This is a genomic window from Maribacter chungangensis, from assembly GCF_042676845.1.
Classification (GTDB): Bacteria; Bacteroidota; Bacteroidia; order Flavobacteriales; family Flavobacteriaceae; genus Maribacter; species Maribacter chungangensis.
The window spans coordinates 1-57,671 of the sequence record NZ_JBHTHY010000004.1 but is presented as its reverse complement, the minus strand read 5'-3'; the positions used below and the strand labels follow the sequence as shown (position 1 = coordinate 57,671).

Genomic DNA, 57,671 nt, shown 5'->3' with positions numbered 1-57,671 from the left:
GGCAACAGTTCAATAACCTGTTCCGCCAAGGCTTCGTTATTCGCTTCTTTGGAATTTAGACCGATAGTGCAGTAGTGCTTAATGCCAAACTGGGAAGCCCTAAAAGGTTCCCAACCCACCAAACTACTGAAATAATCTTGAAAAGAACCAACCTGTGTTCGTGGTTGTCCCAACCAAAAGGAAGGCTCTATTACCGCGACAACCCCTGCTGCCGCCATAGCTTCATAATCGTCCGTTGTGCGGGCGCTCATGTGCACGTGCGGGTCTATAATCATCATCTTATCTTCCATAGCCTATTTTTTTAACGTATTCCAAGTTATTTTATTCGAAGCTATCTGCTCCTTTAAATTTTGATGTTTTTCCAACAATGCCAACGCCCTTTTATCCTCCGAAAAGTAACAGCAAAGCGCACCAGCTTTGTTCTCAACTGGATCCTCACTTGTCATTAACCGCTCCATATCCGAAAGCAAGGTGTCGTCCATAAATTTGGATACAGGTCTCCAAAACATAGGATCTATCTTTCTTGAAGCCGCCCAACGCTCATGCGCATAATCCGAAATTATCCTCGCCAAATCTGCGTTAGCTCGTTCATCGACCGACTCGATCATACTTAAATCACGCTCCATAAAAGCGGCTTTGAGGTACATTTGATTCCACTGCTGATCATTAAAGTACAAAGCCGGATATGGGTTATTTAAAGTTATTGCATCAAAAATGATTGATATATTCGTTCGTAACGCCTCTACAGCCGCATGTTTAAAACTTTCAGATTCAGGTAATATTGTTAAGTACCGTAAAAAAGTTTCCAGTTCCGTTGTGTCCGCAACCTCAATAATCTTAGCCACTTCCGGGGTATAAAACACGGGGTCTGTCTCTAGTACTTTGACCAGGAGATAAATTCTTGATAATTGAAGTACATCCGCCCCATGAGATTTAAAATAGAAACTGGTATCGCTACTATCGCCGTTGTACTTTGTAACGCTTGTTTTATCGAACCTTGAGGCCAATTGGCTATAGGTCATAAACAAGGCCCTTGCAGATTTGGAATGCACCAATGTAGCTGTTTTACCATTTAGCCAATCCATTGCATCTTGATCCGCATTATTCCTTAAGATTTCGTAAATCCCCTCGCTTTTGTGCATTCTTACTAGATTGTGAATTCCGTTTCTCAAAATTAATTATTAAAAGCCATTTAGCCTTATTTTTGTGGTGTAAAGAAGTCTTTATGTTGACAAGAAAGGGTTCTTTCCTACAAAACTATAAACTATGTTAGGCCTAAAACTACCAACGGACCCACGATGGGTGAATATTGTAGCAAAAAATATTGATGAAATCTTAACCGATCATGCCTACTGTGAGCAAAAAGCTGCCAGTACCGCTATATCGCTAATCGTATCTTTTCCGGAGTACCCAGAACTGATCGAAGAAATGGTAGCATTATCGAGGGAGGAAATGGGGCATTTTAAAATGGTACACGATTTAATCTTGGAACGAGGACAAACATTGGGCAGGGACCGGAAAGATGACTACGTACTGGAACTAGTAAAATTCTTCCCAAAAGGAGGGAGTAGAACTACACAGCTCGTTCATAGACTTTTATATGCTGCATTGATCGAGGCCAGAAGTTGCGAGCGTTTTCGTTTATTATCCGAAGAACTGGAAGATAAAAAGCTGGCTGAATTTTATCGGAAACTGATGATAAGCGAAGCGGGACATTATACTATGTTCCTGAAATTTGCACGTAAATACGGCGACCTAAAAGAAGTCAATCAAAAATGGGAAGACCTATTGGTGTACGAAGCGGAGATCATGAAAAATTTAGGCACCAAGGAAACGGTACATGGTTAGACTTTGTATTGACTATAATACAATTCTTTAATAATGCCGTCCGACAATCCAATTTTAGGAACGTGTATCTTTTTGGCTCCACTCCACTTGGCCGCAGAAAGAAAAATACGGGTGGCGGGAATAATCACGTCTGCCCTGTCCGGATTTAAACCGAGTTCGGATATGCGCTCATCGTAACTAAGGCTCTCCAAAAATTGATATTGGGCATTCAACCATATATAAGACAAGGGTTGACCTTCTTTTCTGCCGGACATCTTATGGAGTTTATTGATATTACCTCCAGAACCTATTATAGACAGTTTATGAGCATTACGAACATGGGCAGTAAGCCACTGTTCTAATTGTTGCCAAGTACCTTCGCTTACCATATCATTTAGAAGCCGTACAGTTCCCAACTTAAAAGATTTGGACAGTGTTATCCTACCATTGGCAAACAAGGTAAACTCCGTACTACCGCCGCCTACATCTATATACAGATATGATTGATCGGGCCTAATTATTTCTTTAAGGTCTGTAGCAGCAATGATTGCCGCTTCCTGTTTACCGTCTATTACCTCAACCTTTATCCCGGATTCTGCGGCTATGGTCGCTATTACCTCATTACCATTATTCGCTTCCCGCATTGCAGAGGTAGCGCAGGCCCTGTAGTTCTCCACACCGGACACCTCCATTAAAAGCTTAAACGCCTTCATGGTTTTGACCATCCGTTCTACGTTACGTTCCGAAATTTCTCGAACGGTAAACGAATCCTCCCCCAAACGCACTGGCACCCTTATAAGTGTACTTTTACGAAACTGAGTTTGTTTTCCATTCTCCTCTATAACGTTATGGGTCAGTAAACGTATAGCGTTAGAGCCAATATCAATTGCCGCAAATTTTCTTATTTTCAAAAATGGACCATTTTAATCCTTCAACTTATCAAGATAATAGTCATACATAGCAAACTGCGAACGTACTTTTTCCTTATCGTTCTTACGGTATGCATTATCCTGTGCCTCATTAAAAACCCGTGCTTTCACGTTATCCGCCCATGAGATTTCAAACGTGTCCAAAAGCTCCTGCTTTACATCTTCATCATATATTGGACAGCCCACTTCTACCCTATTTTCCAAATTACGGGTCATAAAATCGGCCGAGGAAATATAGGCCTTGGTATCCCCATCATTACAGAAAATAAATACCCTAGGGTGCTCTAGAAATTTATCTACAATACTGATCGCTTCTATATTTTCACTCATTCCCTTTACACCAGGAACAAGGCAACAAATTCCTCTAATGATCAATTGAATTTTCACACCAGCATTGCTTGCTTTGTATAATCGATCTACCATATCATACGAAGTAAAGCTGTTCATCTTTATTTTGATAAAAGCTTCTTTTCCCGCTTTCGCATTGTCGATTTCCTGATCTATTAATTGCTTAAACACTTTTGTCGTGTAATGTGGCGAAACGATCAGGTGTTTATACTTGTTGATTTTATACGTAGTCTCAAAGAAATCAAAGACCTTGTTCAATTCCTTAAGAATAGGTTCGTTGGCCGTAAACAAGGTATAATCGGTATATATTTTTGCAGTTGATTCATTAAAGTTACCTGTGCTAATAAAGCCGTAACGTCTCATTAGACCAGCTTCTTCACGCTCTATTAAACATATCTTGCTATGTACTTTTAAGCCGGGAACACCAAAAATAAGTTTTACGCCTTCGGCCTGTAGCTCCTCTGCGTAACGAATATTGGCATGCTCGTCAAAGCGTGCCCTCAGTTCTATTTGCAACGTCACCTGCTTTCCGTTTTTGACAGCATTGGACAAACATGCTGCAACCTGTGAGTCGTTTGCCAACCTGTAGACCGTAATTTTAATTGTCTTTACCTTGGGATCCAGTGCTGCTTCCCTTAAAAATTTTAATACGTAGGCAAATGTTTGGTAGGGGGTATAGAGCAAGTAATCTTTGTCCGCTATTTTCTCTAATAAACTTCCTTCTAAACTAAGCCCTTTTATGGGCAATGGGGTAATTTTATCATATAACAGATCTTGTCGCCCTAAACTTGGAAAACTCAAATAATCCCTTTTATTGTGATACCTGCCTCCGGGAATAACACTATCCGTATCCTCCACGTTCATCTTCTCCTTTAAAAACTCCAGGGTATCCTTTCCTATATTCTTATCGTAAACAAAGCGAACGGGATCGCTGATCTTTCGGCCCTCTACACTAGAATATATTTTTTCTATGAAACTTTTACTAAGATCATTGTCAATGTCCAATTCGGCATCCCTTGTAATCTTAATCATGTGAGCGGATATAGTACTGTAGTCGAACATCGTAAAAATACTGTCCATGCAAAACCTGATGACGTCATCCAACATGATAACATAATCCCTGTCCCTATCCCTGGGCAACACCACAAAACGTTCTATACCCTTAGGAATCTCTATTAGCGCGAACCTCTTTTCGATTTTTCTTGAGGTCTCCCTTGTTCTATCGTCGGGCTTTAATAACATACGTATGGCTAAATACGCTGCCGTATCTTTTAACGTAGGAAACTCGGCATAATCACTTAAAATTATAGTAGTAAGCTGAGGGCTTACGTTCTGAAGGAAATACTTTTTCACAAATTCTTCCTGAGACTCGGAAAGTTCGTTCTCCGTTATAAGAAAAATGTTTTGATCTTCCAGTTCCTTCTCTATCTCCCTAATAATTTCGATACTCTTGGCCTGTTGCTTGATGACGATTTTGGTGATTTCATCCAGCAGGTCCTTTGCAATCTCCCCTCCTAAAACGCTTTTTCCTTTCTTCCCGGCATCTACGATACGTTTTACCGTGGCGTAACGTACTTTAAAAAATTCATCCAAATTATTGGAGAAAATTCCGGCAAAACGTAGGCGCTCTATTAACGGCACATTTTTATCTGCACTTTCCTGTAGTACACGCTCATTAAATTTTAACCAGCTTATTTCCCTGTTTATGTATTGGTTCTTGTTCTTTATCATTATTTTAAATGCTTTGGAAAAATGGTTTGTACAGTTGTGCCCTTCTCGATAGCGGCCCAGGTTTTATTCTGGAACTTCAGGTGCACAAATCCGCTAGTGGGCACATTTTCTATGTACTGACTCCCTAACGAATTGGCAATATGCGTAAAAGCATGGTTATGTCCAAAAATAAGAACAGTATTTAAGTCGTTGGATAGGCTTCTGACAAAATCTATGACATGGTTTCCGGAAAAATCGTACAGTTCCGGAATTACCTTAAAACGGTCCAACGGAAACCTAAGCTGGCGCAAACAGATCATTGCCGTATGGAGCGCCCTGTTGGCCGGACTTGAAAATGTAAAATCTATTTCCAATCCTTTGGAGCTGAGTTCCTCGCCCACCAATTTCGCATCGGTGATTCCCCGTTGCAACAAGGCCCTGTCCTCATCGCTTACCTTGAGCTCCCAAGAAGATTTTCCGTGGCGCATTAAAAGTAGATTCTTCATAAAATAAAGTTTATACTGTTCTCTTCTATAGGGGAACACCCCACAAATTAATCAAATATTCAAGAAATTTGACTGCGGATGTCGGGTAAGAAGCTACTTGATCTATTAGATCCCAATACCATTTTGTCCTAGTTCATATTTCTTGGCTCTAATTTCTTGGCTCTCTTGCTTAAATAAAAGAGATTCAATAATCCCTCCCAAAGAGCGAAACTGAATCCTCATACGATAAAACCAGTTAAAAAAACGCTTTCTAGATATTCAAAATAACGTTTAGAGCAAAACATTCCAACTTTGCGCTTCTCACTTATTTCTAATTACTTCTCGCTTTTTACTTTCGCCATAATAACATATTAAATGCTTTCCTTCCTCTCTATACTTTCCAATTTCTTGGCTCTTGTCTCTAAAATTTAAGGTGCCAAACGCTCTATTTTCCATTCAAAATCTTCTTGAAGGCTGTACCGTATTCTATCATGCAACCTGTTGGGTCTCCCTTGCCAAAATTCCATAGAAACAGGTTTTACAATGTAACCGCCCCAGTTTTGGGGTCTTAGGATTTCTTTGCCTTCGTACTTCTTTTCCAGCTCCTTTAGTCTGTTTTCCAAAACATCTCTTGAAGGGATTACCGAGCTTTGATCGGATACTATCGCCCCTAGTTTACTGCCATCCGGTCTAGATTCAAAATACCCATCCGACAGGTTATCGGCTATTTTCCCGGCCTTGCCCTTAATAATGACTTGACGCTCCAGTCCTGGCCAAAAAAATGAAATACATACGTGGGGGTTATTGGCTATAGCCTTACCCTTTTCACTGTCGTAATTGGTATAAAAAATAAAACCTTCGTAGGTATACTTTTTAAGCAGCACCACCCTACTTTTGGGATAACCGTCCAAACCTACCGTAGAAACGGTCATCGCATTGGGTTCGTCTATGTTATCCGATTGTTCGGTTTCATAAAACCAAGTCTGGAAAAGCTGCATGGGATTGTCCGATACATTTTCTTCTATCAATTCACTTTTCTCGTAAGATTTTCTATAAGCTCCTAAGTCTTTTTGCATAACTAAAACTAAAAAAACAAGATAATGAAAGTTGGGGAAATCTAGTGGATTTAAGGCCTAAGAATTTGGGTTTTCAAAAAAGTTTATTGAAGGACAGAAAGTAGGTGCCCCTTAAAATTCAAAACACTTGCCATCATCGGCAAGCTCTACCTTATCAAAAATCCGCTGTGCCTCTTCCTTAAAAAGGGAGATGGACTTGTACCTAGTAGAGTAATGGCCCAGCACCAAGGTTCCTACTTTGGCTTCTTTAGCTATTAGAGCTGCTTCTCTTGCCGTACTATGTTTGGTCTTTACGGCCAGGTCTGCCTGTGACTCCAAAAACGTAGCTTCATGATACAGTACATCAACTCCGGAGATTATGGGAACAATATCCGGTTTATGAGCGGTATCGCTACAAAAAGCATACGACTTTGGTTTTGGGGGATCAAAAGAAAGCAATTTATTTTCTAAAATCTCACCGTTATCCAACACTACATCATGACCATTTTTTATGTTTTGAAAATAAGCGGTATCTATACCATAGCTTGTAACGGCATTTATATCCAGTTTGCGCTCCCCTGGTTTTTCGCTAAACAAAAATCCGTTGGTATAGACCCTATGATGCAACGGTATGGTTTTCACACTTACTTTGTCATCCTCATAGACCAATTCGCTCTCCTTAGAGGTAAGCTCATGAAAGTACAAGGGATAATTTGTCCAAGAATCACCTAATTTCAACAATAAAGTTATTGCTTCCTTAATCCCTTTTGGTCCGTATATGTGCATTTCCTTTTTCCTTCCCAAAAGCCTGAATGTAGAAATAAGCCCCGGAAGCCCAAAAAAATGGTCGCCATGCAAATGGGAAATAAAAATATGGTTGATTCTGGAAAACTTTATTTTATGCTTGCGCAACTGCACCTGTGTTCCCTCGCCACAGTCGATCAAAAACATCTGGTTCTTGAGCTCCAAAACTTGGGAAGTAGGATTGGTAAGTGTTCTAGGGGTGGCGGCATAACAGCCGAGGATGGTCAACTTCACAGGCCTAGGTCTCGCTCTATTTCTTCCATTTCAATGATATCCTTCGCTTCTTGTAGCGTTGGTGTTACCATTATTTCCTCTGGCACTTCGTCGTAGGCAACCTTATTGGTAACAATAACGAACGACTTTCCGTCCGCCTTGTGCTTATTGGATAGTTCCAAAAACTCCAGCACATCTCCGGCATTCAGCTTATCAAAAGAAAATAGATTAAGAATCAAGTTATCGTCCTTGACCTTATCGTAGGCCTTATTTATATTATCCAAAAAACTAGGTAATTGAATTTTCTCTTGGTATACGATAGTTGTATTTCCGTCCTTGTCAAAAATCATAGTATTATTGTTTAATCTTGGAAGCCAACAAATAGATGACCGCCATACGAATGGCGACACCATTTTCTACTTGGTTCAAAATAATGGATTGTTTGGAATCCGCCACATCGCTGGTAATCTCCACACCCCTGTTTATAGGTCCGGGGTGCATGATTACAATTTCCTTGTCCAAACTATCCAAGAGTTGTTTATTGACCCCGAATTGTTGGGTATATTCCCTTGTTGTTGGAAAGTAGCTGATATCCAAACGCTCGTTCTGTATGCGCAACATATTGGCCACATCGCACCATTCCAATGCTTTACGAAGGTTGGTCTCCACACCGACCCCCAAAGACGCTACATATTTGGGAAGTAATGTTTTGGGCCCGCAGACCTTTACGTTGGCTCCTTGCAGTTTTAAGGCGAATATGTTGGAAAGCGCAACCCTGGAATGTAAAATATCTCCAACAATGACAACATTTTTACCCGCTACATCTCCAAGTCGCTCCCGTATGGAATAAGAGTCCAATAGCGCTTGGGTAGGGTGCTCGTGTGCCCCATCACCTGCGTTTACTATAGATGCCTTAACATGTTTGGACAGGAAAATTCCAGCGCCTGGATTAGGATGTCTCATGACTACCATATCCACTTTCATTGAAAGAATGTTATTAACGGTATCAATCAATGTCTCCCCTTTTTTTACGGATGACTGACTGGCAGAGAAATTAATAACATCTGCAGACAAGCGCTTTTCGGCAAGTTCAAAGGAAAGCTTGGTACGGGTACTGTTTTCAAAGAAAATATTAGCAATGGTAATATCGCGCAAAGAAGGTACTTTTTTTATGGAACGATTGATAACCTCCTTAAAATGGTCTGCAGTTTCAAAAATGAGTTGAATATCCGACTCCATCAAATATTTAATTCCCAACAAGTGGTTCACACTCAGTTCGCTCATTTTCTTATTTTATTGCTTAGGTCTTGTTTCGCTACCTGGTTTCCCCACAAGAAACTCAAAATCTATTTCCGAGACTGTTTTATCTTCCTTTAAAAAGCTCAAGTGAACGGTTGCGCCATCCAAAAAATCAAAATCGTTTAAAATAGGTTGCATCGCCTTAAACAACGCTTCGGCATTCTTACCATAGGAGTATAAGGTGCCATGTGTATCGTCCATAGCAACTTCATGTCCGTCATGTCTGCCTATTTCGGCTGGTAGTTCCTCAAAAAGACGCATATCCAAGATATGGATTTCATCCAAACCAGCAAAGGCACCAAATTGGATAATCACGGAATCGTCGGTTCTTACGTAATCGGATTCATTTTCCAGAAGTTCTTCGAACAACTTCATAACTGTTACCTATTTATCAAATAAATTACGTCCTCCCCATCATTTTCTTTCCACATCACCTTTACTTTTTCCCCATCGATCGCATCTACCTGTCTCCCCCTATAATTTGGTTGTATGGGCAAATGTCTGCTGAACCTACGGTCTATGAGCACCAAAAGCTCCACCTCCTTTGGCCTGCCAAAAGACTGCAGCGCGGTCAAAGCGGCGTTGATACTGCGGCCAGTATAGAGAACATCATCTATCAAGACCACTTTTTTTTCCTCTACCAAAAAATTGATTTTGGTTTTCGTCGCTTCCAAGGTTTTATCGCCCCGCCGAAAATCATCACGATAAAAGGTAATATCCAACACCCCGATATCTATATGTTTAACGCCGTACTCCTCTTGTAAAATCTTGTTCAAACGTTCCGCAACAAATACGCCTCTAGGTTGCAGCCCTATTAAAACGGTGTCTTTAAAATCCAGGTGATTCTCCAATAACTGACAAGCCAACCGATGTAGGATGATGTTTATTTCTTTTGAGGAGAGTAATACTTTTTGGCTCATAGTTGTCCATCGGGCATTTAGCATCACAAAAATAGGGAATTCATTCAAATATTCTTGAAGAGTTCATTCTAAAAAAAAGCCCCGACCAAAAATGGCCGGGGCTTCTGATAGGTATAAATTAAAAGCTTACTTCTTCTTAGAATCCGCTTCCATTTTATCTTTCAATGCTTGTAAAGCGTCGTTTGCATCACCAAGGGTAGGTTTGGCTTCGTCCGCGCTGGCCGCCTGTCTTTTAACAGCTGCTTTTACGTTACGTTGCTCCTCTTCCCTGAATATAGCGGTATGACTGGCTACTACACGCTTGAAGTCCTTATTGAATTCAATAATCTTGAATTCGGCTTCATCGCCTTTCGTTAGCTTCTTACCATCTTCTTTCTCCAAATGACGTTGTGGTATAAATGCAGTGATATCCTCGTTAAAGTCTATGGTAGCACCTTTATCAACGATTTCGGTAATGGTTGCCGTATGAACGGTATCCAAGGCAAATTCTGTCTCGTACTTGTCCCATGGGTTCTCCGTAGTCTGTTTATGACCTAAGCTTAGCTTACGACCATCAACATCCAGCTCCAACACTTCAACTTCCAAAGTATCACCAACATTGGTAAACTCGGATGGGTGCTTCACTTTCTTCGTCCAAGAAAGGTCGGAGATATAGATAAGACCATCGATACCTTCTTCCAATTCTACAAAGACACCAAAGTTGGTGAAGTTTCTAACGATACCACTATGTTTGGATCCTACAGGATATTTGGTTGTAATATCGGTCCAAGGGTCTGGCGTCAACTGCTTAATACCAAGGGACATCTTGCGATCTTCACGATCTAAGGTCAATACCACCGCTTCTACTTCATCACCTACTTTTACGAAATCCTGTGCGGAACGCAAGTGCGTAGACCAAGACATTTCAGAAACGTGGATCAATCCTTCGACTCCTTCTACCACTTCGATAAATGCACCGTAATCGGCTATAACAACGACTTTACCTTTAACTTTATCTCCAATCTTGATTTCATCACTAAGGGCTTCCCAAGGATGCTTCTCCAATTGCTTAAGACCTAATTGAATTCTAGACTTGTTTTCATCAAAATCAAGGATTACAACATTCAATTTTTGGTCTAGCTCTACCACCTCGTTCGGGTGATTGATTCTACTCCAAGAAAGGTCTGTAATATGTACGAGACCGTCAACACCACCAAGATCAATGAACACACCGTAAGAAGTAATGTTTTTAACAACACCTTCCAGTACCTGTCCTTTTTCTAGTTGACTGATGATCTCTTTTTTCTGCTCCTCAATATCGGCTTCGATAAGTGCTTTATGGGAAACAACTACGTTTTTGAACTCATGGTTGATTTTCACCACCTTGAATTCCATTGTTTTATTTACATACTGGTCGTAATCGCGGATAGGCTTCACGTCTATTTGAGAACCTGGCAAGAATGCCTCGATTCCAAAAACATCAACGATCATTCCACCTTTAGTTCTGCATTTTACGAAACCACTAACAATTTCTTCTTTATCGTGCGCCGCGTTTACACGGTCCCAAGCCATAATCGTACGTGCCTTTCTGTGCGAAAGTACCAATTGACCACTTTTATCCTCACGGATGTCAATAAGCACCTCTACCTTATCACCTACTTTTAAATCTGGATTGTAACGGAACTCGTTCAAGGAAATAACACCTTCGGACTTTGCATTGATATCAATGATCGCCTCCCTATCCGTAATGTATACTACCGTTCCTGTAACTACTTCCTCATCGGCAGTATCTACAAAGTTTTCGGCCACCAATTCTTCGAACTCCTTTAATTTGGAATCGTCAACACGCTCAATTCCTTGCTCGTACTTCTCCCAATTAAAGTTTTCTAAAAATTCCTGTGGGTCTTGAACAGGAGCCTGTTCTTTCGTTTCTTGAACTACTTCCGCAGTTTCTGGGGTTGCCGTTGCAGTTTCTACCGCGTCAGCTGGTTTTTTTTCTTCAGCCATTTGCTGATTATTAATTTGTATTCCACAATACCCAAGAGCTAAACGTCTATTATAGAAGTTGTTATATTTTGCTTTTTTATACCCTTTCCCGCTCTTGACCGTGCCGTAAAAAAGGTGTGCAAAAATACAACTATTATCCTTAAATACAAATACAATTTATGAGCTTCCCTAAAACTGTTGGGACTTTACCCTTTTTATATCTTAATTAGTACAATAATTAGTATCTTTCGGGTCACAATATTAACCGTTAAATTAAAAATAGTATGAGTGTTAAGGCAAAGTACCAAGGCGTTTTAGATCTTGGTGAACAACTAGGAATACAAAATGGCAATGTTACGGAGGAAGGCAACGTGCTTAAAATAAAAGGGGAGGCAAAAACACCCTACGAAAAGGATTTGCTCTGGGACAAGATCAAAGCCATAGGAGGCGAAAACGCTGCAGACATCAAAGCCAACATTACTGTAGCGGACGATTCCGTGTACCACCGCCACACCGTTGCAAGCGGAGAGTCTTTAAGTAAAATTGCGAAACACTACTACGGCGACCCCATGAAGTACAAGCAAATTTTTGAAGCGAATACCAATATCCTTAAAAATCCGGATGTAATACATCCAGACCAGGTTTTGGTCATTCCAAATCCATAAGACGTTAGACGTTAGACGTTAGACGTTAGACGTTAGACGTTAGACGTTAGACGTTAGACGTTAGACGAAATTAAAAAATGCCGCTGAGCTTTCAGCGGCATTTTTTTCCTTTCCTTATTTTTAAACAACTCTAAAGCAGGTATTACCCCTGCTTCTGTATTACCCGTAAGGCATGGTTATGCATACGCTCAAACTGTTCCTTAAGTCCCATGTCACTATTGTCGAACTCAACGGCATCTTTTGCCTTCATTAATGGAGAAAATTCGCGATGGGAATCTATATGATCCCTTTTTTCTACGTTTTCCAAAACGTCCTCGTAGCTTACCTTCTCTCCCCTATCCAATAGTTCTTTGTAGCGCCTGTAAGCTCTTTTTTCTGGAGATGCGGTCATAAAGACTTTAAGTTCCGCATCCGGAAATACAACGGTACCTATATCCCGGCCATCCATAACAATACCCTTTTCCGCTCCCATTTTCCGTTGCATTTCTACCAACTTTATACGTACCTGTTCTATTTCTGCAATACGGCTTACATTTTTGGATACCTCCATTTTTCGTATTTTCCGTTCAACATTCTCACCATTGAGATACATCTCCGAGAAACCAAGGTCTTTGTTAAAAACAAATTTTAATTGAATTTTGAACAACTCGCTAACCAAGCCATCAACATTTATGGATTCATCGCCTATATAACCGCTATGCATAGCAAATAAGGTGATGGCGCGATACATCGCACCTGTATCTACATACACGTAACCAAGTTCCTTTGCCAGTTGCTTGGCCAGGGTACTTTTCCCGGTGGATGAATATCCGTCTATAGCTATGGTTATTTTTTTCATAAAAAATTCGGTTCTGTATTATATCGCTAAAAATAGAAAGAATTAGGTTCCTCCTAGTCCTCTATAACGTAATTATTTACCGTTATAGTTTCTTGGCGTTCTTTACTTTCCTATTGGTCACCGCAATATCGATCACCTCTTGCATATCCTTTACATAATGAAAGGTAAGCCCCTTTAGATAATCTTCCTTAATTTCCTTGATGTCCCGCTCATTATCCGCACACAAGATAATTTCTTTGATTCTTGCACGCTTTGCAGCCAAGATCTTTTCCTTGATACCACCTACCGGTAACACTTTGCCACGGAGTGTAATCTCACCCGTCATTGCCAAACTCTTCTTCACCCTTCTTTGTGTAAATAAGGATACCAATGAAGTTAACATCGTTATCCCCGCACTTGGACCATCTTTAGGGGTAGCACCTTCAGGCACATGAATATGTACATTGTACTTTTCAAAAATTTCAGGATCGAGTCCAAATCGTTCTGCATTGGATTTTATAAACTCCATCGCAATCGTAGCGGATTCCTTCATGACCTTACCAAGGTTTCCCGTTATGCTTAAGTTGCCTTTTCCTTTGGACAAAATAGACTCTATAAACAAAATATCACCACCCACACTGGTCCATGCCAAACCGGTAACCACACCTGCGACTTCATTATTTTCGTACTTGTCGCGTTCCATTTTTGGGGCACCTAATACTTTAACAATATCCTCGTTGCTTACCTTGATATCATACGCTTCCTCGATAGCGATGGACTTTGCCGCATAACGTACCATTTTGGCCAGTTGCTTTTCCAGCGCCCGCACACCGGATTCCCGTGTATACCCTTCTACAATTTTTTCTAACTGGGGCTTCCCTATCTTTAAGTGCGATGCATCCAATCCGTGCTCCCTTAACTGCTTGGGAAGCAAGTGTTTTTTGGCTATCTCCACCTTTTCCTCGATCGTATAACCCGTTACGTTTATAATTTCCATACGATCTCGCAAAGCCGGCTGTATCGTATCCAAGTTGTTGGCCGTTGCAATGAACATTACCTTGGATAGATCGTAACCCATTTCCAGAAAGTTGTCATAGAACTCGCTATTTTGTTCGGGATCCAACACCTCTAGCATAGCAGAAGATGGATCACCTTGGTGACTGTTCGATAACTTGTCTATTTCATCTAGGATAAATACAGGGTTCGATGTTCCTGCCTTTTTAAGGCTTTGGATAATCCTTCCGGGCATGGCCCCTATGTAGGTCTTACGATGTCCGCGAATCTCTGCTTCGTCTCGTAATCCACCTAAGGATATACGCACATATTCCCTACCCAATGCCTCGGCCACAGACTTTCCTAGCGATGTTTTACCTACACCAGGAGGGCCGTACAAACATAAAATTGGGGATTTCATATCGTTGCGCAACTTTAAAACCGCCAAATATTCGATAATTCTGCGTTTCACATCTTCCAAACCATAGTGATCGCGGTCCAAAATGCGTTCAGCTCTTTTTAAATCGAACTTATCCTTAGAAAATTCGTTCCAAGGTAAATCCAAGAAAAGGTCCAGATAGTTGCGTTGAATGGAATATTCCGCCACTTGCGGATTCATCCGTTGCATTTTGGCCAATTCTTTGGTAAAATGCTCCTTCACCTTTTTGCCCCATTTCTTTTTCTTGGCCTTGGCACGCATTTCCTCCAGCTCGTCATCTGCCGAAACACCGCCCAGTTCCTCTTGGATAGTCTTCATTTGCTGGTGCAAAAAATACTCCCGCTGCTGCTGGTCCAAATCGCTCCGAACCTTAGACTGTATATCGTTCTTAAGTTCCAACTTTTGCATCTCCACATTCATATACTTCAATGTAGTCAAAGCACGTTCCTGTAAGTCACCAATTTCCAACAAATCCTGTTTTGCCTTCACATCCAAATTAAGATTGGAAGAAACAAAGTTGATTAGAAAGGAATCGCTCTGAATATTTTTTATGGCAAAGGAGGCTTCACTTGGAATATTAGGATTGTCCTTAATGATTTTTAAGGCCAAATCCTTAATAGACTCTATAATTGCCAAAAATTCACCGTCGTTATGGTCCGGTCTCAATTCTGCCGTTTCACGAACGGTGGCGGTGAAGTAGGGCTTTTGGGTAAGTACCTCTGCAATTTCAAAGCGTTTTTTACCTTGGATGATAACCGTCGTATTTCCGTCGGGCATTTGTAGTACACGCAAAATCCGTGCAACCGTACCTAAGGTATTTATATCCTTAATTTCCGGATTTTCGATCTCCTCATCTTTTTGCGATACCACGCCTATTACCTTGTTGCCGTTATTGGCATCTTTTATCAATTGAATAGAGGAATCCCTGCCAGCGGTTATCGGAATTACCACACCCGGAAACAACACCGTGTTCCGCAAGGGAAGTATTGGAAGTGTTTCCGGTAATGTTTCCCCGTTCATTTGTTCCTCGTCCTCTGCTGTTAGCAAAGGGATCAATTCCGCTTCATCATCTATGCCCTGTAAGGACATATTGTCAAAGTTTGAAAATTTAGAATCTCCCATCTGTATATATCGGTCATTCTGTCACGTATGTGGCAGAAAAATTAGTTTAACAATTCGTTTTAAATCTTGGTACAGCCCTTAAATACCTCACATTACACGAATAAGGACAATACGCTAACCCGTCAATTCAATTCTTATGCCAACCTCATCCTACCAGGTAACCTATGTTGCTGGCATCTACTGAACACAGGTCTTGTTTCGTGTAAATGAAAATCTTTTAACGCAAACTGTAACAATGCGTAACTTTCCTCATCTATAAAACAAACCGATCACTTTTTTGAGCCAAAAAGAAGTACATATTGATGCATTATTGCAATCGTGCATGCTTGGAAAACAAAGCGCACAGCTAGAAGTTTACAACAGGTATTACAGGGCCATGTACAACACGGCCATACGTATTGTAAAGGATAGCGCAGAAGCAGAAGATGTAATGCAAGAATCGTTTTTGAACGCGTTTACGAAATTGCACACATTTAAGGCCGAAGTAAGTTTTGGAGCTTGGTTAAAACGAATTGTTATAAACAACAGTATTTATCATTACAAAAAGCAACGGAAAAAAAATGAAGTTGCATTGGATGATATACTTTATAAGGTCGAAGATAATGACGGAATTTCTTCGGATCATGTGTTTGTAAATCAAAAGGCTCAAAAAGTGATGGAGACCATGAACCGCTTAAAAGATAATTACAGAGTTTCTTTGACCTTACATTTAATAGAAGGGTACGATTATGAGGAAATAAGCGAAATCATGAATATAAGTTATGCAAATTGCCGTACCACAATATCCAGGGCAAAGGAAAGTTTGCGCAAGAAACTAGAAATTACATACTAATGGAAGAAGACAACATAGAACAACTCTTTGCGGCCCTAGAAGGTTCTTTGGACATAAAAGAACCAGCGAGCGGGCACCAAGAACGGTTTTTAGAAAAACTACAACTTGGCAACAATATCGATGCAGCTCCGGTCAAAAAATCTTTTTGGTCGAAACCCTTGTCCATAGCAGCGGCTATAGTGGTTCTTATAGCTGTGGGTATTGGTCTACTGAACCAAACGAATGATACGCAAGAACAAATGGCCAAGATATCCCCTGAGGTTTCCAACACGCAGTTTTATTTTGCTAGTTTAATTCAAGAACAGGTAAAAGAACTACAATCGGAAAGTACTCCGGAGACACAAAGAATTATTACCGATACCATGACCCAACTTGCAAGCTTGGAAAGAGATTACGGCCAATTGGAGCAAGAAATGTTATCTGGCGGAAACAAAAAAATATTGCTTAAAGCGATGATTACAAATTTTCAGACCAGAATAGACTTATTACAAGATGTGCTTGAACAAATTGAAACGATTAAAAATTTAAAAAACTATAATGATGCGAACTATACTTTATAACTATACCTTAATACTGCTTGTACTAAGCCCTGTTCTTCTAATGGCCAACCATGGAGAATTCGATGGTAGGTACACAAAGGAAAAAACGATAAAAAAAGAGTTTAACGTAAATGCGGATGCCTTATTAAAAGTGAACAATAACTACGGCAACCTTAACATTACCTCATGGAGCGAAAACAGAATTGTAATAGAAGTACACATAAAGACCAATGGTGACAACCAAGAAAAGGTGCAAAAAAAACTGGATGAAATCTCCGTAGATTTTGATGCAAGCAGCAGTATGGTTTCCGCAAGGACTACTTACGGCGAACAGCAGCGTAGTTGGGGCTGGAACTGGGGCAAGAACAACAATGTGAACATGCAGATCAACTACACCATTAAACTACCAGTTAAGAACAGCGTAAACCTAGATAATGATTACGGTAACATTATCCTTGATCGTGTAGATGGCCATGCCAAAATAAACTGTGATTACGGTAGACTGGAAATTGGCGAATTACGCGGCAGAAACAATCAGCTTAATTTCGATTATACATCCAAATCGACTATAGGATACATTAATAGCGGAAAAATTGAGGCCGATTACTCTGGTTTTACCATTGAAAAAGCGGGCGACCTTACTTTAAATACGGACTATACCAACGCAACTATCGAAACCATGGAAAACCTGGAGTACATCAGCGACTATGGCAACCTAACTGTAGGGGAGGCAAATAACGTAAACGGTAACGGAGATTATGTTACCATTAAACTAGGCGTTATTCATGGTAATGTAGATTTGAATTCAGATTACGGCTCCATACGTATAGCCGAACTTGCAGAAGATGCAGGAAATGTTTCTATACGAACCGATTATACAGGAATTAAAATTGGATATAACGCCAACTATCATTTTGATTTTGATATCACCACAAGCTACTCGGGCGTTAGCGGCAAGGACGATTTTGAAATTCATATACGTACGGAAAAATCCAACAGCAAACATTACAAAGGCTATTACGGCAGTGCCAATAGTGGTAATTACGTAACCTTGAACAGCGATTACGGAGGCATCAGCTTTACCAAAAAATAAGAATAACGAATCAATCTAAAACACAAGAAAAATGAAAAAAGTAATTGTAGTAACATTGATCTTAGCGATCACGGCATCCTGTTCGGCACAATGGGGAAAAAGAATTAAAGGAAACGGAAATATGGTAACCATAGAACGGACTACCGGCGAATATGATGCCATAGCGGTTTCCGGATGGTTCGATGTAGATTTAGTGGATGGAAAAGAAGGGGAACTAAGCTTGGAAGGTGAGTCCAATCTGTTGGAATACATCGTAACCGAGGTGAAGAACGGAAAACTGGTCATTAAAACAAAGAACAATGTAAACCTTAAACCTTCTAATTGGAACAATGGTATAACCATAACTGTTCCCGTAGCTAGTGTAAGTGAAATTTCACTATCCGGATCGGGAGATATTGTGGGTAGGACTACCATAAAAACAGATCGGTTGGAGACTGCCATGTCGGGCTCAGGAGACATCACCTTGGATGTAGAAGCAAGCGATGTTAGCGCAAGTATGTCCGGGTCGGGAGATATTACCTTTAGTGGAAATACTACAGACTTTTCTGCAACCATTTCGGGAAGTGGCGATATTAAAGCCTTTGACCTTGAGGCGGATAATGTAGAGGCTACCGTTTCCGGTTCGGCCGATATAAAAGTAACTGCGAACAAAATGTTGCAAGCCAGGGTCTCAGGATCTGGCGATATCACCTACAGGGGCAACCCGGAAAAACTGGATACCAAAACCTCAGGTTCGGGCGACATTTCAAAAGACTAACATCAAAAATGCGAACAATCAATAACTGAAGAGTCCCTTTTTTTAAAGGGGCTTTTTATTTGGTACCCGTAATAACAACAAAATCCCCACTAAAAAGAACAAGAACAGAAATAGTATTGCGTAGCGCATACCACTCAAATGGTCTACCACGGCAAAAATGACCATCCCTATTACAATGCCTATCTTTTCGGCTACATCATAAAAGCTAAAATAGGAGGTGGTATCCTCTGTATCCGGCAAATACTTGGAATAGGTAGAACGTGCCAATGCCTGCACCCCTCCCATGACGAGGCCCACAAAACCGGCGGCAATATAAAACTGCATGGGCGTTTTCATGAAATAGGCATAAAAACAAAGACACAACCATATCAAATTAACAAATATCAAGGTTTTTATATTCCCGAATTTAGCAGATGCCCTTGACGTTATGATGGCACCCGCTACGGCCACTAGCTGAATAACTAAAATACTGATTATCAAACCCGTGGTTTTTTCGCTATCACTGGCCCAAGAAATCTCTTTTTCACCAAAATAAACGGCCATCAACATGATGGTCTGCACCGCCATGCTAAATACAAAAAAAGCGTTTAAATAACGTTTTAGCGGTACATTACCCTTAAGCTGCCGCCAAACCGAACGTAATTCACGAAAACCATTGAAGACAACATCTTTAGTTACTTTATGTGTAGGACCCGATCCGCTGGGTAAGACATAAAAAGTATATTGACTAAAAAGCATCCACCATAAGCCCACGGTAATAAAGGATATTTTCATAGCCTCGAATTTGGCAGCGTTCAATTCGCCCTCCGTAGCACCAACATCAAAGCCAAACCACTGTGGATTCATCACCATGGCCAGATTCACGAGCAACAGGAGAACGCTACCCACATAACCCATGGAGAAACCTTTGGCACTTATACTATCCTGTTGATCCTCAAAAGCAATATCTGGCAAATAGGAATTATAAAAGACCAAACTACCCCAATATCCAATAAGTCCCATAAAATAAAAAAGTACACTTAGATGAATATGATCCAAGCTAAACCAATACAATCCAATACAACCCGTGCCACCTATATAGCAAAAAAACTTCATGAAGGTCTTCTTGTTCCCAACGTAATCTGCAACTCCAGAAAGAATCGGGGATAAAACGGCGACTACCAAAAATGTAAATGCCGTCACTATTTCAATAAGTACCGTTGGTTTCATATCAAAACCAAAGGCACGTACCAGTTGATTTTCTGTCGTAAACAGTGCGGAATAAAAGATGGGAAAAATAGAAGATGCTATGGTAAGCGCATATACAGAATTTGCCCAATCGTAAAAAGCCCAAGCATTCAACAACTTTTTACTGCCTTTTTCTGGTATGGTTTTTATCATGGTAACATATAAAAGCCGCTCTTTTTATAAGAACGGCTTTGAAGATACAATAAAACTGGTATTGGTTTTTATTTAAATTCGGTTACCCCGAATTTGGCAGCTTCCGCGGCAGCCTCGGGTGCCCAAGCCGTTAAATTATTGATTCGTGTATCGTTGGACGGGTGGGTACTCATAAATTCCGGTGGTGCCTCTCCCCCACTATTGGCCTTCATTCGTTTCCATAAGTTGGCGGCCTCATAAGGATCGTACCCTGCAATGGCCATGATCTGCAATCCAATGCGATCGGCCTCTGTTTCGTGACTGCGGCTAAAAGGCAACATTCCTCCAACAGAAGTACCTATGCCATAAGCTTGCATAAACGCGTTCTGCGTCTCGGCACTTTTACCACTAGTGGCCACCGCTACGCCAACAGCTCCTACCTGCTGAAGCGTTCCCGCGCTCATACGTTGGGCACCATGATCTGCCAAGGCATGCGCTACTTCGTGCCCCATTACCACGGCTATACCTGTTTCGGTTTGGGTTATGGGAAGTATTCCTGTATAAAATACAATTTTACCGCCTGGCATACACCAAGCGTTTACTGCCTCATTATCTACCAATTTATACTCCCATTGGTAATCACTTAGATAACCTGGATAGCCATTTGCGGCCAACCAGCGTTCTGCAGCTGCAGCTATTCGTTGTCCTGTCCTAGTGACCATGTGCGCCTCCGCAGTTCCGGTTATCACTTTATTCTCACCGAGAAATTGGTCGTACTGCGCAAATGCCGTAGGGAAAATTTGACTATTGGGGTAAAAATTAAGTGTTTTTTGACCTGTAAACGGATTTACCTTACATGCCGATACCCCTAGAAAAAGGGCTAATATTACTAGTATTTTTTTCATTTTAATAGTGTTTAGTGTCCGAAAATTACAAAATATTACTTTCCTGTAATGTGCAAAACCGTAAAATTCTTGTCTATAAAAAGGCTGTGACTTCCGTTTGGTTTTACCGATTTTAGGTCAACCTCCTCATTGTCTACCTCAATTTTATCTATTTGAAAGGGAAGTCCATGAAGGTTGAACTTTAATGTTTCATATTCCGTCACAAAAGTTCCACTCTTAAACTGTTGAACCGTAAGCGATTTCTCCTTACCCGTTAATTTAAAGTTACGAAGGGAATATCTACCTTTTTTGTAATCGTAACCATCTTGGGCATCTTCGTAAACCTCGGAAGACTCGGTTCCCAACTTAAAGTAGGTATCTAAAATCAACTCTTTGATCTCTAGCTCGCCTACGTACTGTTGAACAGGATATTTGGGTATGATAGCACCTTCTTTTATGAATATCGGAATTGAATCCAAATCTGCTTTTACCCAGCGTTCTTTTCCTCCCTCGCTTACTTCATCTGTCCAAAAATCATACCACTTGCCTCGGGGAATATACATTCTTCTTCCTTGCGCATTAGGTTCCTGAACCGGACAGACCAATATTTGTTCTCCAAAAATAAACTCATCTGTCCTAAAATGGGTCTGTACATCTTCTTGATCAAAAAGCACTAAAGATTGTAGCATAGGTCGTTGCTCTTTACTGTACTTGTAGAACATCGTATATAAATAAGGTAGTAACTGATATCTGATCTCTATAAACTTACGAACGATATCGGTAATCTCCGTTCCAAAAGACCAAGGTTCTTGATCACCATGATCACCACTGGAATGCACCCTGCAAAAGGGATGGAAAATACCCAATTGTACCCATCTTGCGAACAATTCTCCATTGGGTTGTTCTGCAAAGCCACCAATATCGGACCCCACAAAAGAATAACCGCTCATACACATACGTTGCATCTGCACATTGGCAATCCATAAATGCTCCCATGTAGCTACATTATCCCCCGTCCATGTAGACGAATACCGTTGGGTTCCTGCATAGGCGGCCCTAGTGATCACAAAAGGTCTATTTGGATATACATATTTCTTAACGCCTTCATAGGTTGCCCGCACCATTTGCATCCCATAAACATTATGGGCTTTCCTATGGGTACAAGGATGCCCATCATAATTATGTCTGGTATCCAATGGAGCTGTTTTTGAAGGTACTTCCATTACGGCTGGTTCGTTCATATCGTTCCATACGGCATGTACACCCAAGTCCGACATGAATTCCTTATATAATTCTGCCCACCATTCGCGGACATCAGGGTCTGTAAAATCGGGAAAATTACATTCCCCGGGCCATACTTTCCCGGTCATCAAAGGACCATCTCCCCTTCTACAGAAATAGCCTTTTTCCAGGGCTTCCCTATAGATCCAATATTCGCGGTCTATTTTAATTCCCGGATCGATCATCACCACGGTCTTAAAACCATCGGCCTCCAATTCCTTTATCATTCGTTTTGGATCGGAAAAAAGTTTTTTATCCCATGTAAAACAACGAAAACCGTCCATATAATCAATATCCAAATAAATGGCATCACAGGGAATATTTTGATCTCTAAACCCTTTTGCAATCTCCTTTACATTGCTTTCGGGATAGTAGCTCCACTTGGACTGGTGGTAACCCAAGGCCCACATAGGGGGCAGCTCGGGAGTACCTGTTAGGTTGGAATATGCAGAAACCACCTTGGACATTTCGGGTCCGTAAAAAAAGTAGTAGTTCAAATCCCCACCGTCTGCCCAGAAACTGGTCGTATTTCTGCGCTCATGCGCAAAATCAAAATGGGTCTTAAAGCTATTGTCAAAGAAAATGCCGTAGGCCTTGCCCTTATGCAGTCCCGTATAAAAAGGAATCGCCTTGTACAGTGGGTCCTGGTCTTTACCATAGGCATATTGGTCCGTTACCCAATTTTCTACACGCTTTCCCTTTAGGTTACTATGGGTCGCTTTATCGCCCATTCCATAAAAACTCTCACCGGTTTGGGTAATTTTACTCATTTTAACGGTATTACCACCATATTCGTAATTCTCCTCCCAGTGAAACCCAATCTCATCCTCGTTTATAATATGCCCTTCTAGATCGGAGATTTGGGTGCGTAAAGATTTTTTATCTACCAAGACATGCACACGGGCAGTTTCAATGATATACTCCGTGTCATTCTCTATTACTTCCAACTTGCTATAGCCTAAATTGGCTTCGGGGTCTATGGCATACGAAAAGTCAGGTTCAAAAACGTAGTTCGTGGCGTATCTAAATCGGATAAGACTACCTCGGAGAACCGTAATTTCAAGGACTACGCCATTCTCGGTAGTAAAGTATAATTTATTTGTATCCTGCTTAAAATCAACAATATGGTTTGGGTAAAGATTACCCTTATATTCCAATTCTGTATTTGTAATCATTCAATAAAAAATTTAAATAAAAGCAAAAAAAGTGCTTTAACACGGAACTACGAAATATAATCCCAGCAATCGCACACTATAACGTTTTAGATACATAAAAATTTTCCTTAAACCAAAAATTTCAAAAACAGTTCCTTGGTTCTATTTTATATGTTTTGTTCTGAGTTAAGAACACCAATAACCGGTAAGAATTCCCCTAGATTTTGTTCTGCCCTAGCCGTGACCACTTCCGAAGAGCCACTAAATATGGTTTTGTCCTATACAATAATGTACCTGTAGCAACGTATACAAGAAGTGCCGCAAAAAGAAATCCTTGGGACGATTAGGACACTTTTTAAAATAATGCTATTTTAGAATCACAATACCTAAAGGTGGTATCGTTATTTCTATAGATTTCTTTTGGCCATGCCATGCCTTTGTAGAATATTGAATGTTGGAATTACCGTTACCGGCACCACCATACTTTTTATCATCGCTATTGAGTATTTCCTTTAACTTTCCTTTTTTAGGATTCCCTATTCTATAATTTTCTCTAAGAATTGGCGTGAAATTACAGGCAACGATCAAATCGTTTTTTTCATCGTGTCCTTTTCTAATGTAGGTTAATATGGAGTTTTCATGATCTCCATAATCGATCCACTGAAAACCCTCTGGACTAAACTGCTTCTCATAAAGGGCAGGGTAGTTTTTATAGGTATGGTTCAAATCCTTAACAAACTTTTGCACCCCAGCATGGACATCATAGTCCAGCAAATGCCAGTCTAAACTTTTCTCAAAGTTCCATTCCGCCGTTTGTCCAAACTCTCCGCCCATAAACATTAATTTGGTTCCGGGATGGGTAAACATATAACCGAACAGCAATCTTAAATTCGCAAAACGTTGCCATTCGTCACCCGGCATTCTGTATACCAAAGACTGCTTACCGTACACTACCTCATCGTGCGAAAAGGGGAGCATAAAGTTTTCGGTAAACGCATACGTCATGCTAAACGTAAGGTCGTTTTGATGGTGCTTTCGGTAGATGGGTTCTTTCTGAAAATACTCCAAGGTATCGTGCATCCAGCCCATCATCCATTTCATACCAAAACCAAGACCTCCATGTTCAACGGGTCTGGACACTCCAGAAAATGCCGTGGATTCCTCTGCTATGGTCTGCACGCCCTCAAACCTGGAATAGACTTCCTGGTTGAGCTCTCGGATAAAGGATATGGCTTCTAAATTTTCGTTATTGCCGTAGATATTGGGTTCCCATTCGCCGTCTTCGCGGGAATAATCCAAATACAGCATAGACGCTACGGCATCTACCCGTAAGCCATCTACATGAAACTGTTCCAACCAAAACAAGGCGTTGCTTATTAAAAAGGCCCTTACTTCGTTTCTGCCGTAATTAAATATCAAACTTTTCCAGTCTTGGTGATACCCTTTGCGCCTATCCGGATGTTCGTACAGATGGGAGCCGTCAAAAAATCCAAGTCCGTGGGCATCTTCCGGAAAATGGGAAGGTACCCAATCCAAGATTACCCCAATATCGTTCTGATGAAATACATCGACTAAAAATTTAAAGTCCTCTGGGGTACCGAATCTAGATGTTGGTGCAAAATAACCCGTAAGCTGGTAGCCCCAAGAAGGATCGTAGGGATATTCCATAATGGGCATAAATTCTACATGGGTGTAGCCCATTTCCTTGATATAATCGACCAAATCAACGGCCAATTGCCTGTAAGTAAGAAACTTTCCGTCGGCCCCTTTTTTCCATGAACCTAGGTGCACCTCGTAGACGGAGTATGGCCTATCCAGTCCGTTTTTTTCCTTTCTATAACCCATCCAATCCTTGTCCTTCCATGTATACTCCGAGGACCATACAAGGGAAGCCGTTTTAGGGGGATGTTCACATAATTTGGCAAAAGGGTCCGCCTTTTCTGTCCAAATATCACGGTGATGGGACTGTATCTTGTACTTATATTTTTCACCATGTCCAATGTTGGGTATAAATCCCTCCCAAATACCGCTAGAATCCCATCTCACGTTTAGTGGATGTTCTTGGGAATTCCATCCGTTAAAATCACCGACCACAGAAATCGCTTTTGCGGATGGGGCCCAAACGGCAAAATAAGTTCCGGCTACTCCATCAACCGTAATAGGATGCGAGCCTAACTTGTCATACAATCGGTAATGCTTCCCACCTTTGAACAAGTTGATATCAAAATCTGTAAACAGGGAATGTACAATGACTTTGGACATAGGTATCTTATATTTTTTTGGTAAAACTAATCAACTTTGCAATAACTAAGGGAATATAGCTGTTTTACTTGATGCGTACCAACCCCAAACCATATTAATTTGGAGAATCGTAAAAAATGGAACGCTTTTTGAAAACAGTAAAACAAGAAGTAATAAGAAACCAATAAATCGATATATTATGAAAAATTTTAGTTTAGTACTAGGAAGTTTAATAGCTGTATTCTTTATCTCTTGTACAGGTCCACAGGGTCCACCAGGTTTTGATGGCTTTGATGGTCTTGACGGATTAGATGGTCGCGATGGGCAGGACGGAGAGGACGGCGTAAACATTTTAGGCCAGGTAATTGATATAGAGGGTGACTTTACACCTGAAAACGATTATGCCATTTTATACGAGTTTCCTCAAACGATCGAAGTCTTCGAGACGGATATTGTTCTAGTGTATTTATTATGGGACCAAACAGAGGATGGGAACGGAGATGCCGTAGACATCTGGAGATTAATGCCACAAACAAGAATATTGGACCAGGGATTGTTGCAATATAATTATGACCATACCTTTTTGGATGTGAATCTATTTTTAGAATTTAATTTTAACGAAGCAGATCTATTGCCGGGCGATACGAACGACCAAGTTTTTAGGATAGCGGTTCTACCAGCAGAAATGACCCAAGGAAAAATAGATACAAGTAATATCCATTCCGTTATGGGCAGACTGAACATTACCGAGGAGAACATCCAAAAATTCAAAGTAAATTAGTCTATATCTCGTTAACAACGTGCAGCGCCCCATCAAACCATGATGGGGCGTTTTTCTGTAGAAAAACGTTGTAACCGATTAATATTTCCTCCAAATCCACATCATTTACCCTAACCCCAGTGAACATCACATGCATTTATTAACCTTACGCCCTTTACGGAGCGGTCAGGTACTTGACTTTTATGTAATGGATGATTCACAAAACTTTTAAGCTTTAAGAAAACGGTAACAATATTCTTTAGCGCTACACTGTATCTTTGATACGTTCGAAAAAGATATCAAATCAACAACAAAAGAATAGCTATGAAATATTCATTACTTATCACCCTTCTGTTTTTGGCTGCAAGCTGCAAAGGCATCTCACAAGAAAAAGAGGCCAATACTACAGAAGTAACGGCCCAAGCTGCGGAAAAAGATTTCCCAATTCAAAAAACCGAGGCAGAATGGAAAAAACAATTAACGGATGCAGAATTCTATGTACTTAGAAAAGCAGCGACCGAAAATCCTTTTACCAGTCCACTTTTAGAGAACAAGGAAGCAGGTGTTTACGTTTGTGCAGGTTGCGAAACGCCTGTGTTCAAAAGCGAGCACAAGTTTGATTCGGGAACCGGGTGGCCAAGTTTTGACAGGGAAATAGAGGGCAATGTTGCCTATGATGTAGATTATAAAATTGGCTACAAGAGAACGGAAGAACATTGTGCCAATTGTGGCGGCCATCTAGGCCATGTGTTCGAGGACGGCCCCTCCGAAACTACGGGACTACGACATTGCATCAACGGGGTTGCACTAAAATTCGTTCCCAATAAGTAAGCCTTGCGAATCAAGGAAATTAAATTTGGCGTTGCTATTCATTAATAGTGTAAAAGTATACCGTAGGTTCATACGCCTTAAAGTAATGGGGAATCATTATTAAATGTGGGGCAAATGGGAATGGGCAAGGCCTTATTTTCGGTTTTTTGACCTCGACTTCTATTTGTGGTCATCCGTAGCAGGTAATTTAGATGCAAGTTGATATTATCCATCGAAGAATGCGCGCTCAACCCCTTAGGTGTTGTGTCCCGACTAAAAGGTAGGAACGTGATCCGCCTTCCCCTGCCGGGGAAAGGAACGTAATTTTATCATTCAATAAAATAAATTACTTTGTTATGCAGCTTTGGGAGAACTATCTTACCAGTGTACGTTTTGAGTTTGAACGCTACAAAACTTTAGGCGACAGAACCTTCCAACAACTTACCGAGGCCGATATGCACTGGAGGCTTCACCAAACCGATAATTCCATTGCCATCATAACTAAACATCTAGTCGGTAATATGCGCAGTAGATGGACGAATTTTTTAACGGAGGATGGAGAAAAAAATTGGCGCGATAGAGAAGGAGAATTTGAAAACCCACCTAAGAGCAAGGCAGAGATAATAGCCTACTGGAACTCCGGATGGACGTGTTTATTCGATGCCTTGGACCATCTTAACGGTTCAAATTTCGATACTATAATTACCATAAGAAACGAAAACCATACGATTATTGAAGCGCTAAACCGTCAGCTGGCCCATTATGCAGGTCATGTAGGACAAATTATACTTATCGGGAAAATGAGAACGGGAGCGGATTGGATATCGCCCTCAATTCCTAAAGGAGGTACGCAGGCATTTAACGATAAAAAGGTCAATTTAAAATAGGCTACATAAATTCGTAATACCCTTCTTTTAATTTGCGCCAGATCATTGTCCTTCAAACTTGGTTTTGTATTTTTGCAGCGCTCCCAAAAGGACTTGGGTTTTAACATTAAAAAATTAAGAATATGAGCACTTTCGACGTTATTGTTTTGGGTAGTGGGCCAGGAGGTTATGTTACTGCCATTAGAGCATCGCAACTAGGACTTAAAACCGCTATAATAGAAAAGGAAAGCCTAGGTGGCGTATGTTTGAACTGGGGCTGTATCCCTACCAAAGCCCTATTGAAGTCTGCTCAGGTTTTTGAATACTTACAGCATGCAGGAGATTACGGCCTAAAAGCAGAAGGCGTAGATAAGGATTTTGATGCCGTTGTAAAAAGGAGCCGTAGCGTTGCCGGTGGTATGAGCAAGGGTGTACAATTCTTAATGAAAAAAAATAAGATCGAAGTTATAAAAGGATTCGGAACCTTGAAACCGGGCAAGAAAGTTTCTGTTAGATCCGAAGATGGCAAAGAAACCGAATATAGTGGTGAACATATAATCATAGCCACCGGGGCACGCAGCCGCGAGCTACCTAGCCTACCTCAGGATGGTGAAAAAATTATAGGTTACAGAAAGGCGATGACCTTGGACAAGCAACCTAAAAAACTGATCGTTGTGGGAAGCGGTGCCATAGGTATCGAATTTGCTTACTTCTACAATGCAATGGGCACGGAGGTTACGGTAGTAGAATATCTTCCGAATATCGTTCCCGTAGAAGATGAGGACATATCAAAACAACTGGAACGAAGTTTTAAAAAATCTGGAATAAAAATAATGACTTCGGCAGAAGTTACTGGCGTGGATACCTCTGGCGAGGGCGTAAAAGCCACCGTGAAAACTGCAAAAGGGGAAGAAGTGTTAGAAGCGGATATTGTTTTATCTGCAGTTGGTATTAAAACGAATATTGAAAATATAGGTTTGGAAAGCGTTGGAATCGCCGTTGATAGGGATAAGATTCTAGTAAATGATTATTACCAGACCAATATTCCAGGGTATTATGCCATTGGAGATGTTACCCCCGGGCAAGCTTTGGCACATGTCGCGTCCGCGGAAGGCATCCTATGTGTTGAAAAGATAGCAGGAATGCATACGGAGGCATTGGATTATGGTAATATACCAGGTTGCACCTATTGCAGTCCGGAAATAGCCTCTGTGGGACTAACGGAAAAGCAGGCCAGAGAACAAGGTTTCGATATTAAAGTTGGGAAATTTCCCTTTTCGGCGAGTGGAAAAGCACAAGCATCTGGAACTTCCGAAGGTTTTGTAAAAGTAATTTTCGATGCCAAATATGGAGAATGGCTAGGCTGCCACATGATCGGTGCCGGAGTTACGGATATGATCGCGGAAGCCGTTCTAGGACGCAAACTGGAAACAACCGGTCATGAAGTTTTAAAAACGGTACATCCCCACCCCACTATGAGCGAGGCCGTCATGGAAGCCGTAGCAGATGCTTATGACGAAGTAATTCATTTATAACAAGATACCAAGACAGCGCTTTTCAAGAACGAGGGTGAACCAAGCATAAGGAAAAGCGCTTTACATACCGACCAGAACCAAGGGAAAAACCAATTATTGCCGTACCAAGTTTATAATTTTAAAAGAAAAAATATGTTGAAATTATTTAGAGTCACTGCAATTTTAGAAGGAATTTCCTATTTGGCATTATTTGGGGTTACCATGCCGTTAAAGTATTGGGCCAATATCACCGAACCCAATATTTATGTGGGTTATGCCCATGGTGCTCTTTTTATTGCTTTTATTGCACTGGCATTGTTGGTGTGTTATACTAAAAAATGGGGCGTAAAACGGTTCATCATTTTCGGAATTGCCTCGCTCTTGCCGTTTGCAACTTTTTATGTAGAAGAAAAATACTTAAAGCCGGCCGCGGCCTAGACGATAAAAAAATTTAGGTCTTTACCAAGTTTGCACTACAAAAAGCTTTGAACGGCCAAATCATAACTTTGCAATCCAAAGCCTAAAATAACTCCTTTCGCACCAGAGGAGATGTAGGAAACGTGCCTAAACTCTTCTCGTTTGTGGGTGTTGGAAATATGTACTTCTACGACAGGGGTCTTAATGGCCTTAACAGCATCACCAATACCAACGGATGTGTGGGTATATGCAGCTGCATTCAAAATAATTCCGTCATAATCAAAACCTGCGTCTTGTAGTCTTGTTATAAGCTCCCCTTCGATATTGGACTGAAAGTATTCTAGCTGAACATCCTTGAACTTAAACTGAAGGGTAGAAAAATAGTCCTCAAAAGTTTGGTTTCCATATACTTCTGGCTCTCGTTTCCCTAAAAGATTTAGGTTTGGGCCGTTTATGATAAGTAGTTTCATGATGTAAAAATAGGAATAAAAACAAGGTATAAAAAAAGCGAAAACAAATGTTTTCGCTCTTTAAAAATTTATACTAATTGGCTAATTAAAACGGTACCCGGCACCAATAGTTAAAGTGTTATAATCAACTGAGTCGCCAAAATCTCCACCTCGACTAATTTCAAATCCGTAACGCGCTTCTACAAACCAGTTATCATCTATTTGATAACCACCACCAATAGCCAAGTCAAGACCGAAAGCACCATCAGGAACATCCTCTAAAAGATAATTAATTTGTGGACCCGCTTGAATGGTAAAAGACTCCGCAACTTCATATTTAGCCATTACAGGAATATAAAGTGACGTTAAGTCACTTACGATACTAAGTAATGCGGATGGCTCTATAGCCCATGTATCATCCAATTCAAAATTGTATCCTCCACCAACGTAGAAACCTAATTCACCATTGGTCACATTTCCACCAAAAGCTCCTAGATCTACCTTGGCACTTACATTATTGATTCCTGCTTTAACAGCAAAACCCTCTTGTGCGGTTACCGAAAAGCTTGCGCACAAACAAAATAGTACAATTACTCCTAATTTTTTCATGATTTTTGATTTTTAAAATTGGTTCTTAAATATATAGATAATTATTTAAGAATGTTAAACTTTTCATGGTATTTAAAACAGAAAAAGTAAGCCAAATAATACAGAGTTGTAGGGAATGTCACCATTTACTGCTAGGTAGGAGACATTTAATTCTGTTGTTCCGTTATTGAGATCTATCCCCAAACTGGGACGGTAATAGAAACCTCCCTCATTTCCTTCATTTACGCCAATAGCGTAACCCACATCACCACCAAACTTAACCCCAGTAGTAGGGTAAAAACGTACCGATCCCGCAACCGGAATAAACTGTATGTTGTCAAACTTGGTTTCGATCAGGGCTCCACCAGCGGATATTTCCTGTTTCTCACCAAAAGCATTGGAAAAGCCAGTGGTTATGCCCAAATCTATGGTTTTGGAAATGCCCCAGTGCTGGTACAGGTCCAATCCAAGAACCAAACTATAGGCCTCGGAAAAATCACCTGTTACGATACCTGCATTTAAACCGGCCCTGAAACTAGTCCTGTCTACATATTGCGAATTTGCAGTGAAACCAAAAAAGGTTAACACTATAATAAACTGGGTAACTTTCATGGAATTAAAATTTGTTTATTGGTTCTTATCGATACCTGTGATAAACGTTATTGGATAGGTATTATTGTAAAACAACCATGATAGTTGGTAGAACCAATCTATATATTATGTCCAACGTTCATTTAAGGCCATAAAAAAAGCGGAAGTATATCTTCCGCTTTCTCCCATAAACTTTAGGTCAATTCAATTAAAGGCATATCTAAACCCTAATCCAAATTGTGCTCCCTGAAAACCAGAACCCTCTTCAAATATTATTGCAGGCCTCCAGTCGAACGAAAACGCAAGAGGTACATTGTTTATCTTATAATCCAAACCAACAGATGGCCTTAATGCAAAACTAGATCCGCTTGCATCCCCTATTCCCAAATACAAAGATGGGCCTGCACCAGCGAACCACTTTAAACCCTCTGCACCCTCTATGTTTCCGTGGTACTGATAAAGAGCGGTAATCAACATAATGTCACTTCCAAATAATAATTCTGTGGTTACCGCATGCTCCGGTTGAAAGAAAAACTTACCGGACGGACCTACCAATGTTACAATATCCGAACCAAAATCAATACCGAGGCCGGCGGCCGAGTTATACTCCGATTGTGCGTTTGTTTTAGAGACGCCGAAACCGATGATGGCGATTACTACCAGTGCTAATTTTTTCATTAGTGTTTAGTTAAATTGTTATACATTGTTAAGATGTTTTTATTATACGAAGTTAAATAAAAATTACAAACCCGACGTTAAATTCCAAAACGCCAACGTCCGCAAAGTCTTGGTTAAGACTGTAATTATAGCGAAACCCTGGTTCTATGGAAACATTGTCGTTTATAAAAATTGCGTAGCCTCCCTGCCCGCCCAACCAAAGTGGGTTTTGGTTACCTTGACCAGAAGCCCCGGCAATATCTATTTGTAGCGGAATATTACTGAAGAGGTAATACTTTACACCCCCTTTAAAGGTAAAGGTCTCATCGGCATCGGCGTAGCCCAATCCTACTTTTATTGCCAAATCATCGGCTATGAAGTAGCCTGCTTCCGCTCCTACCGAAAAGTCGGTTTCACCATCTACGGACACCAAACGAAAACTTGTACTCGCCGGATGTGAGGCTAGGCCACCAAAACCGGTATTGGCCTCAATTAAAAAGTTTCCCTGATCTGTTTGGGCATTCATGTACGCTGTGCTTAAAAGTGCAACAAGAACAACTGTTATTTTTTTCATGGTCGTAAAATTTATAATTATTACAATTCAAAAGTATTTAGATTTTCTCTGGTATTTCATACCAAAAAACCAGTATTTATTCTTCCAAATACCAGTATTCCCTACCTGTTATTTCTAAAAAATAGCTTGCGGACAGGTCTAAAAGCAACTATTCCATGTCCGTTTGAGAATACGTAAAACAGCATAACGAACAACAACTTCCACCAATAAGCAAGCTCGCTTGTAACAAAGCACATTACAATCTTTATCTTTACCCTATGAATTGGGAACATGCTAAAAAAGAGTATCTCCATTACCTAAAATTAGAAAGAGGGTTATCGGACAATTCCATTAAAAACTACATTTTGGATATTGAAAAGTTAATGCGTTTCCTTAACGATCATCAACTAAAGGACGCACCAACCACAATAGACAAAAGCACGGTTCAACAATTTGTTTATGAAACTGCAAAAGTGTTGAACCCAAGGTCGCAGGCCCGTATCATTTCCGGACTAAAAAGTTTTTTTAACTACTTGGTCTTCGAAGATTATAGAACCGATAATCCGTTGGATTTAATCGAATCTCCAAAGATTGGCAGAAAGCTGCCCGATACGCTCTCCGAAAACGAAATAAATCAACTCATAGCAGCCATAGACCTTAGCAAACCAGAAGGTGAACGTAATAGAGCTATGCTAGAAACCCTTTACGGTTGTGGTTTACGGGTATCGGAACTTATAGGAATAAAGCTGTCCGATCTTTATTTTGAAGAGGATTTCATAAAAGTAACGGGTAAGGGAGACAAACAACGTTTTGTTCCCATAAGTCCCATCAACAAAAAATATATAACTATTTACAGAAGTGAAATACGGGTGCATTTGAATATACAAGACGATTTTAAGGACATCCTTTTCCTAAATCGACGGGGAAAACAACTCACTCGCGCCATGATTTTTACCATTGTAAAGAATCTTGCCGAAAAAATTGGTCTCAAAAAGACCATTAGCCCACACACCTTTAGACACTCCTTTGCTACCCACTTATTGGAAAACGGTGCGGACTTGAGAGCTATCCAGCAAATGCTAGGTCATGAGAGTATTACGACAACAGAAGTATATATGCATGTAGACCGGAGTCATTTGGCTAGTGTTATGGAAAAATTTCATCCGCGTAAATGACCCGATCGCGATTACCGGTTATGTGCACCACACCGCTAGTCCTTGAACTGGGAATAATCCCTTTTATAAGGACGTATGATCAATCTCGCCTCCCTATCAAATTTAATATAATTGTACACCCAGTTTACAAAGACCACTACCCTATTCCTAAAACCGATCAAGAAGAACAAATGCACGAACATCCAAACGAACCAGGCAAATACCCCTTGAAACTTTAAATGCTCCAAGTCACATACCGCCTTGTTCCTGCCAACTGTGGCCATACTTCCTTTATCTGTATAATCAAAGGGCTTTAGCGGCTTCTTTTCTATTAAGCGAACAAGGTTCTCCCCTAATTGCCTGCCCTGCTGTATGGCCGGCTGTGCCATCATGGGGTGGCCGTTGGGGCGTTCATCAGTTTGCATACAGGCAACGTCCCCGATAGCGAAAATTTCCGGGTAGCCCACCACTTGATTGAATTCGTTAACAGCTAACCGACTGCCTGTCGTAAGTAATTCTTTTACATCAAGACCGGCTACAGTAGCTCCTTTTACCCCAGCTGCCCAAACAAGCGTGGCCGACTCAAAAGTCAAATCTGTTCTGGTAGTAACCGTTTTACCATCGTAACCGGTAACCCTAACACCCTTCCAAACCTGTACCCCTAATTTTTCTAAAAAATCCTCTGCTTTTTTAGAAGCTTGCCCACTCATCGCATTTAAGATACGATCACCGCTTTGGATAAGATTAATGGTGGCCCGCCTGGTATCCAAATCCGGATAGTCCTTTGGAAGAATCCCTTTTTTGATTTCTGCAAGTGCACCTGCCAGCTCAACACCGGTAGGCCCACCGCCCACAATAACAAAGTTCATTAAAGCATCTCGTTCGTGGTAATCATCCGTAAGCAAGGCCTGTTCAAAATTCTCCAAGATTAAACTGCGCAGGTTCAAGGATTGGGGAATTGTTTTCATTGCCATCCCATTTTGCTCCAACTCGGTATTCCCGTAAAAATTGGTTTCCGAGCCGGTAGCCACTACTAAATAATCGTAAGACAAGGTTCCTATAGAAGTGTTCAAAAGCTTATTTTCCGGTTCAATTTCCAGCACTTCTGCAAGTCTAAAAAAGAAATTGTCATAGCCGATCAATACCTTTCTTAGCGGATATGCTATGGAATCCGGTTCTAGTCCGCCCGTAGACACTTGATATAACAGGGGTTGGAAACAGTGATAGTTATTCTTGTCCAACAGCACTACCTGCACTTCCTTCCTACTTAGTCTTTGGGCTAGCGCAATGCCGCCAAAGCCACCGCCGATAATTACAATTCTTGGAAAACTAGAGCGCGGTATATTCATTACATAAAACTATAGCACAAAATTAAACAATCCCAATTCTATAATACAAGGATACCTTCTTTTTAGTACATTTAAAGCATAAATAAAAACTGTATAAAAATGCAAAAATCATCCATGCTTGCCTTGTTCCTTTCTATTTTCTTTTTATCCTTACATGCACAAAAGAAGTCTAGTGCCGTTCTAGGGCAATTAGATTCCAAAAGCGATCAGTATGGCCAAATAGCCCAAGAAATTTGGAGCTTGGCAGAAATGGGCTACCAAGAGGAGAAAAGCGCGGCACTACTTCAAAAAATCCTCTCAGATGCCGGTTTTACCATCGAAACCGGAGTAGCGGGAATCCCCACAGCCTTTATAGCGGAATATGGAAGCGGGAGTCCCATTATTGGAATTATGGGCGAATATGATGCCCTGCCCGGACTATCGCAACAGGCCGTACCAGAGAAAAAATCTGCCGGAAAAGCAGCAGGACATGCATGTGGGCATCATTTGTTCGGGACTGCCTCTGCGGCCGCTGCCATAGCCTCTAAAGATTGGTTGGTAGCCAACAAAATGGAAGGCACCATACGTTTTTATGGTACTCCTGCAGAAGAAGGGGGCTCCGGAAAGGTATTCATGGTACGTGAGGGTCTATTTAATGATGTAGATGTAGCACTGCACTGGCATCCCGGTGCGCAGAATGCTGCAAGTGCCGGTGCGGCTTTGGCGAACAAATCTGCTAAATTTCGTTTTTATGGCGTTTCTGCACACGCGGCCGCGGCTCCTGAAAAAGGGCGTTCTGCCTTGGACGGCGTGGAGGCGATGAACATGATGGTGAACATGATGCGCGAACACATTCCCTCAAGTGCAAGAATACACTACGTAATCACCGCTGGCGGCAAGGCTCCCAACGTAGTACCGGATTTTGCCGAGGTATATTATTATGCCAGGCACGAACGCAGGGATGTGGTGATGGATATTTTTGACCGTATAGAAAAAGCGGCGGAGGGTGCGGCATTGGGGACCGGAACAACCATGGACTATGAAATGATCGGCGGCACACATGAGCTTTTGCCCAATCTAACCCTACAAAAATTGGTTCATGATAATCTTAGCAAGATCGGTGGGCTTACTTATACGGACGAGGAGCTTGAATTCGCCAACAAAATTGCAGTGAGTTTGGGGCAAGAAAAGGCAGATATCGCAACCGCAAAAAACATTCAACCCTATAAAACCGAGGCAAGGCCCTTTGGCTCTACCGATGTTGGCGATGTTAGTTTTACCGTTCCAACGGTAGGTATGAGCACTGCAACCTGGGTTCCCGGAACTGCTGCACATAGTTGGCAGGCGGTAGCCGCAGGGGGAACCAGCATTGGCAACAAAGGCATGATGATCGCCGCAAAAACCTTGACCCTTACGGCAATAGACCTATTTAAGAACAAAACCTTGGTCAGAGATGCCAAAAAAGAATTTATAGAGCGCAGGGGTTCCGACTTCAAATATATTCCTCTTTTGGGAGACCGGGAGCCGGCACTGGATTATAGAAACTAAATTGAATTTCGTTTAAAAAAATATCACTTTTTATTCAGTTAAAGGTTAAAGCCACTAGGCAAACTGTAACGTTTTAGGTATACTCGCAAAAAGAGTTCATACCTTAGTAAATTGGTATTTATATGCGTTTAAGGTGACAATTAATAAAATTGCGAATGGTTATTGCTTTACTAGGTTATATCGGTTATTTACCTCGGATAACAGAATAACCCATTACACGATAATCCAATAACCAAAGGGGGTAAAATAGTTATTAGGAACTAAAGTAGCTGCAATAAAATTGCAGGGTTTTAACCTTTATCTAAAAAATAAAACTATTGCATTATTCAGAACAAATAACATAGTTACCCAACCACCATTTACAATTGCATTGCGACTGGTACACCTGTGGGTTTTTAATCCAGAAGTGGTATAGTTCAAACAAAACTTATTTTTTGAAATAAAGGACACTTTCTTTGTAACAAAACAAGGAAAACATACACTTATCGCGTAAGAATGACCAACCTATAGTGAACAAAGAACTGGAACATACATTTGTGACCGAGCTGCAGGACAATCAAAACATCGTCCATAAGGTTTGTACATTGTATACAAACGACCGTGATTCGCACAACGACCTATTCCAGGAAATTACGATACAACTGTGGAAAGCCTATCCTAAATTTAGGGGAGAAGCTAAATTTAGTACATGGATGTACAGGGTAGCACTTAATACCGCTATCACTTTATACAGAAAATCAAAAAAACGTATTGATACGCAAGATTATGAATCTGTAATTTTTAAAATAAAGGCCGACGAATATGACGAGACCGAAGAGCAGCAATTAAAATTGATGTACAAAGCGGTCCGCCAATTGGGAGATGTAGACAAAGCGTTGGTTTTTCTATACCTGGAAGATAAAAATTATACGGAAATATCTGAAACTTTAGGAATTACGGAGGTAAATGCCCGAGTTAAAATGAACCGTATCAAAACCAAATTAAGAACCATTTTGAATCCTTGAGCTATGACGGATGAACTGGAATTACTAAAAAGGGATTGGCAGAAAAAGGAAACGGAACTGCCAAGCTTATCGTATGCCGAAATTCATAAAATGATTTGGAAAAAATCTTCCTCTATCGTAAAGTGGATATTGATTATCAGTATTTTAGAGTTTACGCTACCCCAACTTTTGATATTTGCCCCACCTATGGAGGAGGCCATGCAGATTTATGATAACATTGGGGTTTCCAACTACCTTTTTATGCTCTCCTTAGTTATTTATGCCGTCGCTATTTATTTTATTTTTCAATTTTACCGAAGGTTTACCGAAATATCTGTCCTGGACAACTCCAAGAACCTTATGAAAAAAATCCTTAGAACTAGAAAAACGGTAAAACACTACGTGTTTTTTTCGCTATCCATGGTGCTAGTGATGATCATCATTATGCTGGTAGGAGTCTATCTGAACGAGGATATTACCCATGCCTTTCCAGAATTTGAGGATAAGCTTCAAGACATATCACCAAATAAGTTAAAGATAACCTTGATGCTTACCATTGGTATATTCGGAATAGTCCTTACCTTATTTATGGCAGGAGTTTATTTCTTAATGTACGGACTGCTTTTAAGAAAACTCAACAAAAACTATGCGGAACTAAAACAACTGGAGTTTTAGGGGTTGCTATTTCGAAACTTTCGTGCTTTGTTCGCCTCCTCATAGGCCAACAGATCCTTTTTGGAAATCACCTTTAGAAATGAGGGGTGCTGTTCAATTGCGTACTCTAGTTTTTCTATGATAGAATCGGTAGATTCATTTTCATAATCGATATCCAAAGGTTCCTTGATCACCATCGATTGTAGAATTCCTTTCTTTTTTATCTGAAGTCCCTTCTTATCAAAAGAACGCCTAAAACCGTCTATAACTACCGGAACAACTATGGGCCTGTATTTTTTAATAATGTGCGCGGTGCCTTTTCTTATAGGTTTCCAAGGTGTGGTTGTACCTTGGGGGAACGTAATTACCCATCCGTCATCCAAGGCTTTCCCAATATTGGAAATATCGCTCATTTTCACCTGCCTGTTTACATCCTTTCCTTGGGAGCGCCATGTACGCTCTACACTAATGGAACCGGCGTAGGCCATAATTTTGGTCAACAGACTTTTTCGCATGGTCTCCGCTGCGGCCACATAGTACATGTTCAGTTTCGGTTGCCAGATGTAACCCAGATTTTTAATCGAATTTTCACGTCCGCTTAGGCTTGCGTTAAAAACATGGAACATAGCAACTACATCGGCAAAATACGTTTGATGATTGCTAACAAAGAGCACATTGTTACCGGGCAGGTTGCGAATAATATCGGAACCTTCTATTTCCAGTTTATTAAAACGCTTATACCGCTGATGACTCAAGACCGCTAAAATCCTGATCAACCACTTTTTAATAAATAAATTATGCCCAAAAGGGTTCTTCTTGAACAGTCCCATAAATGCTAAATTAAGAAATATGGTTTATAACACTTGTTTTAAAAGCGCCTTAATCTCGTTTAACATCATAGCCGTAGCACCCCACACAATGTAATCGTTTAATTTAAAGGCGGGTACATCAACATTTGTAGCGTACGATGTTGTTATCTTTTTTGTGGTTATGCTTTCTTCCAATAAAAATTGTGTCAGCGAGACCTCTAAAAGGGCGGCGACCTCCGATTCTTGAATCACGAACGGTTTAGGTTTTTTATACAGACCGATAAAAGGTTGCACATCAAAATTACTGGGTGGAATAAATATTTCGGTGAGTTCTTTTAAGACATGAACATCATCTGGGTGTACTCCTACTTCCTCGTGGGTTTCCCTTAATGCGGTTACCATTGCATTTGCATCCTCCTTTTCTGCCTTTCCGCCAGGAAAAGCTACTTGGTTGCTATGTACCCCTTTGTAGGTCTTTCTTAAAATGAACAAAAGATGCGTTTCTTCCTTCCTATCTGGATAAAACAAAGCCATAACAGCCGCTTTTCTTGGGGAAACTTTAGTTGTGCTTGCCGCTAGAAGCTCATGTATTCTAAACTCCGGAATCATTTTATGGTGCGAAGCCTCACCCGGTAACGGTAGATTCTTTATTTTTGATATCCGTTGTTCAAAAATTTTGAAATTCATGTGTTTAAGAGAAATTTGGCTACCACTTGCCGTGGCAGCTATGCTGTTACTTGGCTGCAAAGATAGTCCTAAGAATACAAAAGTGACAGAAACAGTTGTTACAACAGCAGCAGATACCACAGTTGTACAGGAAAATACGAAAATTAATCCCGAACCCGAAGAAGCATTTAAACTAACGGAGGACAATGCCATTGATTTCTTTTTTAACTATCAGCAAGACTTAAAAGCGGATAAAGTAAAGATTACGACCCGGTTCGGGTCTTTTACCGTAGAGCTCTACGATAACGTTCCCTATCATAAGGCCAATTTCATATACCTTACCAGAAAAGGATATTTTAAGGACACCCAGTTCCATAGGGTCGTTAAGGACTTTATTATTCAAGGCGGAAATTCCGATGATGCCATAACCGGAAAAAAACGAAGCGACATTGGTAGATATCTACTACCACCAGATACGCGAAAAGGCCACAGGCACCATAGAGGCACGATCTCAATGCCCAGCAGCGAAATTGATAATCCGCACATGTTGGCGTCGCCGTTCGAGTTTTTTATTGTGGTAACAGATCCGGGCTCCTACCATTTAGATGGGGATTTTACACCCTTTGGCAGGGTTGTAGAAGGAATGGATGTGGTAGACAAAATAAATTCGCAACCCATTGGAAAAGGCGATTGGCCCGTACAGAACACCTATATACAAGATGCAGTGGTGGTTGAGTAGTTTGGTATTAGGAGATATAGTAAACTACCTCGGAGCAAGCCCGCGAGGCATTCTAAGGAAACGAACCTTTAATTTCGAGGCAAGCCTCGGGGTATTATACCCTTTGGCGGTGCCAATAAAAAAATTTAGCAACGATTGATTCACCAAAGATTAAATAGCCTGTCCGAACGTGAGCAGATTGGTATCGGGATCTAATACCGAAAACTCTTTTTGACCCCATGGCTTGCTTTCCAGTTTTCCGTTGGGATGAATTGCGACTTTTCTATCAAGAAATGAATTATATAGATTATCAATAGCGTCCGTGCGAATATATACCTGTCCGTAATTTTCTTTGGGGTCTAATTCCTTAAACTCAAAAAAGTGAAGCTGAACACTATCTTTCCCAACCATTAGATAGCCATCAAAATCGGTACTCCCTAATTCCGTAAAGCCTAGTTGGTTAACATAAAAATCTTTGGTAACGCCTTTGTTTCGCATAGGCAATTTTGGATTAATGGATGTAAGCATAACTCATCAGGGTTCAAGGTTCAAGGTTCAAGGTTCAAGGTTCAAGGTTCAAGGAATGTAATCCTAAGGTCACAAACAAATAAACTTATCCCCTTTTGCCGGTTACTTTTTTACTGATTACTATTTACCTTCCATTTTTTACTGTCCTACACTACAAAATGCTACCGCTCTTTTTTACTACCCTCTACCCGGCCAAAACCAACTAATCCCTGTAAATATTGGGTAGAGAAATCTTGAAGCGGACGGCCAATAATCGCATGAGTATAATAGAAACGATGGCAGTAACATAGGCGTATGTAGGATCCAACGGAAACTGAATGAGGACAAAATAAATAACCCCTCCAAGGATACAGATCGTAGCATATACCTCTCGCCTAAATAGTACTGGAATTTCATTGCATAGAATATCTCTGATTACGCCTCCAAAACTAGCGGTAATGGTTCCTAGGATAATGCACATTACAGGAGAAAGTCCCGCAATCAAACCCTTCTCTACGCCTACCATAGTGTACAATCCAATGCCAATGGTATCAAAAAGAAAAAGGGATTTCCTAAAATACCTTAGCTGTTTTACAAAAAGTATCGTAGCGATAACAGTCGCCGTAATCGTGATAAGATATACCGGGGTAGTCATCCATCCCACAGGCGTGTTTCCTATTAAAAAATCCCTTAGGGTACCACCACCAATAGCAGTTACAAAGGCTATGATCAATACCCCGAAGAGGTCCAGTTTTTTTTCCATCGCTACCAATACGCCCGAGATAGCGAAGGCAATGGTTCCTAAAATATCGATTACCAAATAAAACATAGGCTACAGTTGCGTATAATAATTATAATCTTTGATTACGATATCCACAAAATCGGTGGGATGTAGCTCCGTTGTGATTTGTGTAACCTTTTTTATACGGTTGCTTAACGAAAGAATTACATTATGGTCACCATTACGCTTTGCCTTATCGTAAAGGTCTTTGATGGTGCCCATATCTTTATCGTTGAATACGGTCACCTGCGAAAATTGAGGCACATAATCTACCGGTAGTTCCCGTAGTAAGGTATCCTTTAAAAAAATACGCTTTTTTTCGCTTATAACCGTTGTCCCAGCGGCAATGTCTCCAACACGCTGGCCTTTACCCCTCATTAAAATAGTAAATACCGCAACACCACCAGAACTTATGGAAATGTCAACAATCCTTAAAATCCAACGGATAAAATAACTGGAAAATCCAGGTTTGGAACCATCCAGTTTTACTACCCTGATCTGCATTAAGTGTTTCCCTATCGTCTTCCCGTCCATAAAGGTTTCGAACAGCAGATAGTACAGAAATGCGGGCAGGCCCACAACCATAAAAATTGCCCATTGATCTGCGCCATCCACGTTCAAGGCCAACAAAAGCCAAATCATAAGCACGTAATATATAACAATGATAAGGGTATCGATAATAAAGGCAAGCATGCGATCGCCCAAGTGAGCGGTATTTTGATCTATGCTAATATTTTGAGCTGTTTCTATTTGAAATTGTTCCATTCTTTCGTTTCTTTGATACAAACCTCAAAGTTAATGCGCGAAGCCGCTTTTGTAAAGCAAAATAAGGACAAATGGTCTACTTTTGAAAGCGCCTTGGCTAACAGAACGGATATAGCTCCGAATGTATTGTCCGACCTATACATTGAAATCACGGACCATTTAAGCTACGCCAAGACGTTTTATCCAGCCAGCAATACAGAGCGCTACTTAAATTCTCTTGCATCGCAAGCGCACCAAAAGATTTATAGGACCAAGCGCGAGTCGAAAAACCGGATTTTCAGTTTTTGGAAAACAGAATTCCCATTGCTGTTCAAACAGCATCACCGAGAACTGCTCATCGCCTTTTTGGTTTTTGGCTTCTTTACCTTTGTAGGTGCTTTTTCCGCTGCCAATGAGGGTGATTTTGTACGTTCCATACTGGGGGACGGCTATGTGAACATGACTTTGGAGAATATAGAAAAGGGCGACCCCATGGCGGTCTACAAACAAATGGGCGAGTTTAATATGTTCTTGGGCATTACCATAAACAATATACGTGTAGCGCTCATGGCCTTTGTATATGGATTTTTGTTGGGAATCGGTACCCTAATGGTGATGCTACAGAACGGTATAATGTTGGGCAGTTTTCAATACTTTTTTTACGAAAAAGGACTGTTATGGGAGTCTATGCGTACGATTTGGATACATGGCACCATAGAGATTTCCGTTATTATCATTGCCGGGTGCGCCGGTCTCGTTTTGGCCAATGGTATGCTGTTCCCCGGTACGTACACCCGTTTGGAATCCTTTAAACGAGGCGTTAAAAACGGACTCAAAATTATGCTCAGTACCGTACCGTTTTTCATCCTTGCAGGATTTCTGGAAGGTTTTGTCACTAGACATACCGAAATGCCGGACTGGCTTGCTATACTAATTATTACCAGCTCCCTTGCGCTTATCATTTACTATTATATCATTTACCCATACCGAATTGCGGCAGCGGACAGTATTCTAGTTGGTAACGACGGTAACAGTTAGCAGTGGCAATTGACGATAAAGAATAGATAGGTGAAACTACTCCGTAAACTTCAACTGTTAAGAAACAGCATTATAAAATGAGAATCTACCTAACTTTATAACTATGTATGCTTAACCAAACGAAGTCATTCAACTTTTTCCGTTCGCTGAAAAATTGCTCTTTTTTACTGCGCGCTGCAGCCGGCTCCTCATTCAAAAGCCAAATTGTCGGCTTTTGTTTCGGCCCTGTCCTTTTTCCTTCGGCAACGATGGTATGCAACTCAAAAAAGTCTTCAAATGTTTAAAAAATCACTAATTTTCGCTTGAACCCGAAAAGTTTAAAACACATCAGTAATTAAATCCACTTTTTACCAACAAAACCAAAACTATTTTTCGAAACGAACTCAAAAAAACAGTTGGACCATCTAAGATGGAAAATAACATTTTAACCAAGAAATATGAAAAGCAATTATATCGAATTTAAGAAACAACGGGAGCTAGGCGAAATATTATCGGACACCTTTGCCTTTTTCCGCAACGAGTTCAAACCCTTTTTCAGTACTTTTTTTAAGATAGTAGGTCCATTTTTGGCAGTATTGGTCGTTTCCCTGGTACTCTATTTATATTTCGCAGGAAATACCTTTAACCTCATGCTCTTGGATGCCGATATGGATGTAACCAACCTTGCCACCATAGGCCTCATTGGTTTTGTGTATATCCTATCTATAGTAGCGGTGTATACCATGTCACAATCTACGGTACTACATTACATTAAATCCTATTCCAACGGGAAAGGGACTACGGATTTTGAAACCATACGAACAGAGGTATATGATAGTTTTTGGAGTTTTATAGGACTAGGTATCATGGCCGGGCTATCCATTTTTATAGGACTAATGGTATGCATTATACCAGGAGTTTACCTTTATGTTCCCTTATCCTTAGCGTTTTGTATCCTAGTTTTTAATCGGATGAACGCATCGGACGCTTACAGTTACAGTTTTACCTTAGTTAAGGATGAATGGTGGATGACCTTCGCGACCATTTTCGTAATTGGTATAATCGTAGGTATCGCCACTTACGTTTTTGCCATACCCACAGCGATCTACCAATGGATAAAGATGGGAATATTCTCTGGAGAGGTCGATGCCGAGGGTATTATGGACATTTTTAAGGACCCCATATATATTCTCTTAAATGTCATAGGTACCGTTGCCCAATTTTTATTGAACCTTATCGGTATTATCGCAGGCGCATTTATCTATTTTAACCTAAATGAAAAAAAGAATTTTACCGGCACCTACGAGCGTATAGAGAACCTTGGCGAAATACGAGATAACTAAACATGCGGAAAATTGTTGTTTTAGGTTTGATGTACTTACTTATAGGTTCCAATAGTTGGGCGCAGGACAGTGTTTCTACGATCAAATATGACACATCCGACATTAGTCCAACACGTATTGATAAAGACCAACTAGAATCCTTTAAGAACAACCCCGATTTTAATTATGATCAGGTACAAAATGCCGCTCCCGATTGGTGGATCTCTTTTAAAAATTGGATAAGCAATGTGATAATCAAAATTTTTGAATGGCTTTTTGGTATAGAAAAAGCCGCCGGAGCATTCGCTAGGTTTTTAGAAATACTTCCCTACCTACTTTTGGCGGTACTCGTGTTTATCCTGATCAAGTTTTTCTTGAACGTAAATGCAAGGGCGGTTATCCATACCAAAAAGAACCAAGCCATCGTTGCCTTATCCGAAGATGAGCATATTATCAAAAACGAGGACATACAGCAGCTGATCCAAAACGCCCTGGATCAAAAAAATTACCGGCTGGCGGTGCGCTACTACTACCTTTATATGCTGCAGTTAATGAGCGAAAAGGAATTAATTACGTGGGAATTGCAAAAAACGAACGAGGACTATACCAAAGAGTTGCAAAAACCCGAACTGGTAAAACCCTTTGCAGCCAGTACACGTCTTTATAATTACTTCTGGTATGGTGAATTCCCAATAGACGAGTCCAAATACCGTAAAGCGGAAACCGATTTTATCACCTTACAAAACCTACTGAACAATGGGTAAAAAAGGGACAATATATCTTGGTATCGCAATACTTACCTTGGCAGCCTTTATGCTGCTCCAATACAGCAAACCAAAGGAGATCAACTGGTTTCCTTCCTATGTGGCCAGTCATAAAATTCCCTATGGCACAGTCGTGCTCAACACGGTAATGGAGGGCCTTTTTCCAAGTCAATTGCAACAGGTCTATAATCCACCATTTGAATTTATCAACCAAAACGACAGCATTAATGGCAGTTATGTTTTTATCAACAACGACATACAGTTCAATAAAGAAGAGCTGAACGCTTTGCTGAACTGGACCGCTAAAGGAAATAGGCTATTCATTGCCTCTAAAGATTTTGAGGAGGAATTGAAGGATACCCTAGGGCTGGAAACGGATTTTAGTTACGTAGGCTTTGAAACAAGTCAAAAACAGCTGCACTCGCTTTTGAACCCAAGGTTGACATTAACGGATTCCATTATCTTTAACAGGGATACCTCCACTCCTTATTTTAATAAAATAGACACCTTGAACACCACGGTTCTAGGGCAGGTAGCGGTTGTTGTTGACAAAAAGCAGAAGGAGCTGCAAGTGAACGCACTTATGCATCCGTTCGGAGACGGCACAATTATACTCTCGACCTTTCCCGAAGCATTTACCAATTATTTTATACTAAAAAGAGAAAACAAGGCGTATACCGCCGGAATGTTGTCCTATTTGGATGACGGCAAACCTATTTATCTTGATAATCATTACAAGAGCGGAAAGTCTTTTTATACGTCGCCCATGTATATTTTCCTGAACACCAAAGAATTGAAATGGGCGTATTATATTGCCCTGTTCGGGGCCTTGTTGTACGTTATCTTTGAGGGAAAACGAAAACAACGCGCTATCCCCGTAGTTACACCCTTACCTAATAGAACCTTGGATTTTACGCGTACCATATCTGATATGTACTATCTAAAAAGCGACCAAAAGTCTATTGCGGAGCATAAGATCAATTACTTTTTAGACTGGTTGCGTACCCGTTTTTATATAGGAAACATACGTAAAGAAGATGATTTTTATAACACTATTGCCAGTCGCAGTGGCCATTCCTTTGAATTTGTGACCAAGGTCTTCTCCTTTATGGAACACTTAAGAAACAGTGATCAAATAAGCGACGATGATCTATTAAAACTGAATACCTTACTACAAAAATTTAAAGCCAAAACAGATGGAAAATAACGAAGAGCAATCGAACGATCTAGATTTTAATACCAGAATACCTTTAGAAGACCTACTAAAAGCGGTAGCGGATATAAAGACAGAACTGGGAAAGGTAATCATTGGCCAGGAAAACTTTATAGAACTGCTCATCGTCTCCCTTTTGGTGGATGGCCATGTGTTGATAGAAGGCGTACCCGGAGTAGCAAAGACCATTACGGCAAAACTGTTCGCCAAAACCCTAAAGACCGATTTTAGCCGCATACAGTTTACACCGGACTTGATGCCCAGCGATATTTTGGGCACATCTATTTTCAACGTAAAAACATCGGAATTCGAGTTTAAGAAAGGGCCTATTTTCTCCAATATCGTTCTAATCGATGAAATCAACAGGGCACCCGCAAAAACCCAGGCCGCAATGTTCGAGACCATGGAAGAGCGCCAAGTAACCATGGACGGCACCACCTACCCCATGGCGGCACCTTTCATGGTACTGGCAACACAAAACCCAATAGAACAAGAAGGAACCTATGCCCTACCCGAAGCACAATTGGACAGGTTCCTATTTAAAGTTAAAGTAGCCTATCCAAATGTAGACGAAGAAGTATCGATTTTAAAGACCCACCACGAACGCAAAGGAAACCAGCCCCAAAAAGAGGTAAAAAACGTACTTACACCAAATGCACTATTAGGCTTCAAGAGCCAGATTCAGGAAATCGTAGTAGAGGAGAAAATCTTCAAATACATTGCGGATATCATTACCAAAACCAGAAACCATCCCCATTTGTACCTTGGCGGTTCCCCAAGGGCCTCTATCGCTACATTGAGCAGTGCCAAAGCTTTTGCCGCTATTAACGGTAGGGATTTTGTTACCCCAGAGGATGTTAAAAAAGCTTTGGTTCCGGTATTGAACCATAGGGTGATATTAACCCCGGAACGTGAAATGGAAGGCATGACCACCGAAAACGTGGTACAAATGATTACCGAAAGTGTAGAAATACCCAGATAAATGCAATTTCTAAAATCGTTCTACATACACAACGTATTCTTTAGGTACCTGGCCGTGCTCGGCGCTTGCTTTATCCTATCGTTCTGGTTAACGTGGTTATATCCCATAGCCTGGATATTGACGTGGGTACTCATAGCCGCGTTTTTGTTCGATATTTTTCTGCTTTACGGCACTGGAAAAGGAATGCAGGCAAAACGGATTTTACCTAAAAAGTTATCCAACAGCGATTTGAATTCCATTCGTATCGACTTCGAGACTTTTTATCCCTTTAGAACGAACATTAGCCTAATAGATGAACTTCCAAAGCAGTTTCAAAAACGGGATTTTATTCATAAAACAAGAGCAATAAAGGGCGAAAAACAGGTTTTTGACTACACCGTAAGGCCTGTGGATAGGGGAGAATACGTTTTTGGAAACTTAAATGTGTACGCAGCGTCCCCCTTGCGTATCGCCAAACGTAGGTTTGTCTTTCAAAAAGACCAGATGGTACCTGTATACCCCTCCATCATACAAATGCAGCAGTACGATTTTCTGGCCATTAACGATCGGCTGTCCAACATCGGCCTAAAAAAAATAAGAAAACTGGGCCACACCCAGGAATTTGAACAGATCAAGGAATACGTACCAGGAGATGATATACGTACGGTAAACTGGAAAGCTACAGCGAAACAGAATCAATTGATGGTGAACCAATATCAGGACGAAAAATCGCAACCTATATATTCCATTATAGATACGGGTAGGGTGATGAAAATGCCCTTTAACGGCCTTAAATTGTTGGATTATGCCATAAACAGTGCATTGGCCTTCTCCAACATCGCCTTAAAACGAAACGACAAAACCGGTTTAGTGTCCTTTTCCAAACATATAGAAACCTACCTGCCAGCGGTTCAAAAATCTACCTATCTTACTACTATATTGGAAACCTTGTACAATATAGACACCGAATATACCGACTCGGATTTTGGAGTACTGTACGGTCATGTAAAGCGAAAGATAAACCAAAGGAGCCTGTTGCTACTTTATACAAACTTTGAGCATATTTCTGCCTTAAAAAGACAGCTTCCCTATTTCTTGGCCCTGGCAAAAAAACACGTACTCGTGGTCATCTTTTTTGAAAATTCCGAACTGGAGAAACTTATTGCGACCGATGCCGAGGACCTACAGGCAATTTACCATAAGACCATTGCAGAGAAGTTCTCATTGGACAAGAAATTAATGCAAAAGGAACTGCAACGTTACGGTATACAGACCATACTTACAAAACCGGAACAATTGACCATAAACACCATTAACAAATATTTGGAAATAAAGGCAAGAGGTTTATTGTAGACCGGTATTGATAAGGTGATTGGCCTGTATGGCGGCAACTATATCACCGGAGCCCGATGCTATATGGGAGACAAAATCGGTATTTACATTATCCATATTAAAAGCCAAGGGCGGACACCCGCAGCGTTTACCACTGCCTCGTTTGCTATCCAATATCATATCAAGAACCAATCCGGAGATAATACCTCCTATGGCGGTGTAGACAATATCATCGTTCTCCCATTCAAGACTTCTAGACCGGTCGTATGTCTCTTTTGCCAAACCGGCAGCCAGACTACTGCCTACCGCTCCGGCCCACATCCAACCACGGCTGCCCTTAAATACTTTATGGGCGGCATAGCCGCCTACGGCACCGATAACCACACCGGCACCTAAGTGTTTGGCCGCGTTTGCGGTAGCTTGGGCATTGAGGTTTATGACAACTAGCATCAATACCGCTAAAAGGATATTGTTTTTCATAATTTTCGGGGTTTATGTACTAGGTTAAAAACGAATGAATTTGGTGTTGCGTATATGCAAGACCATAATTCCGATAGTTTTAAAACACCCCATCCATGTGCAACCCTACTATTGACACTATATTGGTATTTAAGCGATAAATTGGTACAGGTCATCGGTTTTTTTACCAGTGCGAAGATGCTGGAAAACACTCATTATTGTACTGATCAATAATGTTATACCAATTTAAGTTTTGAATGTCGTATTGAAAATTTGAATTATTTTTTCTCAGTTTAGGAATGAAATCTAAGCATAGCATTAGCTATGGTTCTATTTTATGACGACAAATGAGTAAAAAAGAAACTTGTTTTATGCGACATCTAGAATTTAAATTGGTACTGTATGTTTGTGCGTATTACCTGCACATAGGAACAGGTTCCGGCCAATTTATTAAGTATCCTGAAAAACACACCCAGAATCCGTAGGTTTTGAAAACGAATCAAAAGTGCTTTTACCACAAAGCATTAGATAAGGCTTTTTTTACCTAAGACAAGGAAGCTCTTATCCGAAAGTAACGCAACTATCCATAACACAAGAGCCTGCCCCATTTAACCAGCACAAACAAATACGACGGCGGCCATTAAAATTGGACCATACTTTAAATGGCATCCAAAAAGTCTAGCGGACTCTTTACGTTCAACACGTTTTTGTTGGATACATGGGTATAGAGCATTGTCGTCTTAATGGTATTATGGCCCAAAAGTTCCTGAATAATTCGTAAATCCGTACCTGCCTCCAAGAGGTGTGTGGCATAGGCATGTCTTAAGCTGTGCAAGGTTACCTTTTTCTTTACTCCCGCCCTTTTAATCGCCAATTTAAAGACAGCCCTGAGACTTTCAGGGGTATATTGGCCATCCCTACCTTCAAATAGGTACATTTTAGGTTTATACTCCTTATAATATTCACGCAAAAGGTTCTTTAAGGTTTCAGGAAAAGGCAATATGCGATCTCGTTTTCCCTTGCCATGCTGTACGAATATGCTATTTCTGTCCCCGTCTAAATGAACGACCTTTAAGGCTATCAACTCCCCGCTTCTTAAGCCTAGGGCATATACCGTGGTAAGCATAGCCCTATGTTTTAGGTTCTGTGTAGCGGTGAGCATTCGTTTTACTTCTTGCAGCGAAAGTATTTCCGGTAACACACGTTGGGGTTTTCTGGGTCTTAAGGTATCAAGGTCTAACCGGGTATTATGCATTTCTTTCATGTAGAGCGAAATTGCACTTAACAATTGCTTTTGAGTTGTATAAGCGTAATTTTTATCAACTATAATTTCTCTTATTTTTTGCAACAAGAATTTACTATCCAAACGATGTATTTCTTGCTCAAATCCAATATATTGGTCAAAAGAGAGCAATAAACCTATATATGCCTTACTAGTATTTTCGCTATATCTTTTAATTTGCAGCAAGGTTTTAAAGGGTTCAAAATCTGTCATATACAACTTTATTACAGGTTATGCGTAATCTAAGAAATAATTACATACAACCGGACTAAATTGGCGGTATATACGTAGTTTTTTGCTAAATTGCTTATATCAACTAGTTGCCAGTAATTCAAGACATAGAAATAATCTATATTGATATAAAAACTATCAATTTGATTTATATGCTTTTTTGAAACACCTTTGTAGCTTTAACCAAAATATAGAATATGTCAAAAAATAAAAAAATTACCACAAGTACAGGATGTCCTGTAAATCATTATGAGGACACTCAAACGGTAGGAGAAAGAGGCCCTGCATTATTACAAGATTTTTTCCTACAAGAAAAATTAGCACAGTTTAATAGAGAACGTATCCCAGAAAGAATTGTACACGCTAAAGGGACAGGTGCTTATGGCAAGTTTACAGTAACTCACGATATTTCAAATTACAGTAGGGCAAATATATTTTCTGAAATAGGAAAAAAAACAAAACTATTTGTCCGTTTCTCAACCGTTGGAGGAGAAAAAGGTTCTGCAGATACCGAAAGAGACCCAAGAGGCTTTGCAGTGAAATTTTACACTGAAGATGGAAATTGGGATATAGTTGGAAACAATACACCTGTGTTTTTTATAAAAGATGCTAAAAAATTCCCCGATTTTATTCACACACAAAAAAGAAACCCAAAAACCAATTGTAAAGACGCAACGGCTGTTTGGGATTATTGGTCACTAAACCCAGAAAGCTTACATCAAGTTTTAATATTAATGTCGGATAGAGGAACACCTGATGGATATAGACATATGAATGGTTATGGAAGTCATACTTTTTCATTGGTAAATAAAGACAATGAACGTTTTTATGTGAAGTTTCATTATAAAACTAAGCAAGGAAATAAAACTTTTACAGATGCTGAAGCGACAGAATTAAAAGGTACTGACCCTGATTATTCGCAAAGAGATTTAGTAAATGCTATCGAAAATGGTAATTTTCCAAAATGGACATTAAAAATTCAAATAATGACTTTAGAGGAAGCCAAATCTTTTCAATGGAACCCATTTGATTTAACTAAAATTTGGCCACATTCAGATTTCCCATTAATGGATGTTGGAGAAATGGAATTGAATGAAATTCCTGAAAATTATTTTCAAGATGTAGAACAAGCAGCATTTTCACCTTCTAATTTAGTTGACGGAATTGGTTTTTCCCCAGACAAAATGTTACAAGGACGTATTTTTGCCTATCCTGATGCACAACGTTATAGAATTGGAGCAAATTACAATGCCTTACCAGTAAATAGGTGTCCTTACGATACTACAAATTATCATAGAGATGGAGCAATGCGTTCTGATGGTAATGGTGGGAGCTCTAAAAATCATTTCCCTAATAGTTTTGATGGTAATTATGTAGATGAAAAACATAAAAGTCCTTCCTACGAATTAGACAGTAATGAAGTTGCCTATTTTGATAGGAATTTAAATGATGATGACCATTATTCTCAACCAAAAGGATTATTTGAAGAAGTAATGACAGAGGCGCAACAACAAAATACAATTAGTAATATTGTTGGTGCAATGGGCGGAATTGAAGGCGAAAAGAAAAGTGAAATTATCAATCGTCAATTATGCCATTGGTTTAGGGTAAGCCCTAAGTTGGGTGCAGGAATTGCCAAAGGATTAAACATAAACATTGAACAATACTTAAAATAAAATGAAGAATTTAATAGGAATAGATAAAGGAAAAGCAACCGAATTATGTAAAATGTTAAATCAGTTATTAGCTGACTACCAACTTTTTTATCAAAATTTGAGAGGTTTACATTGGAATATAAAAGGTAATGAATTCTTTGAATTACACGTGAAATTTGAAGAATACTATAATGATGCAGTGATTAAAGTAGATGAGATTGCAGAGCGTATATTAACTTTAGAAGGAGAACCTTTACATACCTTTACAGACTATCTTCAAACTGCAAAAATAAAAGAAATCAAGTATATAACTAATGGTAAAAGAGGAGTTGAATTAATTGTTACGAATTTTTCAGCGTTAATTTTACAAGAACGAGAAATTTTAAGTTTAGCAGGAGAATCTGATGATGAAGGAACTGCAAGTTTAATGAGTGATTATATATCAGAAACAGAAAAAACACTTTGGATGTTAAACTCATACTTGAAGTAACAACTACTGGCAACAATGTATATAAAGCATAGGGCGTTTGGAGCTAATTCAAACGCCTTTTCTTATTTACAAAGTCCGCCAAATATAAAATTTGGCATTTACGAGAAAGATAAAAGCAAAATATTTATATTTGGCTAAGTACCAACCTGAAACAAAAGTGCTAATCTACTGCCCTACGTTTCATATACTGAGCGTTAGGGTTAATGCCGAAAAATAAACGACAATTCAAAGAATAGAATATGGCGAGAAGAAATGATAAAGCAACTGGACTACTAATTATAGTGGGTTTTGTAGTATTTATCATTGCAAAAGTCTTCGAATTTATCATGGATAATATTGTTGTTATCGGAGTAATCGTTGGAATTGCTCTTGTAATTTTTGCTGTTGTTAAATTCATAGAACATCAAGACTCAAAAAAACAGCAAAAACTTAATATTCATAATGCAATTTTAAAAGGTCTCAATGAAAAATATGAACAAGAAAAAAGCAGAATTGAGAACAAAAAGGAGAGAATATTTCAGTCACTTCAGAAAATTCAGAATGATATAATCGCATTAGAAAATAAACAAAACACTTACAATGATTCTTATGACCCGATAAGAGCTATTTCAAAACTTCAAAATATTCTTAAAGTAAAGACTTTAAGTCTCAACGAAATTTGGGATTTATTTTATGACCAAGGTGAATTTAAGGTTATAAATCTTAATCAACGTTTCGAAGAAAAAATAAGGTTAGTCGATGAAATCAATAAACCTGAATTCTTTGAACTAAAACAAAATACAGAAAATAAAGACAAACTGTCAACAGAAATTGAACAGAAGAAAAAGGAACTTAATCAAAGCTTAAAATCTATTTACACTTCTAATCTAAATTCCACGAAAAATAAAATACATGAGCTCAATGAGAGATATAAGCAAAAAGGCAAACTATGGACTTTAGAGCTTGAAAAGTTCAAGGAAAAACAGAAACAAAAAAATGACAAAGTTGATTTGTTAAAAACAAAATATAATGAAAGTAACGAAAGTTCAATTGCTGAATTTCATCATCAAATACTTGAAAAAATAATCTATGACTCAAATTTTCACAAATCAATAACTACGGATTACAACGAGGAGAATAAAATTCTTATTATAGAATACCTTCTTCCTACAATAGAGCAGTTTCCTGAAACAAAAGAATTTCGGTACATAAAAACACGAAACGAATACAAAGAAATTAAATTTTCAGATAGAGAACTTGACAAATTATATAATGATATTATTTATAGACTTGTACTTGACTTAATAAGTATTTCATTCGAAAATGACTTGATAAATGTTATTAAAACGATTGTTTTCAATGGTTGGACAAATGCTATTAACAAGGCTACTGGACTTTATAATAAAGCATGTGTTCTTTCTGTAGTTTGCGACAAGAGTGAATTTAGTAAAATTAATTTGTTAGAAGTTGACCCTAAGGAATGCTTTAAAAGTCTTAAAGGAATTTCTGCAAATAAAATCTCTAACCAAACGCCTATAAAACCTATTATCACAATAGCGAATGATGATAGAAGATTTGTGTCATCTCAAGAAATCGGAATAGACTCTTCCACAAATTTGGCATCGATGCACTGGGAAGACTTTGAACACTTAATAAGAGAAATTTTTGAGAAAGAATTTAGTATAAATGGTGGAGAAGTAAAAGTTACACAGTCAAGTAGAGATGGAGGTGTAGACGCAATTGCATTCGACCCTGACCCAATTCGTGGAGGAAAAATAGTAATTCAAGCTAAACGTTATACGAATATAGTAGGAGTTTCAGCTGTTAGAGACTTATATGGAACAGTAATGAATGAGGGAGCGACAAAGGGAATATTAGTAACGACTTCTGATTATGGTTCTGACTCATTCAAATTTGCAAAGGATAAGCCGATTACTCTAATAAATGGAGGAAATTTACTTTATCTACTTGAAAAACATGGTTATAATGCAAGAATAAATATTAAGGAAGCTAAAGATGAATTAAAATAAAAGCACTAACCCTAACAATGTATATAAAAAATAGGCGAAATAGTAGTGAAATCAAGGTTTTGAGCTCGTATCAAGCTTTGTGCTAAACCGAAAGTTTAGTGCTTCGAAATCGCCTACTTTTCATATACTAACCGTTGGCCATAATTATAGAATGCGACCTAGAAGTCTAAGAATATTTCAAAAAAGAAAAGGGATTTATATTTCTCCTGAAAAATTGGTCGGTATTTTTTGGACAGGCTTGGTATTTTTAATGGCCTATTTAAAGAAATCTCACGGATATGATTTTGATGGTTGGGACACTACTCTATTAATTCTATGGCTAGTTTATGTAATTGGACTTATGATTAGCACCTTCTTTCGCTATGAACGAGAAATAGGAACATATTGCGGTAAATTGACCTTTTGGGAAGACAGAATACAAGTGGACGAGGAAAATTATAACCTATCTCAAATATCAAAATTGGACTTTAACCCAGCATTTGATATTAGGGGAATGTTTGTTAATTCTATGCTGGAATTCACTCCACACTTGTCCAATGGATTAAACAACGTAATGACTCTGGAACTGAAAAATGGACAAAAAATAAAGTGCAATTTTTTACAAACCGAATCAGAAAGGCTGAGCCATTTTAAAGAAGTACTGACTCACTATCATAAAAATGGAATTCTTGGATGGTTACCACTTATTGATATACTGGGAATTGAGGATTATAATAAAATTCAGGACTTTAAAAAAGAAATAACTATGGCCAACAATACCTATAGCAAATAGAGCATAAAGTGCTATATTTAATGGCTTGGGCTTACTTATTGAGTCCGCCAAATCTTTTGGATTTGGCAATTAAAAAGAAAAAATAATTACAAAACAAAAAGCTCTGGCTAGCAGACCAGACGGAAACGAAAAGTTTCCTTGCCTGCCCTACTTGCCATAGCCTTGACCGTTCAGGCCGATTGCCAGAGGACATATCGCTCCGCCATGAAATCGGACACCCGAGGGAACAGTCCCCCTTTACAATGGTGCGGTGCATTCCGTCAAAACACGAAACACAACCAAAAGGATTTCACGCTGGGGCGTTTTAAAAGCTCAACGCGTGGCGGCTAAATCCCGAAATTAAAGTATATTTATAAACAACTCAACCGGCCGACAAGAAGCGGACAAGAGCCAAAACGCCCCGCCCGCTTTATACAGGGGCCGTTGTAAGTAATGCCGAAAAACCCAGAAACCGAGTGAATAAAACAATATTTGAAATTACCAAAATGGACTGTCCATCGGAGGAAAATCTAATCCGAATGAAATTGGACGGAATTTCGAGTGTTGCGAATTTGGACTTTGATATTCCGAACCGAAAATTGACCGTTTTTCACAGCGGAGAAATTGACCAAATCGAAAAGTCCGTTATCGAACTAAATTTAGGCGGAAAGAAAATCTCGACTGAACAAACCGACCAAACGGAATTTAAAGAAAACGAAAATCAGAAAAAACTACTTTGGTCTGTACTTGCCATAAATTTTGCGTTTTTCATTATCGAAATGACAACAGGAATTATCTCAAAATCAATGGGACTTGTTGCCGATAGTTTGGATATGCTTGCCGACAGTTTCGTTTACGGAATTAGCTTGTTTGCGGTTGGAGGAACGTTGATTAAGAAAAAGCGGATAGCCAAACTTGCTGGATATTTTCAAATAACACTTGCGATTATTGGATTTGTAGAAGTTTTAAGAAGGTTTTTCGGAGACGAGAAACTTCCCGATTTTTCGACAATGATTATCGTTTCTATTTTTGCACTTATCGCAAACGGAATTTGTCTTTATATTTTGCAAAAGTCAAAGAGCAAAGAAGAGGCACATATGAAAGCGAGTATGATTTTCACCTCGAATGACGTGATTATAAATTTAGGAGTAATAATTGCAGGAATTTTGGTAAATTCGTTGGGTTCGAGTAAACCTGATTTGATTATCGGAACAATCGTTTTTGCGTTGGTAATTCAAGGAGCATTTCGGATTTTGAAATTAAGTAAGTGAACGAAAAAAGCACTACTTACAATAACTAAGCATATGGCGCGCCGATAGGCTAGCGCTATATGACTTGTTGACTGATCCGGGGTTTG

58 protein-coding genes (1 of these 58 running past the window's edge) are annotated in these 57,671 nt (G+C 39.9%); 27 read left to right on the top strand and 31 right to left on the bottom strand.

Annotated elements, in window-relative coordinates; all coding sequences use genetic code 11:
• Positions 1-290: the start of a TatD family hydrolase gene (locus tag ACFQZJ_RS06520; RefSeq protein WP_379933220.1), read on the bottom strand. Its footprint begins 619 nt before the window's first position; the window shows 290 of its 909 coding nt (coding positions 1-290); it begins with the start codon at positions 288-290; its stop codon lies beyond the left edge, outside the window.
• 3 nt (positions 291-293) lie between these two features.
• Positions 294-1,172, bottom strand: a complete 879-nt coding sequence (locus ACFQZJ_RS06515; protein WP_379933219.1) for an EboA domain-containing protein — start codon at positions 1,170-1,172, stop codon at positions 294-296.
• Between the two features lie 94 nt (positions 1,173-1,266).
• Here ACFQZJ_RS06515 and miaE point away from each other — a divergent pair, with 94 nt between their 5' ends.
• A complete protein-coding gene (miaE, locus tag ACFQZJ_RS06510) occupies positions 1,267-1,848 on the top strand; it encodes a tRNA-(ms[2]io[6]A)-hydroxylase (protein ID WP_379933218.1) in 582 nt (193 codons plus the stop codon).
• Here the strand turns inward: miaE and ACFQZJ_RS06505 are convergent.
• The 10 genes from ACFQZJ_RS06505 to rpsA form a co-directional block, all read right to left on the bottom strand.
• Positions 1,845-2,738, bottom strand: coding sequence for a Ppx/GppA phosphatase family protein (locus tag ACFQZJ_RS06505; protein ID WP_379933217.1), 894 nt, complete (start codon positions 2,736-2,738; stop codon positions 1,845-1,847). The genes miaE and ACFQZJ_RS06505 overlap by 4 nt on opposite strands.
• Positions 2,739-2,750: 12 nt before the next feature.
• On the bottom strand, positions 2,751-4,835 hold the full coding sequence (gene ppk1 / locus ACFQZJ_RS06500) for a polyphosphate kinase 1 (RefSeq protein WP_379933215.1): 2,085 nt from the start codon (positions 4,833-4,835) through the stop codon (positions 2,751-2,753).
• Positions 4,835-5,320: a SixA phosphatase family protein gene (locus ACFQZJ_RS06495; protein WP_379933214.1), complete on the bottom strand. Its 486-nt coding sequence runs from the start codon at positions 5,318-5,320 to the stop codon at positions 4,835-4,837. Before ACFQZJ_RS06495 ends, ppk1 begins: the two co-directional genes overlap by 1 nt.
• 407 nt (positions 5,321-5,727) lie before the next feature.
• Positions 5,728-6,375 carry a pyridoxamine 5'-phosphate oxidase gene (gene pdxH / locus ACFQZJ_RS06490; protein ID WP_379933212.1) on the bottom strand — a complete coding sequence of 216 codons (648 nt, stop codon included), beginning with the start codon at positions 6,373-6,375 and terminating at the stop codon, positions 5,728-5,730.
• Positions 6,376-6,486: 111 nt separating this feature from the next.
• On the bottom strand, positions 6,487-7,392 hold the full coding sequence (locus tag ACFQZJ_RS06485; RefSeq protein WP_379933210.1) for a ribonuclease Z: 906 nt from the start codon (positions 7,390-7,392) through the stop codon (positions 6,487-6,489).
• Positions 7,389-7,721 carry a ribonuclease Z gene (locus ACFQZJ_RS06480; RefSeq protein WP_379933208.1) on the bottom strand — a complete coding sequence of 111 codons (333 nt, stop codon included), beginning with the start codon at positions 7,719-7,721 and terminating at the stop codon, positions 7,389-7,391. Before ACFQZJ_RS06480 ends, ACFQZJ_RS06485 begins: the two co-directional genes overlap by 4 nt.
• 4 nt (positions 7,722-7,725) lie before the next feature.
• Positions 7,726-8,655 carry an aspartate carbamoyltransferase catalytic subunit gene (locus ACFQZJ_RS06475; protein WP_379933206.1) on the bottom strand — a complete coding sequence of 310 codons (930 nt, stop codon included), beginning with the start codon at positions 8,653-8,655 and terminating at the stop codon, positions 7,726-7,728.
• Positions 8,656-8,664: 9 nt separating this feature from the next.
• Positions 8,665-9,045 (bottom strand): hypothetical protein, encoded by a 381-nt coding sequence (locus tag ACFQZJ_RS06470; RefSeq protein WP_379933204.1) that lies wholly within the window; start codon positions 9,043-9,045, stop codon positions 8,665-8,667.
• A 5-nt stretch (positions 9,046-9,050) separates the two neighbouring features.
• On the bottom strand, positions 9,051-9,590 hold the full coding sequence (pyrR, locus tag ACFQZJ_RS06465) for a bifunctional pyr operon transcriptional regulator/uracil phosphoribosyltransferase PyrR (protein ID WP_379933203.1): 540 nt from the start codon (positions 9,588-9,590) through the stop codon (positions 9,051-9,053).
• Between the two features lie 126 nt (positions 9,591-9,716).
• Entirely contained in the window at positions 9,717-11,576 is a 1,860-nt protein-coding gene (gene rpsA, locus ACFQZJ_RS06460) for a 30S ribosomal protein S1 (RefSeq protein WP_379933202.1), read from the bottom strand.
• 263 nt (positions 11,577-11,839) lie between these two features.
• Here rpsA and ACFQZJ_RS06455 point away from each other — a divergent pair, with 263 nt between their 5' ends.
• The gene (locus ACFQZJ_RS06455) at positions 11,840-12,220 is read left to right on the top strand and encodes a LysM peptidoglycan-binding domain-containing protein (RefSeq protein WP_379933200.1); all 381 of its coding nucleotides are present in this window, start codon (positions 11,840-11,842) and stop codon (positions 12,218-12,220) included.
• A gap of 142 nt (positions 12,221-12,362) precedes the next feature.
• Here ACFQZJ_RS06455 and cmk read toward each other — a convergent pair whose 3' ends face one another.
• Both cmk and lon read right to left on the bottom strand, forming a co-directional pair.
• Positions 12,363-13,058: a (d)CMP kinase gene (gene cmk / locus ACFQZJ_RS06450; RefSeq protein ID WP_379933199.1), complete on the bottom strand. Its 696-nt coding sequence runs from the start codon at positions 13,056-13,058 to the stop codon at positions 12,363-12,365.
• Between the two features lie 82 nt (positions 13,059-13,140).
• Positions 13,141-15,591 carry an endopeptidase La gene (gene lon, locus ACFQZJ_RS06445; protein ID WP_379933197.1) on the bottom strand — a complete coding sequence of 817 codons (2,451 nt, stop codon included), beginning with the start codon at positions 15,589-15,591 and terminating at the stop codon, positions 13,141-13,143.
• A gap of 277 nt (positions 15,592-15,868) precedes the next feature.
• On the opposite strand from lon, the gene ACFQZJ_RS06440 reads away from it, so the two are divergent.
• The 4 genes from ACFQZJ_RS06440 to ACFQZJ_RS06425 are packed head-to-tail and all read left to right on the top strand — an operon-like array spanning position 15,869 to position 18,812.
• A complete protein-coding gene (locus ACFQZJ_RS06440) occupies positions 15,869-16,423 on the top strand; it encodes an RNA polymerase sigma factor (protein WP_379933196.1) in 555 nt (184 codons plus the stop codon).
• Positions 16,423-16,983: a hypothetical protein gene (locus tag ACFQZJ_RS06435; RefSeq protein WP_379933194.1), complete on the top strand. Its 561-nt coding sequence runs from the start codon at positions 16,423-16,425 to the stop codon at positions 16,981-16,983. The genes ACFQZJ_RS06440 and ACFQZJ_RS06435 overlap by 1 nt, the downstream gene beginning before the upstream one ends.
• Positions 16,964-18,055 (top strand): hypothetical protein, encoded by a 1,092-nt coding sequence (locus tag ACFQZJ_RS06430; protein WP_379933552.1) that lies wholly within the window; start codon positions 16,964-16,966, stop codon positions 18,053-18,055. The genes ACFQZJ_RS06435 and ACFQZJ_RS06430 overlap by 20 nt, the downstream gene beginning before the upstream one ends.
• Before the next feature lie 31 nt (positions 18,056-18,086).
• Positions 18,087-18,812: a head GIN domain-containing protein gene (locus ACFQZJ_RS06425; RefSeq protein ID WP_379933193.1), complete on the top strand. Its 726-nt coding sequence runs from the start codon at positions 18,087-18,089 to the stop codon at positions 18,810-18,812.
• A 42-nt stretch (positions 18,813-18,854) separates the two neighbouring features.
• On the opposite strand, the gene ACFQZJ_RS06420 is transcribed toward ACFQZJ_RS06425, so the two are convergent.
• The 4 genes from ACFQZJ_RS06420 to glgB all read right to left on the bottom strand — a co-directional run bounded on the left by ACFQZJ_RS06420 (position 18,855) and on the right by glgB (position 25,752).
• Positions 18,855-20,192: an MFS transporter gene (locus tag ACFQZJ_RS06420; protein WP_379933192.1), complete on the bottom strand. Its 1,338-nt coding sequence runs from the start codon at positions 20,190-20,192 to the stop codon at positions 18,855-18,857.
• 68 nt (positions 20,193-20,260) lie between these two features.
• Entirely contained in the window at positions 20,261-21,076 is an 816-nt protein-coding gene (locus tag ACFQZJ_RS06415; RefSeq protein ID WP_379933191.1) for a M48 family metallopeptidase, read from the bottom strand.
• Between the two features lie 35 nt (positions 21,077-21,111).
• On the bottom strand, positions 21,112-23,511 hold the full coding sequence (locus ACFQZJ_RS06410; RefSeq protein ID WP_379933189.1) for a glycoside hydrolase family 31 protein: 2,400 nt from the start codon (positions 23,509-23,511) through the stop codon (positions 21,112-21,114).
• A 345-nt stretch (positions 23,512-23,856) separates the two neighbouring features.
• Positions 23,857-25,752 (bottom strand): 1,4-alpha-glucan branching protein GlgB, encoded by a 1,896-nt coding sequence (gene glgB, locus ACFQZJ_RS06405; protein ID WP_379933188.1) that lies wholly within the window; start codon positions 25,750-25,752, stop codon positions 23,857-23,859.
• 178 nt (positions 25,753-25,930) lie between these two features.
• Between glgB and ACFQZJ_RS06400 the strand changes: the two genes are divergently transcribed.
• The 5 genes from ACFQZJ_RS06400 to ACFQZJ_RS06380 all read left to right on the top strand — a co-directional run bounded on the left by ACFQZJ_RS06400 (position 25,931) and on the right by ACFQZJ_RS06380 (position 30,119).
• Positions 25,931-26,512 (top strand): collagen-like protein, encoded by a 582-nt coding sequence (locus ACFQZJ_RS06400; protein ID WP_379933187.1) that lies wholly within the window; start codon positions 25,931-25,933, stop codon positions 26,510-26,512.
• A 303-nt stretch (positions 26,513-26,815) separates the two neighbouring features.
• Positions 26,816-27,322, top strand: coding sequence for a peptide-methionine (R)-S-oxide reductase MsrB (msrB, locus tag ACFQZJ_RS06395; RefSeq protein ID WP_379933186.1), 507 nt, complete (start codon positions 26,816-26,818; stop codon positions 27,320-27,322).
• 335 nt (positions 27,323-27,657) lie between these two features.
• A complete protein-coding gene (locus tag ACFQZJ_RS06390; RefSeq protein WP_379933185.1) occupies positions 27,658-28,188 on the top strand; it encodes a DUF1572 family protein in 531 nt (176 codons plus the stop codon).
• Positions 28,189-28,310: 122 nt separating this feature from the next.
• The gene (lpdA, locus tag ACFQZJ_RS06385; protein ID WP_379933184.1) at positions 28,311-29,702 is read left to right on the top strand and encodes a dihydrolipoyl dehydrogenase; all 1,392 of its coding nucleotides are present in this window, start codon (positions 28,311-28,313) and stop codon (positions 29,700-29,702) included.
• Positions 29,703-29,834: 132 nt separating this feature from the next.
• Positions 29,835-30,119 carry a DUF3817 domain-containing protein gene (locus ACFQZJ_RS06380; protein WP_379933182.1) on the top strand — a complete coding sequence of 95 codons (285 nt, stop codon included), beginning with the start codon at positions 29,835-29,837 and terminating at the stop codon, positions 30,117-30,119.
• Positions 30,120-30,154: 35 nt separating this feature from the next.
• Here the strand turns inward: ACFQZJ_RS06380 and aroQ are convergent, their stop codons facing one another.
• From aroQ to ACFQZJ_RS06355, 5 genes are all read right to left on the bottom strand, one after another.
• Positions 30,155-30,568 carry a type II 3-dehydroquinate dehydratase gene (gene aroQ / locus ACFQZJ_RS06375; RefSeq protein ID WP_379933181.1) on the bottom strand — a complete coding sequence of 138 codons (414 nt, stop codon included), beginning with the start codon at positions 30,566-30,568 and terminating at the stop codon, positions 30,155-30,157.
• A gap of 81 nt (positions 30,569-30,649) precedes the next feature.
• A complete protein-coding gene (locus ACFQZJ_RS06370; protein ID WP_379933179.1) occupies positions 30,650-31,156 on the bottom strand; it encodes an outer membrane beta-barrel protein in 507 nt (168 codons plus the stop codon).
• A 72-nt stretch (positions 31,157-31,228) separates the two neighbouring features.
• Positions 31,229-31,747, bottom strand: a complete 519-nt coding sequence (locus ACFQZJ_RS06365; RefSeq protein ID WP_379933177.1) for a hypothetical protein — start codon at positions 31,745-31,747, stop codon at positions 31,229-31,231.
• A gap of 183 nt (positions 31,748-31,930) precedes the next feature.
• Positions 31,931-32,404: a hypothetical protein gene (locus ACFQZJ_RS06360; protein WP_379933175.1), complete on the bottom strand. Its 474-nt coding sequence runs from the start codon at positions 32,402-32,404 to the stop codon at positions 31,931-31,933.
• Between the two features lie 52 nt (positions 32,405-32,456).
• A complete protein-coding gene (locus tag ACFQZJ_RS06355) occupies positions 32,457-32,957 on the bottom strand; it encodes a hypothetical protein (protein ID WP_379933173.1) in 501 nt (166 codons plus the stop codon).
• Positions 32,958-33,214: 257 nt separating this feature from the next.
• On the opposite strand from ACFQZJ_RS06355, the gene xerD reads away from it, so the two are divergent.
• A complete protein-coding gene (gene xerD, locus ACFQZJ_RS06350) occupies positions 33,215-34,111 on the top strand; it encodes a site-specific tyrosine recombinase XerD (RefSeq protein ID WP_379933172.1) in 897 nt (298 codons plus the stop codon).
• Between the two features lie 35 nt (positions 34,112-34,146).
• Here the strand turns inward: xerD and ACFQZJ_RS06345 are convergent, their stop codons facing one another.
• Entirely contained in the window at positions 34,147-35,439 is a 1,293-nt protein-coding gene (locus ACFQZJ_RS06345) for an NAD(P)/FAD-dependent oxidoreductase (RefSeq protein WP_379933171.1), read from the bottom strand.
• 99 nt (positions 35,440-35,538) lie between these two features.
• Here ACFQZJ_RS06345 and ACFQZJ_RS06340 point away from each other — a divergent pair, with 99 nt between their 5' ends.
• The 3 genes from ACFQZJ_RS06340 to ACFQZJ_RS06330 all read left to right on the top strand — a co-directional run bounded on the left by ACFQZJ_RS06340 (position 35,539) and on the right by ACFQZJ_RS06330 (position 38,624).
• Positions 35,539-36,966, top strand: a complete 1,428-nt coding sequence (locus ACFQZJ_RS06340; RefSeq protein WP_379933170.1) for an amidohydrolase — start codon at positions 35,539-35,541, stop codon at positions 36,964-36,966.
• Positions 36,967-37,475: 509 nt separating this feature from the next.
• On the top strand, positions 37,476-37,970 hold the full coding sequence (locus ACFQZJ_RS06335) for an RNA polymerase sigma factor (RefSeq protein ID WP_379933168.1): 495 nt from the start codon (positions 37,476-37,478) through the stop codon (positions 37,968-37,970).
• Positions 37,971-37,973: 3 nt separating this feature from the next.
• Positions 37,974-38,624 carry a hypothetical protein gene (locus ACFQZJ_RS06330; RefSeq protein WP_379933166.1) on the top strand — a complete coding sequence of 217 codons (651 nt, stop codon included), beginning with the start codon at positions 37,974-37,976 and terminating at the stop codon, positions 38,622-38,624.
• Here ACFQZJ_RS06330 and ACFQZJ_RS06325 read toward each other — a convergent pair.
• Positions 38,621-39,433: a lysophospholipid acyltransferase family protein gene (locus ACFQZJ_RS06325; protein WP_379933165.1), complete on the bottom strand. Its 813-nt coding sequence runs from the start codon at positions 39,431-39,433 to the stop codon at positions 38,621-38,623. The two genes, ACFQZJ_RS06330 and ACFQZJ_RS06325, sit on opposite strands and share 4 nt — an antisense overlap.
• Before the next feature lie 24 nt (positions 39,434-39,457).
• Positions 39,458-40,099, bottom strand: a complete 642-nt coding sequence (locus tag ACFQZJ_RS06320) for an NUDIX hydrolase (protein WP_379933164.1) — start codon at positions 40,097-40,099, stop codon at positions 39,458-39,460.
• On the opposite strand from ACFQZJ_RS06320, the gene ACFQZJ_RS06315 reads away from it, so the two are divergent.
• On the top strand, positions 40,098-40,817 hold the full coding sequence (locus ACFQZJ_RS06315; RefSeq protein ID WP_379933163.1) for a peptidylprolyl isomerase: 720 nt from the start codon (positions 40,098-40,100) through the stop codon (positions 40,815-40,817). The two genes, ACFQZJ_RS06320 and ACFQZJ_RS06315, sit on opposite strands and share 2 nt — an antisense overlap.
• A gap of 150 nt (positions 40,818-40,967) precedes the next feature.
• Here the strand turns inward: ACFQZJ_RS06315 and ACFQZJ_RS06310 are convergent, their stop codons facing one another.
• The 3 genes from ACFQZJ_RS06310 to ACFQZJ_RS06300 all read right to left on the bottom strand — a co-directional run bounded on the left by ACFQZJ_RS06310 (position 40,968) and on the right by ACFQZJ_RS06300 (position 42,849).
• Entirely contained in the window at positions 40,968-41,324 is a 357-nt protein-coding gene (locus ACFQZJ_RS06310) for a bleomycin resistance protein (protein WP_379933162.1), read from the bottom strand.
• A gap of 202 nt (positions 41,325-41,526) precedes the next feature.
• Positions 41,527-42,132, bottom strand: a complete 606-nt coding sequence (locus ACFQZJ_RS06305) for a trimeric intracellular cation channel family protein (protein WP_379933161.1) — start codon at positions 42,130-42,132, stop codon at positions 41,527-41,529.
• 3 nt (positions 42,133-42,135) lie between these two features.
• Complete coding sequence (locus tag ACFQZJ_RS06300; RefSeq protein WP_379933160.1) at positions 42,136-42,849, bottom strand: RDD family protein; 714 nt, start codon at positions 42,847-42,849, stop codon at positions 42,136-42,138.
• Positions 42,850-42,882: 33 nt separating this feature from the next.
• Between ACFQZJ_RS06300 and ACFQZJ_RS06295 the strand changes: the two genes are divergently transcribed.
• From ACFQZJ_RS06295 to ACFQZJ_RS06270, 6 genes are all read left to right on the top strand, one after another.
• On the top strand, positions 42,883-43,866 hold the full coding sequence (locus tag ACFQZJ_RS06295) for a stage II sporulation protein M (RefSeq protein WP_379933159.1): 984 nt from the start codon (positions 42,883-42,885) through the stop codon (positions 43,864-43,866).
• A 437-nt stretch (positions 43,867-44,303) separates the two neighbouring features.
• Positions 44,304-45,188: a hypothetical protein gene (locus ACFQZJ_RS06290; protein ID WP_379933158.1), complete on the top strand. Its 885-nt coding sequence runs from the start codon at positions 44,304-44,306 to the stop codon at positions 45,186-45,188.
• Between the two features lie 2 nt (positions 45,189-45,190).
• Positions 45,191-45,931 (top strand): DUF4129 domain-containing protein, encoded by a 741-nt coding sequence (locus ACFQZJ_RS06285; RefSeq protein ID WP_379933157.1) that lies wholly within the window; start codon positions 45,191-45,193, stop codon positions 45,929-45,931.
• Positions 45,924-47,138, top strand: coding sequence for a DUF4350 domain-containing protein (locus ACFQZJ_RS06280; RefSeq protein ID WP_379933156.1), 1,215 nt, complete (start codon positions 45,924-45,926; stop codon positions 47,136-47,138). The genes ACFQZJ_RS06285 and ACFQZJ_RS06280 overlap by 8 nt, the downstream gene beginning before the upstream one ends.
• A complete protein-coding gene (locus tag ACFQZJ_RS06275) occupies positions 47,128-48,126 on the top strand; it encodes an AAA family ATPase (protein WP_379933154.1) in 999 nt (332 codons plus the stop codon). The genes ACFQZJ_RS06280 and ACFQZJ_RS06275 overlap by 11 nt, the downstream gene beginning before the upstream one ends.
• Complete coding sequence (locus ACFQZJ_RS06270) at positions 48,127-49,458, top strand: DUF58 domain-containing protein (RefSeq protein WP_379933153.1); 1,332 nt, start codon at positions 48,127-48,129, stop codon at positions 49,456-49,458.
• On the opposite strand, the gene ACFQZJ_RS06265 is transcribed toward ACFQZJ_RS06270, so the two are convergent.
• Both ACFQZJ_RS06265 and ACFQZJ_RS06260 read right to left on the bottom strand, forming a co-directional pair.
• Positions 49,450-49,917: a hypothetical protein gene (locus tag ACFQZJ_RS06265; RefSeq protein ID WP_379933151.1), complete on the bottom strand. Its 468-nt coding sequence runs from the start codon at positions 49,915-49,917 to the stop codon at positions 49,450-49,452. The two genes, ACFQZJ_RS06270 and ACFQZJ_RS06265, sit on opposite strands and share 9 nt — an antisense overlap.
• A 637-nt stretch (positions 49,918-50,554) precedes the next feature.
• Complete coding sequence (locus ACFQZJ_RS06260) at positions 50,555-51,391, bottom strand: tyrosine-type recombinase/integrase (RefSeq protein ID WP_379933150.1); 837 nt, start codon at positions 51,389-51,391, stop codon at positions 50,555-50,557.
• A 215-nt stretch (positions 51,392-51,606) separates the two neighbouring features.
• Between ACFQZJ_RS06260 and ACFQZJ_RS06255 the strand changes: the two genes are divergently transcribed.
• From ACFQZJ_RS06255 to ACFQZJ_RS06235, 5 genes are all read left to right on the top strand, one after another.
• A complete protein-coding gene (locus ACFQZJ_RS06255) occupies positions 51,607-53,085 on the top strand; it encodes a catalase (protein ID WP_379933149.1) in 1,479 nt (492 codons plus the stop codon).
• 1 nt (position 53,086) lies between these two features.
• Entirely contained in the window at positions 53,087-53,554 is a 468-nt protein-coding gene (locus ACFQZJ_RS06250) for a Dps family protein (RefSeq protein ID WP_379933148.1), read from the top strand.
• A 239-nt stretch (positions 53,555-53,793) separates the two neighbouring features.
• On the top strand, positions 53,794-55,563 hold the full coding sequence (locus ACFQZJ_RS06245; RefSeq protein WP_379933147.1) for a restriction endonuclease: 1,770 nt from the start codon (positions 53,794-53,796) through the stop codon (positions 55,561-55,563).
• 151 nt (positions 55,564-55,714) lie between these two features.
• Complete coding sequence (locus ACFQZJ_RS06240; protein ID WP_379933145.1) at positions 55,715-56,335, top strand: hypothetical protein; 621 nt, start codon at positions 55,715-55,717, stop codon at positions 56,333-56,335.
• Between the two features lie 455 nt (positions 56,336-56,790).
• Positions 56,791-57,585: a cation transporter gene (locus ACFQZJ_RS06235; protein WP_379933144.1), complete on the top strand. Its 795-nt coding sequence runs from the start codon at positions 56,791-56,793 to the stop codon at positions 57,583-57,585.
• Positions 57,586-57,671: the final 86 nt, after the last annotated feature.

Bases quoted from the DNA above. Each gene is read 5' to 3' on its own strand.
- miaE (WP_379933218.1), top strand. From the start codon at position 1,267: ATGTTAGGCCTAAAACTACCAACGGACCCACGATGGGTGAATATTGTA.
- ppk1 (WP_379933215.1), bottom strand. From the start codon at position 4,835: ATGATAAAGAACAAGAACCAATACATAAACAGGGAAATAAGCTGGTTA.
- ACFQZJ_RS06495 (WP_379933214.1), bottom strand. From the start codon at position 5,320: ATGAAGAATCTACTTTTAATGCGCCACGGAAAATCTTCTTGGGAGCTC.
- pdxH (WP_379933212.1), bottom strand. From the start codon at position 6,375: ATGCAAAAAGACTTAGGAGCTTATAGAAAATCTTACGAGAAAAGTGAA.
- ACFQZJ_RS06480 (WP_379933208.1), bottom strand. From the start codon at position 7,721: ATGATTTTTGACAAGGACGGAAATACAACTATCGTATACCAAGAGAAA.
- ACFQZJ_RS06475 (WP_379933206.1), bottom strand. From the start codon at position 8,655: ATGAGCGAACTGAGTGTGAACCACTTGTTGGGAATTAAATATTTGATG.
- ACFQZJ_RS06470 (WP_379933204.1), bottom strand. From the start codon at position 9,045: ATGAAGTTGTTCGAAGAACTTCTGGAAAATGAATCCGATTACGTAAGA.
- pyrR (WP_379933203.1), bottom strand. From the start codon at position 9,590: ATGAGCCAAAAAGTATTACTCTCCTCAAAAGAAATAAACATCATCCTA.
- rpsA (WP_379933202.1), bottom strand. From the start codon at position 11,576: ATGGCTGAAGAAAAAAAACCAGCTGACGCGGTAGAAACTGCAACGGCA.
- ACFQZJ_RS06455 (WP_379933200.1), top strand. From the start codon at position 11,840: ATGAGTGTTAAGGCAAAGTACCAAGGCGTTTTAGATCTTGGTGAACAA.
- cmk (WP_379933199.1), bottom strand. From the start codon at position 13,058: ATGAAAAAAATAACCATAGCTATAGACGGATATTCATCCACCGGGAAA.
- lon (WP_379933197.1), bottom strand. From the start codon at position 15,591: ATGGGAGATTCTAAATTTTCAAACTTTGACAATATGTCCTTACAGGGC.
- ACFQZJ_RS06435 (WP_379933194.1), top strand. From the start codon at position 16,423: ATGGAAGAAGACAACATAGAACAACTCTTTGCGGCCCTAGAAGGTTCT.
- ACFQZJ_RS06430 (WP_379933552.1), top strand. From the start codon at position 16,964: ATGCGAACTATACTTTATAACTATACCTTAATACTGCTTGTACTAAGC.
- ACFQZJ_RS06425 (WP_379933193.1), top strand. From the start codon at position 18,087: ATGAAAAAAGTAATTGTAGTAACATTGATCTTAGCGATCACGGCATCC.
- ACFQZJ_RS06420 (WP_379933192.1), bottom strand. From the start codon at position 20,192: ATGATAAAAACCATACCAGAAAAAGGCAGTAAAAAGTTGTTGAATGCT.
- ACFQZJ_RS06415 (WP_379933191.1), bottom strand. From the start codon at position 21,076: ATGAAAAAAATACTAGTAATATTAGCCCTTTTTCTAGGGGTATCGGCA.
- ACFQZJ_RS06410 (WP_379933189.1), bottom strand. From the start codon at position 23,511: ATGATTACAAATACAGAATTGGAATATAAGGGTAATCTTTACCCAAAC.
- glgB (WP_379933188.1), bottom strand. From the start codon at position 25,752: ATGTCCAAAGTCATTGTACATTCCCTGTTTACAGATTTTGATATCAAC.
- ACFQZJ_RS06400 (WP_379933187.1), top strand. From the start codon at position 25,931: ATGAAAAATTTTAGTTTAGTACTAGGAAGTTTAATAGCTGTATTCTTT.
- msrB (WP_379933186.1), top strand. From the start codon at position 26,816: ATGAAATATTCATTACTTATCACCCTTCTGTTTTTGGCTGCAAGCTGC.
- ACFQZJ_RS06390 (WP_379933185.1), top strand. From the start codon at position 27,658: ATGCAGCTTTGGGAGAACTATCTTACCAGTGTACGTTTTGAGTTTGAA.
- lpdA (WP_379933184.1), top strand. From the start codon at position 28,311: ATGAGCACTTTCGACGTTATTGTTTTGGGTAGTGGGCCAGGAGGTTAT.
- ACFQZJ_RS06380 (WP_379933182.1), top strand. From the start codon at position 29,835: ATGTTGAAATTATTTAGAGTCACTGCAATTTTAGAAGGAATTTCCTAT.
- aroQ (WP_379933181.1), bottom strand. From the start codon at position 30,568: ATGAAACTACTTATCATAAACGGCCCAAACCTAAATCTTTTAGGGAAA.
- ACFQZJ_RS06370 (WP_379933179.1), bottom strand. From the start codon at position 31,156: ATGAAAAAATTAGGAGTAATTGTACTATTTTGTTTGTGCGCAAGCTTT.
- ACFQZJ_RS06365 (WP_379933177.1), bottom strand. From the start codon at position 31,747: ATGAAAGTTACCCAGTTTATTATAGTGTTAACCTTTTTTGGTTTCACT.
- ACFQZJ_RS06360 (WP_379933175.1), bottom strand. From the start codon at position 32,404: ATGAAAAAATTAGCACTGGTAGTAATCGCCATCATCGGTTTCGGCGTC.
- ACFQZJ_RS06355 (WP_379933173.1), bottom strand. From the start codon at position 32,957: ATGAAAAAAATAACAGTTGTTCTTGTTGCACTTTTAAGCACAGCGTAC.
- xerD (WP_379933172.1), top strand. From the start codon at position 33,215: ATGAATTGGGAACATGCTAAAAAAGAGTATCTCCATTACCTAAAATTA.
- ACFQZJ_RS06345 (WP_379933171.1), bottom strand. From the start codon at position 35,439: ATGAATATACCGCGCTCTAGTTTTCCAAGAATTGTAATTATCGGCGGT.
- ACFQZJ_RS06340 (WP_379933170.1), top strand. From the start codon at position 35,539: ATGCAAAAATCATCCATGCTTGCCTTGTTCCTTTCTATTTTCTTTTTA.
- ACFQZJ_RS06330 (WP_379933166.1), top strand. From the start codon at position 37,974: ATGACGGATGAACTGGAATTACTAAAAAGGGATTGGCAGAAAAAGGAA.
- ACFQZJ_RS06325 (WP_379933165.1), bottom strand. From the start codon at position 39,433: ATGGGACTGTTCAAGAAGAACCCTTTTGGGCATAATTTATTTATTAAA.
- ACFQZJ_RS06315 (WP_379933163.1), top strand. From the start codon at position 40,098: ATGTGTTTAAGAGAAATTTGGCTACCACTTGCCGTGGCAGCTATGCTG.
- ACFQZJ_RS06320 (WP_379933164.1), bottom strand. From the start codon at position 40,099: ATGAATTTCAAAATTTTTGAACAACGGATATCAAAAATAAAGAATCTA.
- ACFQZJ_RS06310 (WP_379933162.1), bottom strand. From the start codon at position 41,324: ATGCTTACATCCATTAATCCAAAATTGCCTATGCGAAACAAAGGCGTT.
- ACFQZJ_RS06305 (WP_379933161.1), bottom strand. From the start codon at position 42,132: ATGTTTTATTTGGTAATCGATATTTTAGGAACCATTGCCTTCGCTATC.
- ACFQZJ_RS06300 (WP_379933160.1), bottom strand. From the start codon at position 42,849: ATGGAACAATTTCAAATAGAAACAGCTCAAAATATTAGCATAGATCAA.
- ACFQZJ_RS06295 (WP_379933159.1), top strand. From the start codon at position 42,883: ATGCGCGAAGCCGCTTTTGTAAAGCAAAATAAGGACAAATGGTCTACT.
- ACFQZJ_RS06290 (WP_379933158.1), top strand. From the start codon at position 44,304: ATGAAAAGCAATTATATCGAATTTAAGAAACAACGGGAGCTAGGCGAA.
- ACFQZJ_RS06285 (WP_379933157.1), top strand. From the start codon at position 45,191: ATGCGGAAAATTGTTGTTTTAGGTTTGATGTACTTACTTATAGGTTCC.
- ACFQZJ_RS06280 (WP_379933156.1), top strand. From the start codon at position 45,924: ATGGGTAAAAAAGGGACAATATATCTTGGTATCGCAATACTTACCTTG.
- ACFQZJ_RS06275 (WP_379933154.1), top strand. From the start codon at position 47,128: ATGGAAAATAACGAAGAGCAATCGAACGATCTAGATTTTAATACCAGA.
- ACFQZJ_RS06270 (WP_379933153.1), top strand. From the start codon at position 48,127: ATGCAATTTCTAAAATCGTTCTACATACACAACGTATTCTTTAGGTAC.
- ACFQZJ_RS06265 (WP_379933151.1), bottom strand. From the start codon at position 49,917: ATGAAAAACAATATCCTTTTAGCGGTATTGATGCTAGTTGTCATAAAC.
- ACFQZJ_RS06260 (WP_379933150.1), bottom strand. From the start codon at position 51,391: ATGACAGATTTTGAACCCTTTAAAACCTTGCTGCAAATTAAAAGATAT.
- ACFQZJ_RS06255 (WP_379933149.1), top strand. From the start codon at position 51,607: ATGTCAAAAAATAAAAAAATTACCACAAGTACAGGATGTCCTGTAAAT.
- ACFQZJ_RS06250 (WP_379933148.1), top strand. From the start codon at position 53,087: ATGAAGAATTTAATAGGAATAGATAAAGGAAAAGCAACCGAATTATGT.
- ACFQZJ_RS06245 (WP_379933147.1), top strand. From the start codon at position 53,794: ATGGCGAGAAGAAATGATAAAGCAACTGGACTACTAATTATAGTGGGT.
- ACFQZJ_RS06240 (WP_379933145.1), top strand. From the start codon at position 55,715: ATGCGACCTAGAAGTCTAAGAATATTTCAAAAAAGAAAAGGGATTTAT.